The organism is Pseudomonas sp. Yb2C2, from assembly GCF_052112325.1.
Taxonomy (GTDB): Bacteria; Pseudomonadota; Gammaproteobacteria; order Pseudomonadales; family Pseudomonadaceae; genus Aquipseudomonas; species Aquipseudomonas marginalis.
In genome coordinates this window covers 222293-277251 of record NZ_JAVAJK010000002.1, presented here as the reverse complement: position 1 = coordinate 277251, position 54959 = coordinate 222293, and the positions used below count along the sequence as shown (strand labels likewise).

Sequence of the window (54959 nt, the reverse complement as noted above, 5' to 3'; positions counted from 1 at the left end):
GCCTGTGGCGTTCGGAAAACCGAATGCCAGGCGGTATAAAAAAGCCCCTGGGCCTTACGGCGCAGGGGCTTTTGTGCGATGGGCCTGTCAGGCCGCTTCGATCTTGCTGCGGGTCTGCTCAACCTTGGACAGGTAGCGTTGCACGTTATCCTGTTCCTGTGGGGTGGTGAACAGGCCGAGTTTGGTCCGGCGCCATAGCACGTCCTGGGGCTGGGTTACCCATTCCTCGGCACACAGGTAATCGACCTCGCGGGTGTAGAGGCCGCCGCCCAAATGTTCACCCAGGTCAGCCAGCGACTGCACGCCTTCGAGCAGGCGCCAGGTGCGGCTGCCATAGGTGGTGGACCAGCGGCGCGCGATCTCGCTCGGCAACCAGTCGAACTTGCTGCCAATGGCCTCGGCCAGGGCTTCTGGGGTGGTCATGTCCTCGCCGCCGGGCAGGCTGGCGGTGGCGGTCCAGCTGGGACGCATCTGCGTGAAGTACGGGGCCAGTTGCGCCATTGCCGATTCGGCGAGCTTGCGGTAGGTGGTCAGCTTGCCGCCGAACACCGACAGGATCGGCGCCTCGCCCGTACCACCGGACAGCGACAGGGTGTAGTCACGGGTGATGGCCGACGGGTTGTCCGACTCGTCGTTGCACAGTGGGCGCACACCCGAGTAGGTGTGGACGATGTCGTCGCGGCTCAGCTGTTTCTTGAAGTGCGCGTTGACCACCTTGAGCATGTAGTCGGTTTCACCTTCGGTGATCGCCACTTTCGCCGGGTCGCCGGTGTATTCGCGGTCGGTGGTGCCGATGATGGTCAGGTGGTTCAGGTACGGAATGGTGAAGACGATGCGCTGGTCTTCGTTCTGTAGGATGTGCGCGTGGGCGCCTTCATACAGCTTCGGCACGATCAGGTGGCTGCCCTGGATCAGGCGGATACCGTAGGGCGAGTCCAGCTTCAGGTCGTCCTTGATGAACTTGGCGACCCACGGGCCGGCGGCGTTCACCAGGGCGCGGGCACGGATCGAGAACAGGCTGCCATCGGCGCGTTCCATGTTCATGTCCCACATGCCATTGCTGCGATGGGCACTGATGCAGCGGGTCTGGGTATGGATGTGCGCACCCTTTTCACGGGCCGCCATGGCGTTGAGGACGACCAGGCGGGCGTCGTCGACCCAGCAGTCGGAGTATTCGAAGCCTTTGGTGATTTCGCTTTTCAGCGGGCTGTCAGGGCCGAACTTGAGGCTCTTGGAGCCGGCGAGTTTCTCGCGCTTGCCCAGGTGGTCATAGAGGAACAGGCCGGCACGGATCATCCACGCCGGGCGCAGGTGGGGGCGGTGTGGCAGGACGAAGCGCATCTGTTTGACGATGTGCGGGGCCTTGGCCAGCAGCACTTCACGTTCAGCCAGGGCTTCGCGTACCAGGCGGAATTCGTAATGTTCGAGGTAGCGCAGGCCGCCGTGGATCAGTTTGCTGCTGGCGGAGGAGGTGTGGCTGGCCAGGTCGTCCTTTTCGCAAAGGAATACCGACAAACCGCGACCGGCTGCGTCTGCTGCAATGCCGACGCCGTTGATCCCGCCACCGATTACGGCAACGTCATAGACTTCGGCAAGCGGTGGAGCAGGCAAGGTAGAAGGGTTCATCGACTGGCCTCGGGAGCTTTTTCGTATTGGAATTCGAACATTAATGTTCATTTGCGAAAATGGTAGCTGATAAACGTGGGCACAGCCAGCCGACTTCGATTGAAAAAACTCATCGAAGGGCGGGAAAAGGAAAATTTGTGAACATAAGCCTGGGCAAGGCCCGAGAAGAAGGCGCTGGATAAATCGCCACCGGGGGCTTGCCCCCGATGGCTTCAGTGCAGACGCTATACGACTTCCAGGCGAACCTTGTGCTGGTTCAGCAACTGCACCAGCGCCGGCACCGGCTCCTGATCCGTCACCAGGCAGTCCACCAGGCTGATCGGCCCCAGTCGAATCATGGCATTGCGCCCGAATTTGCTGGAGTCCGCCGCCAGGATCACCTGGCGTGCATTGGCGATGATCGCCTGGGAAACCCGGACTTCCTGGTAGTCGAAGTCCAGCAGGCTGCCGTCCTCGTCGATGCCACTGATACCCACCAATGCGAAGTCGACCTTGAACTGGTTGATAAAGTCGACACTGGCCTGGCCCACCACGCCGCCGTCACGACGCACATTGCCGCCGGTCAGCAACACGTCGAAGTCGTCCTTGGCGCTGAGCATGGTGGCGACGTTGAGGTTGTTGGTGATGATTTTCAGGTGGTTGTGGTTGAGCAGCGCACGGGCAATGGATTCCGTGGTGGTGCCGATATTGATGAACAACGAGGCGTGATCGGGGATTTGTGCCGCGATGGCTTCGCCGATGCGTTGTTTCTCATCGCGCATCTGGTCGGCCCGCATGGCGTACGCGGTGTTCTCGACACTGGAGTCATAGGCCGCGCCGCCGTGGTAGCGGCGCAGCAGATTGGCGTCCGCCAGTTGGTTGATATCGCGGCGGATGGTTTGCGGGGTGACAACGAATAGCTGCGCCATTTCCTCGATACTGACGTAGCCGCGTTCGCGGACCAGTTCGAGGATTTGCTGCTGGCGGGGAGGCAGATTCATGGGGCGTCCTTTGGGCTGCCATACAAAAGTGGCCCATGATGACGCAGGAATCTGCTCCCTGCCAGTTACAACCCGATATGGGGCCCGCGCATGGCTTATTCGGCGCCTTCGTGGGGTTCCCAGTCGCGGGTGCGGCTCACCGCTTTTTGCCAGCCGGCGTAGAGTTTTTCCTTGGCGGCTTCTTCCAGCTGCGGTTCGAATTCGCGCTCGATCACGGCCTTGCCGCGCAGCTCGTCGAGGCTGCCCCAGAAGCCGCAGGCCAGACCGGCCAGGTAGGCGGCGCCGAGTGCGGTGGTTTCGCGCATTTGCGGGCGCTCGACCTGGGTGCCGAGGATGTCGGCCTGGAATTGCATCAGGAAGTTGTTGGCCACCGCACCGCCGTCCACACGCAGGGCCTTGAGGCGTTCGCCCGAGTCCTGTTGCATGGCGTCGAGCACGTCGCGGGTCTGGTAGGCAATCGACTCCAGGGCGGCACGAATAATGTGATCCACGCGTACGCCGCGGGTCAGGCCAAACAGTGCGCCACGGGCATACGGGTCCCAGTAGGGGGCGCCCAGGCCGGTGAAGGCCGGGACCAGGTACACGCCATTGCTGTCCTTGACCTTGCCGGCGAAGTATTCGGTGTCGGTGGCATCGGCGATGATTTTCAGCTCGTCACGCAGCCATTGCACGGTGGAGCCACCGTTGAACACCGCGCCTTCCAGCGCATAGGCCACTTCGCCACGGGGGCCGCAGGCGATGGTGGTGAGCATGCCGTGCTTGGACTTGACCGCTTTGTCGCCGGTATTCATCAGCAGGAAGCAGCCGGTGCCGTAGGTGTTCTTGGCCTGGCCGGCCTCAACGCACATCTGGCCGAACAGTGCGGCTTGCTGGTCACCGGCGATACCGCCGATGGCGATGCCGCTTTTGGTGCGGCCGTAGATCTCGGAGGAAGACTTCACTTCCGGCAGCATTTCCCGCGGAACGTCGAGGATCTCCAGCATCTTCGCATCCCACTCCAGGGTGTGGATGTTGAAGAGCATGGTGCGCGAGGCGTTGGTGTAGTCGGTGACGTGGGTTTTGCCGCCGGTAAATTTCCAGATCAGCCAGCTGTCGATAGTGCCGAACAGCAACTCGCCGTTGCGCGCACGCTCGCGGCTGCCTTCGACGTTATCGAGGATCCACTTGAGCTTGGTGCCGGAGAAGTACGGGTCGGTGACCAGGCCGGTGGTGTCGTTAATGTATTGCTCGTGGCCGTCGCGCTTGAGCTGCTGGCAGATTTCGGTGCTGCGGCGGCACTGCCAGACGATGGCGTTGTAGATCGGGCGGCCGGTGACCTTATCCCAGACCACGGTGGTTTCACGCTGGTTGGTGATGCCGATGGCGGCGACCTGGTCATGGTGCAGGCCGGCCTGTGCCAGGGCCTCGACCATCACCGCGCTCTGGGTGGCGAAGATTTCCATCGGGTCATGTTCGACCCAGCCGGCTTGCGGGTAGTGCTGGGTGAATTCACGTTGGGCGGTGCAGACCACGTTGGCGTCGCGATCGAAGATGATTGCCCGGGAACTGGTGGTGCCCTGATCAAGGGCAATGATGTAGTTCTTATTCTCGATGTCGGTCATGTCAATTGCCTTGGACGAAATAAGGAAGTCAGAAATCAGCCGGGGCCGCATAGGGCAGGGGACCAGGCTGGCGCTTTCAGGAAATACGAGTCTTGCCGTTGACAGCCGTGTCAGTTGTTTCCGCTATAGCAGGTGCGGCGCTCGGCAAGTGGCGGGCAATCAGCCCGCGATAGGCCGCAGCACCGAGGCATGCGCCGACAATCGGCGCGAAAATCGGAACCAGGAAGTAAGGAATATCGCGGCCGCCAGTAAAGGCCATTTCACCCCAGCCAGCGAAAAAGGTCATCAGCTTGGGCCCGAAATCCCGCGCCGGGTTCATCGCAAAGCCGGTCAGCGGGCCCATGGCACTGCCGATGACCGCAATCAGCAGGCCGATCAACAGTGGCGCCAGCGGGCCGCGCGGCAGGCCGTTGTTGTCATCGGTGAGGGCCATGATCACGCCCATCAGGATCGCGGTAATGATCATTTCCACCAGGAAGGCCTGCGCCGTGCTCAGCAGTGCATGGGGGTAGGTGGAGAACACCGAGGCCAATTCCAGGCTGGCCTGGGTGCCGCGTACCAGATGGTGGGTTTGTTCGTAATCGAAAAAGAGATTGCTATAGAGCGTGTACACCAGCGCCGCCGAGCAGAAGGCACCGGCGATTTGGGCCAGGATGTAGAACGGCAGTTTGCGCTTGTCGAAGTCGGCAAAAATACACAGGGCGATACTGACCGCCGGGTTGAGGTGGGCCCCGGAAATACCGGCGCTCAGGTAGATCGCCATGCTGACGCCGATCCCCCAGATGATGCTGATTTCCCACAACCCGAAGCTGGCACCCGCGACCTTGAGCGCAGCAACGCAGCCTGTACCGAAGAAGATCAGCAGCGCAGTCCCCAGGAACTCGGCCATGCATTGGCTTGAAAGTGAAGGCTGTTGAAGAGCAGTTGTCATGGAAAACCTCGATTGTTGTTCTTGTCTGGCGCACTGCCTCAACGGACGGTTGCGCGATTTTCACCGTGACAGGATCCCCATCCAAGACACGGCTTACTGCTGGAACGCTGCAGTTGTATTCCTACAGTATTCGGAAACGAAAAAATATAGACAAGAATGACGGCTGTCAAAGGTCGAAAGTGAACTGTCGGTCACTTTCCAACTATTGGTTTGATGAATGATCACGCTCGCCACGTTAAGTATTGTGGACGGGGAGGGCGGACTAGAGCGTTTTATGCGGGCTTGGCATAGAATTGGCCGTCTGTTTGCCACGCTCGGAGAGGTCATGACCCCCGCATTGGATTTGTTGAAAAAAGTTCGCGCCGAACATCGCGTCCACAGTTATGAACACGACCCCAAGGCGGCCTCCTATGGCCTGGAGGCCGCAGAGAAATTGGGCCTCGACCCGGCGCAGGTGTTCAAGACCTTGTTGGCCAGCAGTGAAAAAGGCGAATTATTGGTGGCTGTGGTGCCGGTCGTCGGAAGTCTGGACCTCAAGGCCCTGGCTCATGCGGCGGGTGTGAAAAAAATCGAAATGGCTGATCCGGCAGCGGCGCAGCGTTCCACCGGTTACCTGCTGGGAGGCATCAGCCCACTGGGGCAGAAGAAGCGGCTGCGCACATTTATCGATGTAACGGCGCAGCCGTTCGCGACAATTTTTGTGAGTGCGGGGAGGCGCGGGCTGGAAGTGGAGTTGTCCGCCACGGTACTGGCGGAACATACCCAGGCCAAATTCGCAGAAATTGGCCGGGTGTAATCCCGATATGCTGGAGAATTAATGTGGGAGGGGGCTTGCCTCTCCCACACGTTGATCATTGACTCAGCCAGCCGGGCTGTAGCGCCGTACGCCGGATTCGGCGTGAGGAACCTGCGCCGCGACGCTGCCTGAGGCCTGGAACAGCACCAGATGCTCCGCGGCCACGCGAATGCCCACTTGTGCGCCCACCTGATGGTCGGCATGGCTGGGGAAAATCGACTCCAACTGCGCACCCGTCGGCAGTTGTAGGCGGTACAGGGTTGATGCGCCGAGGAAGGTCTTGCCGACGATCCGCGCTTTCAAGGCACTGTCCGGCGCGTAGACGATGTCGTCCGGGCGCAGCAAGACGTCCACGGCACCCCCCGTAGGCCAGGTGTAGGCGCGGTTTCCGCGCAGGTCGCCCAGTTCGGTGTGGACGGACTCGGGCGAACTCAACTGGCCACGAATGAAATAACCCTGGCCGATAAAGCTGGCGACATACGGCGTCAGGGGTTCGTGATAGAGGTTGTAGGGGGTATCCCACTGCTCCAGGCGCCCTTCCTTGAACACTCCGACGTGATCACTCACAGCGAACGCCTCTTCCTGGTCATGGGTGACCAGGATCGCACTGGTGCCCCGTGCCTTGAGGATGTCGCGTACCTCGTGGCTGAGCTTGCGCCGCAGTTCGCCGTCGAGGTTGGAGAACGGTTCGTCCAGCAGCAACAGTTGTGGCTCCGGCGCCAGGGCGCGGGCGAGGGCGACGCGTTGTTGCTGGCCACCCGACAGTTCGTGGGGGAAGCGCTTGCCCAGGTTCTTGAGGTTGACCAGCTCCAGCAGTTCGGCGACCACACGGTCTTTTTGCGGGTGTTTGCGAATGCCGAAGGCGATGTTGTCGGCCACGCTGAGGTGGGGAAACAGTGCGTAGTCCTGGAACACCATGCCGATACGACGTTTCTCCGGCGCCAGGGTAAAACCGGCGCTGGAGATCACTTCGCCCGCGAGGCTGATTTCGCCTTCGTGCACCGGCTCAAAACCGGCAATCGCGCGCAAGGTCGTGGTTTTGCCACAGCCCGAAGAACCCAGCAGGCAACCGATATCGCCCGCGTTGAGGTGCAGATTGAGGTTCTGCACCACCCGTTGATCCTGGTAGCCGCATGCCAGATTGCGCAAGTTCAGCAGTAATGGCTGGCTCATGCGTGGTGGTACGCCGGTTCGACGAGGAATTCGAGCAGGGCTTTTTGCGCGTGCAGGCGGTTCTCTGCCTGGTCCCAGGCCACGGAGCGTGGGTCATCGAGCAGGTCGAGGCTGATTTCTTCACCCCGGTGGGCGGGCAGGCAGTGCATGAACAGCACGTCCGGCGCGGCCATGTCGAGCAGGGCGCGGGTCACCTGGAAGGGCGCGAACAGGGCCAGGCGCTTGGCGGTTTCGTCTTCCTGGCCCATGGAGGTCCAGACGTCGGTGCTGACCAGGTGGGCGCCGATCGCTGCATCCTTTGGATCGCGCAGGATCTGCACACGGCCATCGGCCTTGGCCAGGAACTCGGCGGCCGGTTCGAAGCCTTCCGGGCAGGCGATGCGCAGGTGGAAGTCGAACTGAATCGCCGCTTCTATATAGCTGTTGCACATGTTGTTGCCGTCACCGATCCAGGCCACGGTCTTGCCCTGGATCGAGCCACGGTGCTCAAGGAAGGTCTGCATGTCGGCCAGCAACTGGCATGGGTGCAGGTCATCGGACAGGCCGTTGATTACCGGCACGCGCGAGTTGGCGGCGAATTCGGTCAGGGTGCTGTGGGCGAAGGTACGGATCATCACCGCATCGAGCATTCGCGACATGACGATCGCGCAGTCGCTGATCGGCTCGCCACGGCCCAGTTGGGTGTCACGCGGCGACAGGAAGATGGCCTGGCCACCCAGCTGGATCATGCCCGCTTCGAACGACAGGCGAGTGCGGGTCGACGACTTCTCGAAAATCATCCCGAGCACGCGGTTTTTCAAAGGCTCGAACAGTACGCCGCGGTTACGCAGGTCTTTAAGCTCAATGCCTCGACGGATCACGCTGACCAGCTCTTCGGGCGTGCAATCCATCAGGGAGAGAAAGTGCCTTGCGCTCATCATTAACTACCTTTTTGCAACAGACCGCAGATACTCAAAGCCTTGTTTATTGTGACAACGGGCGAGACCTGCGGCGAAAGCCGCACGGGGCGACGAAATAGGGGAAGGCGCGATCTTATAATTAAATGTCGCGTCTTACCAATAGGGCTACGGTTTTATGGGTGTTCAAGAAGGGCGCAAGAGCGCATTCGAAGACGGTTTCCAGACAGCAGCAGGTCATTTGTACACTGGCCTCGCAACCATTTGCAATGTGCAGGGGCGGGCCCAGGCCGGGCTGTGTCGGTTTTAGACGTGGGTTACAGGCTCTGTAACATTTGCTCATGTTTGCTCATGTTTGCTCATGGCCTGGCCTGATGGCTATCGATTCACAGGGCGAACGATGCTGGTGCCTGTCATGGTCACGGCCCATAGTCAGGCCAAAGCCCAATAAAGAGACTGGCCATGACCAAGACTCTCCACCACCGTGCCTGCCACCTGTGCGAAGCCATTTGTGGCCTGACCCTGGAAACCACCCAAGCCGAAGACGGCAGCCTGGCGATCACCTCGATCAAGGGCGACACGCTGGACAGCTTCAGTCGCGGCCATATCTGCCCCAAGGCCGTGGCGTTGCAGGACATACAGAATGATCCTGACCGCCTGCACCAGCCCATGTTGCGGGTGGGCAGCGAATGGCAGCCAATCCCGTGGGATGAGGCGTTTGCCCTGGTCGCCGAGCGGCTGGCGGGCATCCAGGCGCGGCATGGACAGAATGCAGTGGCGGTGTATCAGGGCAACCCCAGCGTGCACAACTATGGGCTGATGACCCACAGCAACTACTTCCTCGGCCAGCTCAAGACGCGCAACCGATTTTCTGCCACCTCCGTAGACCAGTTGCCCCATCACCTCACCAGCCACCTCATGTACGGCCACGGCCTGTTGCTGCCGATTCCGGACATCGACCACACCGACTTCATGCTGATCCTGGGCGGCAACCCGCTGGCCTCCAACGGCAGCATCATGACCGTGCCCGATGTGGAGAAGCGTCTCAAGGCTATCCAGGCCCGGGGTGGCAAGGTGGTGGTGGTCGATCCTCGGCGCAGTGAGACGGCGGCGATCGCTGATCAGCATCTGTTCGTGCGGCCTGGCGGGGATGCGGCGTTGCTGTTCGGGGTACTCAACACACTGTTCACCGAGAACCTGACGCGTGACAGTCATTTGCCGGTAGAGGGCCTTGAGGATGTGCGCCGTGCGATCCTCGGCTTTACCGCCGAAGCCATGAGCCGCCAGTGTGCCGTACCCGCCGGGCAGATTCGCCAGTTGGCACGGGATTTCGCTGCTGCGGATAAAGCGGTGTGCTACGGGCGCATGGGGGTGTCGACCCAGGCGTTCGGTACGCTGTGTCATTGGTTGGTGCAGTTGATCAACCTGGTCACTGGCAACCTCGACCGCGAAGGCGGTGCGTTATGCACCAGTCCGGCAGTGGACTTGGTCGCGTCCACCGGTGGCGGGCATTTCAATCGCTGGCAGAGTCGCGTGTCCGGGCGCCCGGAGTACGGCGGCGAGTTGCCAGTGTCTGTATTGGCCGAAGAAATGCTCACCGGCGGCGAAGGACAGGTCCGCGCGCTGGTGACGGTGGCGGGCAACCCGGTGTTGTCGACCCCCAATGGCCGCCAGTTGGAGCAGGCCCTGGACGGCTTGGAGTTCATGGTCAGCATCGACCTCTATATCAACGAGACCACGCGTTATGCCGATCTGATCCTGCCGTCCACTTCGGCGCTGGAAAACGACCACTACGACACCACGTTCAACATGTTCGCCGTGCGCAATGTCACCCGTTTCAATCGCGCGATCCTGCCCAAGCCTGAGGGGGCGTTGCATGACTGGGAGATCTTCGTCGGCCTGGCCACGGCATTCGCTGCGCACACCGGTATGGCGCTCAAGCCCACCATGCCGCCTGCGCAAATGATCGACTTCGGCCTGCGCGCCGGCGCTTATGGTGATGCGTCGAGCCATCAGTTGTCGGTGGCGAAGCTGGCGGACCATCCCCATGGCATGGACCTGGGGCCGCTCAAGCCAAATCTCGCCGCGCGGTTGAAAACCGTGGATGGCAAGGTGCAGGCGGCACCGGCAGTGATTCTGGCGGATCTGGCGCGCTTTGCGGCGCAGCCGATGCCTGTGGCTGACGAGTTGCTGCTGATCGGCCGTCGCCATGTGCGCAGTAATAATTCCTGGATGCATAACTATCACCGGCTGGTGAAGGGTAAGCCTCGGCACCAGTTGCATATGCATCCCGACGACCTGGCCAGTCGCCAGTTGGCAGATGGGCAGCGGGTGCGCGTCAGTTCACGTATCGGCATGATCGAAGTGGAGGTGGTCGCCAGCCTGGACATGATGCCCGGCGTGGTCAGCCTGCCCCATGGTTGGGGTCACGGCCGTCCTGGCGTCCAGATGACCATCGCCAGCGAGCAACCCGGGGCGAGCGCGAATGACTTGACCGACGAGCGGCAATTGGATGAGTTGTCGGGCAATGCGGCCTTGAATGGCGTACCTGTCCAAGTCGCTGCCGCATAAGGAGCCCGAGCACCGCGTTGGAATTTTGCGTTACAATGCGCCACCGTGCCGACCTGTGAGTCGCAAAGTTCCAGCCGAGGTGTTCCATGGATATCATCGAAACGATCAAAGAGCAGATTGCCAACAACACCATTCTGCTTTACATGAAGGGCGCACCTAACGCTCCTCAGTGCGGTTTCTCCGCGAAGGCTTCCCAGGCTGTTATGCAGTGTGGCGAGAAGTTCGCTTACGTGGATATCCTGCAAAACCCGGAAATCCGCGCCAACCTGCCGAAGTACGCCAACTGGCCTACCTTCCCGCAACTGTGGGTAGCCGGCGAGCTGGTCGGCGGTAGCGATATCATCACCGAAATGGCAGCTGATGGTTCGTTGCAGGCGTTGATCAAAGATGCAGCGGCAAACGCGGCGGCCAAGACCGACGCTTGATTCGCCTGCGATAAAAAGCCCCGCTTCTCGTGAGAGAGCGGGGCTTTTTTGTACCTGGCGACGGGATTATTCGCCCATCTGCGATTGCAGGTAGTTTTCCAGGCTGACTTTATCGATCAGGCCCAGTTGGGTTTCCAGCCAGTCGATATGTTCTTCCTGGTCTTCCAGGATGTCTTCCAGCAGTTCGCGGCTGCCGAAGTCGCCCTTGGTCTCGCAATGTGCAATGGCGGCCTTGAGGTCGCTGTGGCTCTTGCGTTCAAAGCCCAGGTCGCTGCTGATCATTTCCTGGGTGTGCTCGCCGATGTTCAGCTTGCCCAGGTCCTGTACGTTCGGCAGGCCTTCGAGGAACAGGATGCGCTTGATCAGCGCGTCGGCGTCCTTCATGGCCTTGATGGATTCTTTGTATTCACGCTTGCCAAGCTTTTCCAGGCCCCAATCGTCGTACATGCGCGCATGCAGGAAGTACTGATTGATCGCGACCAGTTCATTGGCAAGGATTTTGTTGAGTTGCTGGATGACTGAGATGTCGCCTTTCATGACTGGGGTCCTGCCCTGTAGTAGCTGTGTATAAGGCGGAGTTTGAGCGGCGAAAACCCTAGTGTCAAACCTAAGTTATTGAATAATAAATGAAAATTAATCGGAATAAGAATGTTTGTGTTCCGCGTCTTAGCGCTAACTAATTGAATTACAGGCATAAAAAAACCGGACACTCGGTCCGGTTCTTCAAAACACGCCTATTTAGGCGTGTGTAAATTCTGCTGAGTAGGGAACAGCGGCCTGTGCTGTTTGCAGCTGCGTCAGGGTTTCCCGTACCACTTGCTTGGCGAGGCAAGCACATTTACCACATTGACTGGCAACGCCGGTGGTTTCACGCACTTCCTTGTAGCTGCAGCAACCTTCATAGATTGCTTCGCGGATTTGTCCGTCGGTGACGCCGGTACACAGGCACACATACATAAGGGAGAACCGTCGCGGGTTTAAGGCTTAAGTGCGATGGATCTTAATGTTAACGAGAATGATTGTCAAAGTAGATTCGTAGGGTATTGGCCTGCACCGCCCTCACGCTGACGAACGGTTTTTTCAGTGTATGATGGTCGGTCTTCACGAAGCGTGACTGCGTCACAGGGCTGTCGCTTGAATGCGGCAGACTCAAGGCCGGTCCTTTTACTTCAATCGTCACCCTTACATCAGGAGATACCCAATGAGCGTACTCGTCGGCAAACAAGCCCCGGATTTCGACGTACCTGCCGTGCTCGGCAATGGCGAAATCGTTGACAGCTTCAAACTGTCTGAAGCCATCAAAGGCAAATACGGCCTGGTGTTCTTCTACCCGCTGGACTTCACCTTCGTCTGCCCTTCGGAGCTGATCGCTCTGGACCACCGCATGGACGATTTCAAGGCGCGTAACGTTGAAGTGGTTGCCGTTTCCATCGACTCCCATTTCACCCACAACGCCTGGCGCAACACGGCCATCAACGATGGCGGCATCGGCAAAGTCAAATACACCATGGCTGCCGACATGAAGCACGACATCGCCAAGGCCTACGACGTTGAGTCCGAAGGTGGCGTGGCTTTCCGTGGCGCGTTCCTGATCGATGACAAGGGCGTTGTGCGCTCCCAGATCATCAACGACCTGCCGCTGGGCCGTAACATGGAAGAGCTGATCCGCCTGGTCGACGCCCTGCAATTCCACGAAGAGCACGGCGAAGTCTGCCCTGCCAACTGGAAAAAAGGCGACAAAGGCATGAACGCTTCGCCTGAAGGCGTTGCGGCTTACCTGACCGAGAACGCTGGCAAGCTGTAAGCCGGATTCGCGGGACAAAAAAACCGGCCTGAGAAGGCCGGTTTTTTCATGCGCGGGATTTGACCTCAGTCGCCGAAGTCTTCCCAGCCGCCCATCTGCTTCCAGCGGTTGACGATGCCGCAGAACAGCTCGGCGGTCTTCTCGGTGTCGTAGCGGGCCGAGTGGGCTTCGCGACCGTCGAAGTCGATGCCGGCCGCCTGGCAGGCCTTGGCCAAGACGGTCTGGCCATAGGCCAGGCCAGCAAGGGTGGCGGTGTCGAAACTGGAGAACGGGTGGAACGGATTGCGCTTCATGTCCAGCCGCGTCACGGCGGCGTTGAGGAAGCCCAGGTCGAAGCTGCTGTTATGCCCGACCAGGATCGCGCGCTTGCAGCCGTTGGCCTTCAAGGCCTTGCGTACGCCACGGAAGATATCGGTGAGTGCCGCCTCTTCGCTGACGGCCATGCGCAGGGGGTGATCCAGCTTGATCCCGGTAAACTCCAGGGCTGCCGCTTCGATATTGGCACCTTCAAACGGCTCGACGCGGAAGAAGTGGGTGTGCTCCGGATACACAAAGCCCTGTTCGTCCATGCCGATAGTGGTTGCGGCGATTTCCAGCAGTGCATCGGTGGCGCAATTGAAGCCGCCGGTTTCTACGTCGACAACGACAGGCAGGTAGCCGCGGAAACGTTCGGCCATCGGGTGGCGCGAACCACCACCGCCACCGTGTTCCTGGTCGTCATCGTAATGGTCTTCACTCACTTGCTTTCCTCCAGCAGGCGCCAGCGCAGTGTTTCACCGGCGCGCAGCGGGATAACGGTCAGCTCGCCAAATGGCAGGCTGGCGGGGGCAGTCCAGTCTTCACGGACCAGGGTGATACGGTCGGTATTCGCCGGCAGGCCATAGAATCGCGGGCCATTGAGGCTGGCGAAACCTTCGAGTTTATCCAGGGCGTTGCGCTGTTCGAACGCTTCGGCATACAACTCGATGGCGGCAAACGCGGTGTAGCAACCGGCACAACCGCACGCGGCTTCCTTGGCGTGCTGGGCGTGGGGCGCAGAGTCGGTGCCGAGGAAGAACTTCGGATTACCGCTGGTCGCGGCATCCAGCAAGGCCACCTGGTGGGTGTTGCGCTTGAGGATCGGCAGGCAATAGAAGTGCGGCCGAATCCCGCCCACCAGCATGTGGTTGCGGTTGTACAGCAGGTGATGGGCGGTGATGGTTGCGCCGACGTTGGCCGAGGCCTCGGTGACGAACTGCACGGCATCGGCCGTGGTGATGTGCTCGAACACCACCTTGAGGGTCGGGAACAGCTCGACCACGCGGCGCATGTGCTCGTCGATGAAGATTTTCTCGCGATCGAACACGTCCACGTCGCCACGGGTGACTTCACCGTGGATCAGCAGCGGCATGCCGACTTCGGCCATGGCTTCGATGGCCGGCAGGATCTTGTCGATGCTGGTCACGCCGGAATCGGAGTTGGTGGTCGCACCGGCCGGGTACAGCTTGGCGGCGTGCACGAAACCGCTGGCCTTGGCCTGGCGAATTTCTTCGGGCTGGGTACGGTCGGTGAGGTAGAGCACCATCAACGGTTCGAAGCGGCTGCCGGCCGGCCGTGCAGCGAGGATGCGCTGGCGATAGGCGTCGGCTTCGGCGGCGTTACGCACCGGTGGTACCAGGTTAGGCATGATGATGGCGCGGCCAAACGTACGCGCTACATCGGCCACGGTTTGGGGCAACGCAGCACCATCGCGAAGATGAATATGCCAGTCGTCGGGACGCAGCAGGGTCAGGCGGTCGGACATTGGGGATTCCAGGCGGGTCAATCTGGTGGGAATGCTACCGGAAAAGACTCTTGCAGGCACTCGCTATCAAGTTTTGCAGGATGCATCCGATAGCCTTTCGTATGCCTTATCGATGTATGACGCTTTGAAGTGTTGTAGAAACCAGTGGAGCCTCCCGTGCGCCAGCATTATCTAGCCCTGCTCAGTGTGTTCGCCAGCCTGCCTGCTATGGCCCTCACGTTCCAGACACGTCTGGAGAACATTGAGTGGAAGGTAGAGGGGGACAAGTTCGAGTGCCGCCTGAGCCAACCGATCACCGACTTCGGTTCGGGTGAGTTCGTGCGCCGGGCCGGCGAGCAGGCGACGTTTCGTCTGAAAGCCTATAACGGGTCGTTGGGCGCAGGGTCGGCCACCTTGTTGGCCGCCGCAGCCCCCTGGCAGCCCGGTCGGGGTGACATCAATCTCGGCGCCGTACGTGCCGGCAGCGGTGATGTGCTGTTCAACAGCTCTCAGGCCCAGGCCGGGCGTCTCTTCAACGGTTTGCTCGATGGACGCTCGCCCACTGTGCGGCACTATGGACGCGAGGGTGGCTATTCGGAGATTCGCCTGCTGCCGGTGAAATTCAACAAGGCCTACAGCGACTATCAACTGTGCACCGCCAAGTTGCTGCCGATGAATTACGATCAGGTCAAGCAGACCGAAGTGGGCTTCCCCGGTGGCGGCATCGAGCTGGACGCTGCGGCAAAGCAGAAGCTGGCGGTGATTCTCGAATTCATGAAGGCGGACCCTACCGTCAACCATATCGAATTGAACGGCCACTCGGACAACAGCGGCAATCGCCTGAGCAACCGTGATGTTTCACGCCGTCGTGCGCTGGCGGTGATGGACTACTTCAAGGCCAACGGTATTCCTGAGTCTCAGATCACCCTGCGGTTCCATGGTGAAAGCTACCCCTTGGCGCCCAACACCACTGCCGCCAACCGGGCCCGTAACCGCCGTGTGAATATTCAGCTCGAACGCGTGGCTGCCCCTGAGAAACCGGCCCCCCAGGCCACGGGGCCGAGCAACCCGGCACACACCTCCTGAAGTGCGACCATCGGTCGCTCGCTCGACATAATCTGTCGCTTTATCTTCATTTGCTGTCGCGCCCCTGTAAATCCACGGTTTTGATCGGTAGAATCGACGCCTTTCCGTACAACCCCGTGGAGTGATGGCATGGCCGACGTAAACAAGGTCGTTCTCGCGTATTCCGGCGGCCTGGACACTTCGGTGATCCTCAAGTGGCTGCAGGATACTTATAACTGTGAAGTGGTGACCTTCACCGCTGACCTGGGTCAGGGCGAAGAGGTCGAACCTGCACGTGCCAAGGCGCAAGCCATGGGCGTGAAAGAGATCTACATTGACGACCTGCGCGAAGAATTCGTCCGCGATTTCGTCTTCCCGATGTTTCGCGCCAACACTGTCTACGAAGGCGAGTACCTGCTGGGTACTTCCATCGCACGTCCGCTGATCGCCAAGCGCCTGATCGAAATCGCCAACGAAACCGGCGCTGATGCCATTTCCCATGGCGCCACCGGCAAGGGCAACGACCAGGTGCGTTTCGAACTGGGTGCCTACGCGCTCAAGCCCGGCGTGAAAGTGATTGCCCCCTGGCGTGAATGGGACCTGCTGTCCCGTGAAAAGCTGATGGATTACGCTGAAAAGCACGCGATCCCGATCGAGCGTCATGGCAAGAAAAAGTCCCCGTACTCGATGGACGCCAACCTGCTGCACATCTCCTATGAAGGCGGCGTGCTGGAAGACACCTGGACCGAGCACGAAGAAGACATGTGGAAATGGACCGTCTCCCCGGAGAACGCTCCAGACAAGCCGCAATACCTGGAACTGACCTACCGTAATGGCGACATCGTCGCGCTGGACGGCGTCGAAATGACCCCAGCCACCGTATTGGCGACGCTGAACCGTATCGGTGGCGAACACGGCATCGGTCGCCTCGACATCGTCGAGAACCGCTATGTGGGCATGAAGTCCCGTGGCTGCTACGAAACCCCGGGCGGCACCATCATGCTGCGTGCCCACCGCGCCATCGAGTCCATCACCCTGGACCGTGAAGTGGCTCACCTCAAAGACGAGCTGATGCCCAAGTACGCCAGCCTGATCTATACCGGCTACTGGTGGAGCCCTGAGCGTCTGATGCTGCAACAGATGATCGATGCTTCCCAGGCCCACGTGAATGGCGTTGTGCGTCTGAAGTTGTACAAGGGCAATGTGATCGTTACCGGCCGTAAGTCGGATGACTCGCTGTTCGACGCCAACATCGCCACTTTCGAAGAAGATGGCGGCGCCTACAACCAGGCCGACGCAGCGGGCTTTATCAAGTTGAATGCATTACGCATGCGCATTGCTGCCAACAAAGGTCGTTCGTTGTTCTGAGTGTCAAGCCGGTTGTAAAAATGGCCCCTTGTTCAAGGGGCCATTTTTTTGTCTTGAATTCTTGATTAAGTCCACTTTCTTTAAACTTGTTTAATCAGTGTTTTTGATGATGGGGACGCTGGTTTTTTGTCGGGGGAATGTTTTTTATCATTTGTGTAGGAACCAGTCTTACAGATAATTCACTCATGTAGGTGCGAGGAATATGTAAGAAGCCAAAAATTCTGTAGGAAATAAGGATGTAAGTAAATATGTTAAATGGAACTGAAACTACCGATTTTTCTCTGCCAGCTCCGCTACCTGCAGTCGACAGGCAAGGGGCATTTCCTGATAGTTGCGTGCGGCACGTTTACCTTATCCCCTGGGGGGGCTGGAAATTTCACTCAAAATATGTGAGGTCCCGGAAAGTTCTGAAGGGCCTCATAAAACTGGAAACATCTGTATCGGTGTTTTTTTGTAGGGCGTTTCCTTTATCTCTGTGGGTTGGGTCTCTGCTTGCTGTTGCTCGGGGGGGAACGCTATGCCAACTAGGAAACGACTAGGCTATTGTGTTTGCTCTAAATAATTCGAACAGCGAAATTGGACTTTCTCATGAATAAAGTGCTGATCGTAGATGATCATCCCGTCATTCGTCTTGCTGTGCGTATGCTAATGGAGCGTCATGGTTATGAGGTCGTTGCAGAGACCAATAACGGTGTCGATGCGTTGCAACTTGCGCGGGAGCATATGCCGGACATTGTCATACTGGATATTGGGATTCCCAAGCTCGATGGCCTGGAAGTTATTTGCCGACTTTCGTCTACCAAGCAGGCTGTCCCGTTCAAGGTCCTGGTGCTCACCTCCCAGGCTCCAGGTCACTTTTCGATGCGTTGCATGCAGGCGGGTGCTGCTGGCTATGTGTGCAAACAACAGGACCTGACTGAATTGCTCAGCGCGATCAAGGCGGTGTTGTCGGGCTACAGCTATTTCCCAAACCAGGCACTCAACTCGGTACGCTCCACCATGGGCAATGCCAGTGAGGCCGATATGGTCGAGCGTCTGTCCGGCCGGGAGATGATGGTGTTGCAGCAGTTGGCCCGGGGCAGGACCAACAAGGAGATTGCCGACGGTATGTTTCTCAGCAACAAGACCGTCAGCACCTACAAGACTCGTCTGCTGCTCAAGCTCAATGCCCGCTCTCTCGTGGACTTGATCGAGCTGGCCCAGCGTAACGGCTTGGTATAGGTGAGGGCACAGCACTGCGCATAGGCCGTACAACCGGCAGAAAAAAGCCTCCGACAGGGAGGCTTCCGGCCGTCGACCGCTTGATCAGAGGTCGAAGTCGTAGTCGGCCAGTTGTTTTTGCAAGCGTCGTTCTTCCAGAAGGTTGTCGATAGTACGGCGTTTGCTCAGATTGGTCTTGGCGACCTCCGCCACAGGTGCTTCCACGCCATCGTCCTCCGATTCAACGAGGTCGTCTTCCACATCCAACTGTTCTTTGTCAGTGCTCATAACGTTAACTCCGGAGTAAGACTGCCGTTGGCGCTCCTTATAACGATAATCCATGAATGGGTAAAAAAGATTTTTTCAATCGACTGATCGAGAAAACCAATGAACCCTCAATCGTCCGACGTCTTGTCCTTGTATTCGCACAGGTCTTCAATGCGGCAGCTGCCGCAGCGCGGCTTGCGGGCCTGGCAAACATAGCGTCCGTGCAGGATCAGCCAATGGTGGGAGTCAAGCAGGTACGGTTTGGGCACGAACTTCATGAGCTGCTTTTCCACTTCGACCACGTTCTTGCCGCGGGCTATTCCGGTTCGATTACTGACCCGAAAAATATGGGTATCCACGGCCATGGTGAGTTGCCTGAATGCGGTGTTGAGCACCACGTTAGCGGTTTTACGGCCCACCCCCGGCAGGGCTTCCAGTGCTTCGCGGGTTTCTGGCACTTCGCTATTGTGCCGTTCTATCAGCAAGCGGCAGGTCTCGATGATATTCTTGGCCTTGCTGTTGTAGAGGCCGATGGTCTTGATGTACTCCGATAACCCGTCCACGCCCAGGGCGTAAATCGCCTCTGGCGTGTTTGCCACGGGATACAGCCTGGCCGTGGCCTTGTTGACGCCGACGTCCGTGGATTGGGCCGACAGGATCACTGCAATCAGTAACTCGAACGGCGAGGAGTAGGCCAGTTCGGTCTTGGGTTCCGGATTGTCTTCGTGAAGCCTGCGAAAAATTTCCAGGCGTTTTGCGGCGTTCATGGGGCGGAAGGTTCCTTTCGGGCAGTCAGCGTAGTTTCGAATAGTGGGTCCAGGCCTGGAGTCCTGCGAGCAGGACAACCCGACGATATCAATGTGGTGTCGGCGATGGACTGTAACAACCCCCAGGATTATTAGTCATGTGCCATGGGCGTCTACTTGGCGCTGCGCATCATCGAGCTTGTGTTGCGCGTCGGCTAATTGTTGCGGATCCGCCTGTTGGTCGAGGGCTTTCTTCAACTCGGCCCGGCGCATCGCCAATTGGATTTTGGCGCGCTTGAGGTCGGCGTTGTTGACGGCAGGCAGCGGTGTCGCGGGTGTGTGATGCTGGCCCAGGGCTGCCAACGCCTGCTCCGCTGCCTCGAACTGCTGTTGCAGGGCGATCAGTTGGGATTGTTGTTCAAAGGTCGGCGGGTGCCCAAAAGCCTGCAAGGATTTGTGCAATTGGGCGCGGCTCATGGCCACGTTGATCTTGGCTTTTTTCACCTCCGCATCCTGGGCGGCTCGCGCTGCGTCAAGTGGCAAAGGGGGAGTTGGTGCTGAACGCTGAGGCCGCGCCACACGTTGGGCAATCCTGTGCTCTTCTTCCCGTTGCAGGCGCGCATTGCGTTGTTCAAAGCGTTGCCGGGCACGGTCGCGCTTGAAATCTCGTTCACGGCGTTCGTTTTCGTTCGCTGCCAGGCCGCCGACGATCGGCAGCCCTGTGACCAGTGGGCGTAACTCAATGCAGTCGACGGGGCAGGGCGCGACGCACAGGTCGCAACCGGTGCACTCATCGATGATAACGGTGTGCATCAACTTGGCGGCGCCGACAATCGCGTCCACCGGGCAGGCCTGGATGCATTTGGTGCAGCCGATGCACTCGGCCTCGCGGATGTAGGCGACCTGGGCCGGGGCGTCCCCACGGCTGGTATCCAGCTCCAGAATGGGTACACGCAGTAATAGCGCAAGGCCGGTGATCGTCTCCTGTCCTCCGGGTGGGCATTTGTTGATTGCCTCGCCCCGCGCGATACCCTCGGCGTAAGGCTTGCAGCCCGGGTGCCCACATTTGCCGCATTGTGTCTGCGGCAGCAGCGCGTCGATACGTTGAATCAGATTCATGGAGTGATCATTGGCGTGCCGGTTGAACAAACAGGGTTTGATTATCCGGCAAGCGAGAAGGGGGGACTAGTTGAAAAGCCCCGTCGCCGAAACGACAGGGCTGTTTTGCAGCGCTTACTTGATACGTTGACCCGGCTTGGCGCCGCTGTCAGGGCTCAGCAGGTAGATCTCTTCGCCGCCAGGGCCCGCCGCCATCACCATGCCTTCGGAAATACCGAACTTCATTTTCCGCGGCTTGAGGTTGGCAATCATCATGGTCAGGCGACCATTGAGCTTGGATGGGTCCGGATAGGCGCTCTTGATTCCGGAGAACACGTTGCGTTGTTCGTCACCAATATCCAGGGTCAGGCGCAGCAGTTTGTCGGCCCCTTCCACGGCTTCGGCCTTGATGATCAGCGCCACGCGCAGGTCCACGGCAGCAAAGGCGTCAAAGTCGATTTCCGGGGAAAGCGGGTCCTTGGCCAACTCGCCGTTACCGGCCGGTTTCGATTCGCCGGTATCGGTCTGGCTGGCGGCCAGGTCTTCTTTCGATGCGTCGGTCATTGCCTGGACCTTGACCGGGTCGATCCGGGTCATCAGAGGCTTGAATTCATTCAACTGATGGTTGCTGAGCAACGTGGCGTGGTCGTTCCAGGTGAGCGGGGCGACATTGAGGAACGCCTCGGCGTCGGCGGCCAGCAATGGCAGCACGGGCTTGAGGAAGATCACCAACTGGCGGAACAGGTTGACGCCGGTGGCGCAGATCGCCTGGACCTCTTCCTGCTTGCCTTCCTGCTTGTTCAGCGACCAGGGGGCCTTGTCGGCAATCCAGGCGTTGGCGCGGTCGGCCAGGCCCATGATCTCGCGCATGGCGCGGGCAAAGTCGCGGGCTTCATAGGCGTCGGCGATGCTTGGGGCGGCAGCCAGGAACGCGTCGGTCAGTTCCGGCGCGGCGTTCTCGGCCACCAGCAGGCCGGCGTTGCCTTTGTGGATAAAACCGGCGCAGCGGCTGGCGATGTTGACCACCTTGCCAACCAGGTCCGAGTTGACCTTCTGGACGAAGTCTTCCAGGTTCAGGTCCAGGTCGTCGACGCCACGGCCCAGCTTGGAGGCGTAGTAGTAGCGCAGGTATTCCGGCGACAGGTGGTCCAGGTAGGTGCGTGCCTTGATAAAGGTGCCACGGGACTTGGACATCTTCTGGCCATTGACCGTCAGGTAGCCGTGTACCGCGATGCCGGTTGGCTTGCGGTAGCCCGAACCTTCGAGCATGGCTGGCCAGAACAGGGCGTGGAAGTTGACGATGTCCTTGCCGATGAAGTGGTACAGCTCGGCGGTGGAGTCCTTGCCCCAGAACGCATCGAAGTCCAGCTCCGGCGTACGGTCGCAGAGGTTCTTGAAGCTGGCCATGTAGCCGATCGGCGCGTCCAGCCATACATAGAAGTATTTGCCGGGCTCGCCTGGGATCTCGAAGCCGAAGTACGGTGCATCACGGGAGATGTCCCACTGTTGCAGGCCTGCATCCAGCCATTCGGCGATCTTGTTGGCCACGGCGTCCTGCAGGGTGCCGCTGCGGGTCCAGGTTTGCAGCATCTGCTGGAAATCCGGGAGCTTGAAGAAGAAGTGCTGGGAATCCTTGAGTACCGGGATGGCGCCGGAGATAGCCGAGCGCGGGTTCTTAAGGTCAGTCGGTGCGTAGGTGGCACCGCATTTTTCGCAGTTGTCGCCGTACTGGTCTTCAGTGCCGCATTTCGGGCAGGTGCCCTTGATGAAGCGGTCGGCCAGGAACATTTTCTTTTCCGGGTCGAAATACTGCGTGATCGAGCGCGTGGCAATGTGCCCGGCGTCCTTCAAACGCAGGTAGATCTGGCTCGACAGCTCACGGTTTTCGGCGGAGTGGGTCGAGTGGAAGTTGTCGAAATCCACCAGGAACTCGGCAAAGTCGGCGCTGTGTTCAGCCTGCACATTGGCGATCAGCTGTTCCGGGGTGATGCCTTCCTTTTCGGCGCGCAGCATGATGGCCGAACCGTGGGCGTCGTCCGCGCAGACATAGATGCATTGATTGCCGCGATGCTTCTGGAAGCGCACCCACATATCGGTCTGGATGTACTCAAGCATATGGCCAAGATGGATGGAACCATTGGCATAGGGCAGGGCGCTGGTGACGAGGATCTTGCGTGGCTCGGACATGGGGCTCGGCTACTTGATGAAACGGAGGTCGGCCACTATAAAGCGCCGGGAAATTTATTTCACCCCGTGGTGCTGTTTCAGAATCTTCCGCACCTGCGAAAGCATGCCGTAACGCTGCTGGAACGGTTAGGATAGCCGCCTGTTTCAGTCAGTCTTTTTTCGGGAGTTGCCCATGAGCGCCGTCAATCGCGCAGCGGTGGAAGCCGTTCTTCGCCAGTACACCGACCCCTATTTGAACCAGGATCCGGTCAGCGCCGGCTGTGTACGCGCCATCGAGGTCCAGGGTGACCAGGTCTCGGTCCAGCTGGAGCTGGGTTATGCCGCCGGCCTGTTCAAGAGCGGTTGGGCGCAGATGCTGCAAATGGCCATCGAGGGCCTCGACGGCGTGCGTGCGGCCAAGGTCGACATCCAGTGCGTGATCGCCCCGCACAAGGCCCAGGCGCAGATCCCGGGCCTGGCCAACGTCAAGAACGTGGTGGCAGTCGCTTCCGGCAAGGGCGGCGTGGGCAAATCCACCACCGCAGCCAACCTGGCCCTGGCCCTGGCCCGTGAAGGCGCGCGCGTGGGTATTCTCGACGCCGATATCTACGGCCCGAGCCAGGGCGTGATGTTCGGCATCGCCGAAGGCACGCGGCCGAAGGTCAAGGACCAGAAGTGGTTCGTGCCGATCGAGTCCATGGGCGTGGAGGTCATGTCCATGGCGTTCCTGACCGATGACAACACGCCGATGGTGTGGCGCGGGCCGATGGTCTCCGGCGCGTTGCTGCAGTTGGTCACCCAGACCGCCTGGGGCGACCTGGATTACCTGGTGATCGACATGCCGCCAGGCACCGGCGATATCCAACTGACCCTGGCACAGAAAGTCCCGGTGGCCGGCTCGGTGATCGTGACCACGCCCCAGGACCTGGCGTTGCTGGACGCCAGGAAGGGCGTGGAGATGTTCCGCAAGGTCAACATTCCGGTGCTGGGTGTGGTGGAGAACATGGCGGTGCACATCTGCTCCAACTGCGGCCACGCAGAGCATCTGTTTGGTGAAGGCGGTGGCGAGAAGCTGGCGACCCAGTACGGCGTTGAACTACTGGCCTCGTTGCCATTGTCGATGGGCATTCGTGAACAGGCCGACGGCGGCAAGCCCACCGTAGCGGCAGAGCCCGATGGCCAGATCGCCATGATCTACCAGGAATTGGCTCGCCATGTGGGCGCCCGGATCGTCCTGCAGGAAGCGGCGGCCCCGGCAATGCCGACCATTACGGTCAGCGACGACTGAACTCGCTGAAGGACAAGAAGCCTCGACTTGTCGGGGCTTTTTCTTGCCTGGAGATCGGTCAATGGGTTTCTTTTACGCTTTTACGCAATGGCGCGCGTAAGCATTCGCTTACTTTCTCGTAAGTGTTTGGTTTTTTTGCCGGGCGTGTGCGTCTCTAATCCTTGAGGGAGTTTTCTATCTAATTGAAATATAACAATTATTTATCTTTGTCTGGGCGCTGGAAACTGTCAGTGCCAAGTTTGGATCCCGTTGAACTTCCCTCGGAACTCTCTAACATCAGCCCTGTGTCCACGGATTGACACAGCCATCAAGGAACGATGGTTGAAGGAACGTCGCAGGATGCGATTCATCAGGATGATGAAAAGGAACACAGGGACTAGGGAAAAAATGTGGGCGGGTCATACCGCCCCTTTTTTCGTCTATAGAAAAGTGAATGCGTTCCCCGGAACGCAAAAAAGGCCCTTGAAGGGCCTTTTTTTGTTGGGCAGCGGCGCTTTTAGCGCTCTAGTTGCTCAATCTTGTTGGGTTTGCCATCCCATTCGGCGGCATCCGGCAACGAGTCTTTCTTCTCGGTGATGTTTGGCCAGATTTCAGCCAATTCAACGTTCAACTGAATGAACTGTTCCATGCCCGCCGGGACTTCGTCCTCGGAGAAAATGGCGACGGCCGGGCATTCAGGTTCACACAGGGCGCAGTCAATGCACTCGTCCGGGTGGATGACCAGGAAGTTCGGGCCTTCGTAGAAGCAGTCCACCGGACACACTTCTACGCAGTCGGTGTACTTGCACTTGATGCAGTTGTCGGTGACGACGAAGGTCATTTCTAATTCTCTCCTCAGGCGGCGGCAGCGAAACCCTTTGTGGTAGGGCTCGCGAGGTTCGGGAGCGATAGTCTGCAGGCCAGGCTAAGAGCCAGCAGCATCCCAAACCGCGCGAGAGTCTATCAGCTTGCAAGCGTGAGCGTTATATCCGAGTCTTCAGTGCATATAACATTTCCAGCGCTTTTCGCGGCGTCAAGTCGTCCAGGTCAAGCTTTGCCAATTCATCCAGCACCGGATGGGGCAGGCTGGCGAACATATCGCTCTGGTGCGGCGCAGCAGGTTTGCGGCTGGCCTTGGCAGGGCTGGCCACCACGGTTTCATGGGGCAGGGCCGTGGTTTCCAGGCGGCTGAGGTGCTCGCGGGCACGGGTGATCACGTCGTTCGGCACGCCGGCCAATTGCGCCACGGCCAGCCCGTAACTCTGGCTGGCCGGCCCTGGCAGCACGTGGTGCAGGAATACGATGCGCTCGTTGTGCTCGGTGGCATTCAGATGCACGTTGGCCACCAGCGGCTCGCTTTCCGGCAGCACCGTCAGTTCGAAGTAGTGGGTGGCAAATAGCGTATAGGCACGCAGATGCGCCAACCGTTCGGCCGCCGCCCATGCCAGGGACAGGCCGTCAAACGTACTGGTGCCGCGACCCACTTCGTCCATCAGCACCAGGCTGCGCTCGGTGGCGTTGTGCAGGATATTCGCGGTCTCGCTCATTTCCACCATAAAGGTCGAACGGCCACCGGCCAGGTCATCGCTGGAGCCGATCCGGGTGAAGATGCGATCCACCAGAGACAGCTCGCAACTGGCTGCCGGCACAAAACTGCCGATATGCGCCAGCAGTACGATCAACGCGGTTTGACGCATGTAGGTGGATTTACCACCCATATTCGGACCGGTGATCACCAACATGCGCGTATCATCGTCCAGCGACAGGTCGTTGGCGACGAACGGCGTGGTCAGCACCTGCTCCACCACCGGGTGGCGCCCCTGCACGATGCGCATGCACGGCTCGCTGACAAACCGTGGGCAGTTCAGGTCGAGATTCAGCGCCCGTTCGGCGAGGTTGCTCAGCACATCCAGCTCCGCCAGGGCGGCGGCGGTGTCCTGCAGCGGCGCCAACTGGCTGATCAAGTCTTCCAGCAACGCCTCGTAGAGCATCTTTTCCCGGGCCAGGGCACGGCTCTTGGCCGACAGCGCCTTGTCTTCAAACTCCTTCAGCTCCGGGGTGATAAAACGCTCGGCACCTTTGAGTGTCTGGCGGCGTTGATAGTCGATGGGCGCCGACTCGGCCTGCTTACTCGGCAACTCGATAAAGTAGCCATGCACGCGGTTGTAGCCCACCTTCAGGTTGGCCAGGCCGGTGCGAGCTTTTTCGCGGGCTTCCAGGTCGATCAGGAACTGCCCGGCGTTTTCGCTCAGGGACTGCAGTTCGTCCAGTTCGCTGTCGTAGCCGGTCTTGAGCACGCCGCCGTCACGGATGATCGCCGGCGGGTTGTCGATAATGGCCTTTTCCAACAGCGCTGCCAGTTCCGGGTAGGTACCGGCCGTTACGGCGAGCTGTTGCAGGTGCGGCGTATCCAGTTCGGTCATTGCCACTTGCAGTTGCGGCAGGGCGCTGAGGGCATCGCGCAGACGCGCCAGGTCACGGGGTCGCGCATTGCGCAGGCCGATCCGCGCCAGGATGCGCTCGATGTCGCCGATTTCCTTCAGCTGCGGCTGCAGCTTTTCAAAGCGATAGCCGTCCAGCAGGCAGGTAATCGACGTCTGGCGCGCCTGCAGCACCGTCAAATCCCGCAACGGACGGTTCAACCAGCGGGTCAGCAGACGGCTGCCCATGGCAGTTTGGCAGCGATCGACCACCGATTGCAGGGTGTTGTCACGCCCGCCGGACAGGTTGGTGTCCAGTTCCAGGTTGCGACGGCTCGCGCCATCGAGCACCACGGTGTCGTCCAGGCGCTCATGGCGCAGGCTGCGCAAATGCGGCAGGGCGGTGCGTTGGGTTTCCTTGGCATAGCTGAGCAGGCAACCCGCAGCGCCGATGGCCAGGGTCAGGGTTTCGCAACCGAAGCCTTTAAGGTCCTGCACCGAGAACTGCTGGCATAGACTTTTCAGTGCCGAGTCACGCTCGAAATCCCACGGCGCGCGACGCTTGGTCCCACGGCGTTTTTCCGCAGGCAGATCCTTCGGCCAATCATCCGGGATCAACAACTCCACCGGGTTGATGCGCTCCAGCTCCGCCAGCAGGTTTTCCCAGCCCTTGATCTCCAGCACGCTGAAATTGCCGCTGGTGATGTCCAGTACCGAAAGCCCGAACAAGCGCTCATCGCCCAGCACCGCAGCGATCAGGTTATCGCGACGCTCATCCAGCAGCGCCTCATCACTCACCGTCCCCGGCGTAATAATGCGCACCACCTGGCGTTCCACCGGGCCCTTGCTGGTGGCCGGATCGCCGATCTGCTCGCAGATCACCACCGATTCGCCCAGCTTCACCAGCTTGACCAGGTAACCCTCCAGCGAGTGGTAAGGAATCCCGCACATCGGAATCGACTGCCCCGCCGACTGCCCGCGCGCGGTCAAGGTGATGTCCAGCAACTTGGCGGCCTTCTTCGCGTCTTCATAGAAGATCTCGTAGAAGTCGCCCATGCGATAGAACATCAACTGATCAGGGTGCTGGTTTTTCAGGCGCCAGTACTGCTGCATCATCGGGGTGTGGGAGGACAGATCGGACGTGTTTTTACTCATTGGATAATAGGCAAATTCGTTGAAAGGAGTGGGGCAAAGGTGGGGCGCTCGGCCCTGCTGATTTTGCAATGGCTGCAAGGTTAACACGCGAGGTCGGCCCTTCGCAGGTCGCAAACGGATAGGTAAAACGCAAAGTGGGATGGCGCATTTGTTTAAATGCGCAGGGACGTGTCGCTATTGGCGCGCAGCCGAAAATGCCTCCCTCAGTACGATGAGGCGATCGCCTTGGCCAGTTGCATGTCGGACATAAGAGGCGAGGCGTAGGTCGCGCGATAGTACCGAGATGCCTGTTCGAACTCAGCACCGCGGATCTCGCCGTCCGAACCGATAAAGGCGAGGGCATCGGTTTTGGAGGATGTGAAAAGCTTTGGCGCATCGGTCGTGAGAACGCTGGCTCCCCCAATCAGGATGGTGGGCACGAACGTCGTGTACATCAGCGCTTTATCGAAAGGGTTGGCGTTTTCAGCCGCCGCTACCGGGTTGCCGATCACTGCCACGGCAGCGATCGCCAGAGTCTTCCATGAGCCCATTCTTCGATGCTTCCATTTCTGTGAGAGGCCGCACGATAGCAGAGGCGGTCCCTTTGCAGATATAAGGCGCTGCCGAGCACAATGAATCCCGCGCTGAAGATGCGCTTTCGATTGAAGCAGGTCCACTGAAAGGTATTGCGAGTGCATAATTAATGCATGAATGATGCAAATTAGCATTTGCCAACCCCAAAAACTCCCGTCACTATCGCCGCTATGCAAAAACGCAACGTTTCTATCGTCTTAAGAGAACTGCTGGACCGCGACCGGATCTCCCCCACGGAGCTTCACCGGCGTACTGGCGTGCCTCAATCCACGTTGTCCCGGATTCTCAGCGGCAAGATCGTTGATCCGTCGGATAAACACATCTCGCGTATCGCCGAGTACTTCCGCGTCAGCACCGATCAACTGCGCGGGCGTGCGGCGGTGGGGGCTTTGCGCGATGACGGGCGCGACCCGACGCATTCGGAACTCAAGGATATAAGCCTGTGGGACGATGACACCCCCGTTAATGATGACGAGGTGTCGATCCCCTTTCTGCGCGAGGTTGAATTGGCTGCTGGATCAGGAAGATTCGTCATCGAGGAAAGCGAGAAGGCCAGCCTGCGTTTTGGAAAGCGCAGCCTGCGACATAACGGTGTGCAGTTCGACCAGGCCAAGTGTGTGACGGTGCGCGGCAACAGTATGTTGCCGGTACTGCGCGACGGCGCGACGGTCGGCGTGAATGCTGGCAAAAGTGGCATCGGCGACATCGTCGATGGCGACTTGTATGCCATCAATCACAATGGCCAGCTGCGGGTTAAACAGCTCTATCGCCTGCCTTCCGGGATTCGCCTGCGCAGTTTCAATCGCGATGAACACCCGGATGAGGACTACAGCTTCCAGGATATCCAGGATGAGCAGATCAGCATCCTCGGTCATGTGTTCTGGTGGGGGATGTACGCCCGTTAACCTCCTTGCGTAAGAGAGAGCCCGCCATCGAGCGGGCTTTTTTTCGCCCGTGGAAAATCGCCAAACCCTTTGCCCGCAAGGCATGAAATGCATCAGTGCATTATCATGGTAAAATAAATGCATTTGTGCATTGACTGTATATGCATACATGCATATCCTTCATCTCAAGCCAGCCAACAAGGCCTGGTGGAGGCGGCAAGGATGCTGCCAAGGAAGACAAGGAAGGCACGCAACATCGGCAAGGACGCCATCAGAGCGATGGCAGGGATGCCAGGCAACACCGGCAAGGATGCCGACGCTCTTTAGTGACACCGCTTCAGCAACAGGCAGCGATGAACCGGCCTTAACGGTTCAGAGGGTTGGCAACTGACCCGGGTGTGCAGCGTAAAGCACCAGAAGCAGTTATCCGGCAGACAGGGATCGTGGTCGGAAAAACATCGAGGAAAGATCCGTACCGCGCCAGTAGCGCCGAAAGATCGACGCTGGACCGCATTACTGAAAAGCCTGGGCAACCGGGCTTTTTGGAATGCCTACCTATACATGGATTTACCCAAAAGCCGGTGCGTTGCCGGCATTGCTCAGCCAGGAGGCGTGACATGACAAACGAGCAGCAAGCGTTAGCGGAAATGCCTATCTGGCTGGTGATCGCACTGGCGCTGATTGGCGGCGTATCCGGCGAAATGTGGCGTGCCGACAAGGAGGGTGCCCGCGGCTGGTCGCTGGTCCGGCGTCTGGCCCTGCGGTCCGGGGCGTGCATGGTCTGCGGGGTTTCGGCATTGATGCTGTGCTACGCCGCCGGCATGTCGATCTGGACCGCCGGCGCCATTGGTTGCCTGACGGCCATGGCCGGCGCAGACGTCGCCATCGGCCTTTATGAACGCTGGGCGGCCAAGCGCATCGGGGTCAACGAAGCGCCGACATCCCGCTCGGATCAGCAGTAACTGCTGCAAGGACGCAACTGATGACACTTATCGAAAAACCCTCCCAACTGCCTGTAGCCATTGAGGGGGCGCTGAAGCGTGCCTTCCCACAATTACAGGTAGGCAACCACCAGGACGTTGGCGGCGCCGGGGATCACACTGGCGTGCTGATCAGCGTGGAACGCAACGGCCCCGGTGTGCGTTCCCGTGAAGGGCGCAAGGCGCATGCCTTGTCGGTATCACTCAGGGTTACGGTCGCCAGCGCGGCGGCGCCTTTTGACGCGTGCGACCTGGCCAGCCAATTGATGGACCTGGCGCTGGATAACCGCTGGGGCCTGCCGTCGGACCAGTGCGATTTACCCACGGCCGTCGTCGCGGCGCCCTCTGGGCTCGCCAGCGCCGAAACGGACTACGACACCTGGACCGTGTCCTTCACCCAAACCCTCTATCTCGGCCCGTCGTTGCTCGAAGACCCCACCGGCACACCGCTGTTTGCCCGCACCTGGGAAGTCTCGGACATCGACGATCCGGATCAATATCGGCCCCTGCAGGAGTAGTCCATGTTCGACGCATTGTTACGCATGCAACTGGGGCCGATTGTCGAGCGCCTGGCGGAAATGGAAGCCCAGCTCGAAGACCTGTATCGACGCGCGGACAGTTTCTGCCGCATTGGCGTGTGCCAGGAGGTCGACGCTGCCAGCAATACCTGCAAGGTCAGCCATGGTGAGTTGCTTACCCCGGCGATTCGGTTCTTCAACCCCAGCGCCGGTGCGCAGACCGAAACCCGTATTCCGTCGGTGGGCGAGCAATGCCTGTTGCTCAACTACGGCGGTGGGGAAGGGGGCATGCAGTCTGTGGCGCTGTTCGGGCTGAACAGTAGTCTGTTTCCACCGGTGTCCAGCGTGGCCTCGCTGACCCGGCGGCGCCATCAGGATGGCACCCAAAGCGACTACGACGATGCCAGCCACACCTTCAACTGGATTAACGGCCCAACCATGTTCAGCGGATCCCGCGAACAGGTCGACGTCAAGGTCGGTGCTGCCAGCCTGACCCTGAGCGCCCAGGGCATCACCCTGCAACTCGGCACCACCGGCCTCTCGCTGGATGCCGCCGGTGTGCATTTGAGCGGCCCGCTGGTGGATCACCAGGGCCGCGTGATCAGCCGCGCATAAGGATTTGCCATGATCGGAATCGATAGGAACACCGGGGCAGCCGTCGATGACTGGCTGCAATTCGTACAGCGTGCCACCCGAGCGCTGACCACCCCCTTGGGCACTCGCCAGAAGCGCCCGTTGTACGGCTCGATGATCCCGCAACTGCTCGGCCAGAACCTTGGCGATGACCTGTTGATCCTCGCCCAAAGCCACGCCGCGCAAGCGTTCTACAACAGCCAGAACGGCATTGTCGACTTCCAGCCCCAGGTCATCGTCGCCACCCGCCAGGGCGCCGGGTTATTGCTGCGTTTTGCCGGCACCTGGAAAAACCGACAACAATCCTTCGAGGTCGTGACATGAGCATGCTGATCCCAGGCCAGAACCAACTGGCGGAGCCGGCGATTATCGCGGTCGATGAGTTCGAACCACTGCTGGCGGAGTTCAAGGCGTTTGTCGTCGACTACGTCGCCATCCGCGCGCCGCACAGCGCGGCCAGACTCAAGGTCAGTCTCGACAACGAAAGCGAGCTGTTGACCCTGGCCCTGGAAGCGTTTTGCGTACGCCTGCAAACCCACGAACGCAAATATAACGCCCGCATCAAGCAGATGCTGGCGTGGTGGGCCACCGGCAGCAACCTGGATGCACGCCTGGCCGATATGGGCCTGGAACGCCAAGTGCTCGACCCCGGCGACCCGGCGGCTTTCCCACCGGTGCCACCCACCCTGGAAAGCGACGACGACGCGCGCCTGCGCTATTACCTGGCACCCCATGCGCCGGCGGCAGGTTCGCGGATGCAGTATCGCCGTGAAGTCTTCACCCTCGGCGAGCGGCCGTCGGTCAAGGTGCAAAGCGCCACACCGGGCGTGGTGACCGTCAGCTACACCTTCGATCCGGACGGCTACGCGGCCCAGGTCAAGGATGGCAACGGACGGCGCACGGCGCCTGGCGAAGTAATGGTCACCGTGCTTTCAAGGGAAGGAGATGGCACGCCGTCCGCCGATTTGCTTGACGGCGTACGGCGACATTTCGCACGGCCCGATGTACGCCCTGAGACCGACCTGGTCACCGTCCAAGGCGCACAAATCCTGCCGTACAAAATTCGCGTGGTGGCCAGGATCAACGCCGGTCCGGATTCCGGACTCACCCAAGTCGCCGCGCAGAAACTGCTGCAAGGCTATGCAGAGTCCTGCCATCGCCTGGAAGGCCGTGTGGACCCAAGTTGGATCGACTATGCGATCCACAGCGCCGGCGCCGCGCAGCTGCAGATCCTCGAGCCGCTGGCGCCGATCATCAGCACGGCATTCCAGGCCCCGTATTGCAGGGGCGTCGAGGTGGAGGTGCGCACGCTATGAGTGAACCCAAAGCGAGCTTGTTGCCTGCCAACAGCTCACCGCTGGAGAAGGCTTTGGATCTGGGGTTTGGCACGTTGCTGGAGCGGGTCACCCCACCGTTTCCCGAACTGATGGACCCGGATCGTACACCCGCGGCGTTCTTGCCTTACCTGGCGGCGGACCGGGCGGTCAACGAGTGGAGTGCCACAGCCCCTGAGGTCGAGAAGCGCCTGACCGTCAAACTTGCCTGGCCCACCGCGCGCCGGGCCGGCACCCGCCAGGCCTTGGAAAATGCCGCCAAGGGCCTGCAACTCAGCCCTGAAGTGCTTGCCTGGTATGCGCAGAAACCGCCGGGCGTGCCCTACAGCTTTGCCGTACGGGCCTGGACCGAATTGCCCTACAGCGAAGCCATCGATGCCCGACTCGACCGCCGCCTGGCCGATGCCAAAAGCGAACGCGACATCCTGTCGATCTCCGTGGGCCTGAGCGCCTTCGGCCGCCACAGCATTGGCGCCGCCACGCTGTGCGGCGAACTGACCACGATCTACCCAAACGTGCTGGCGGGCGTCGAGGCCTCGGGCCGCGCCTTTATGGCGGCCGGTCTGTACAGCGTCGAAACCACCACCCTTTATCCACAGGAGCACTAAATGGCTGACTATTACACCCTGCTCACGAATGCGGGGATCGCCTACGAAACCGCCTGCAAGGCGGCTGGCGTGCCGATCAAACTGGCGCAGATTTCCGTCGGTGACGGCAACGGTGCTGTCTACAACCCCGACGCCAACGCCAAGGCGCTCAAGCGCGAAGTCTGGCGCGGGCCGCTGAATGCGCTGTTCCAGGACGAGAAAAACGCCAACTGGCTGATGGCCGAAGTCACCATTCCATCGGATGTCGGCGGCTGGTATGTGCGGGAAGCCGGACTGTGGACGGACACCGGGATCTTGTATGCCGTCGTTAAATATCCGGAGTCGTATAAACCGGTGCTGGCGACATCGGGATCGGGGAAAGAGTTTTATATTCGCTCAATCTTTGAGACCAGTAATGCGTCGATCGTGACGCTGCTGATTGATGACACGGTGGTGAAGGCAACTCGGGCTTGGGTGATGGACTACCTGGCGAAGGGGACGTATTCCAAGGCTGAGATTGAGGCGATGATTGCCAAGGCTTCGGCGTTGCCGGTTGGGGCCGTGATTGCGTTTCCAGTCGACAAAGTCCCGGTGGGCTTTTTGGAAGTTGACGGTAGCGTCCAGAGCGCCGCGGCTTACCCTGATCTGGCGAAGCTTCTTGGGGGAGTTTTCAATAAGGGTGACGAAGGGGGGGGCAATTTTCGACTACCGGAATCGCGTGGTGAGTTTTTGCGCGGGTGGGACCATGGCCGCGGAGTTGATGCCGGGCGTGCGATTGCTAGTTGGCAAGAGGATATATTCAAGTCCCACACCCATCGAATGCAATATGGGAGCTATGCAGGCGGAAGCCTTGGGGCGCCCGGGTATCAAACAGTAGGTGTTTTATCAGCCGTAGGGGTAGAAGCGACAGGCGGTGGTGAGACCCGCCCGCGAAACCTCACGGTCGTTTGGTGCATCAAGGCTTGGAGTGCGCCGATCAATCAGGGAAGTGTTGATATTGTCGCGCTTGCATCGCTAGCTGCTCAGGCGACTGAAATCGCCCAGGGTACTGCCAAGGTGGCTACTCAAATTCAGGTTGATGCTGGAGCGGACGACGCTACTTTTGTTACTCCCAAAAAGCTCAGAATGGGGGTGGCGTTTCTAGCTGCAGCCAATGGCTATTTGGCGCTACCCACTTGGCTAGGGGGGATAATCTTTCAGTGGGGTGTTACCGCTCGTCCAGCTTCTCCGGCAGATGCGGCAGTAACTATTAGCTTCCCGCTAGCTTTTCCGAAGGAGCTTTATCACATAAGTGGAAGCATTCGAGGATCCAGTGGCGCGGTAGGTGACCCTAATCATTTTTTCAGTACTTCCTTCACGCAGTCACTGACATCTTTTGTATGTTGGTTCGACGCGATTTCGGGATCTTATGATTCACTCGCCACTGCGCGCTGGTTTGCGATAGGGAGGTAACTCATGAAAGTTTTATACAGTCTGGACACAAAAGGTTTTTATAACACTGCCGTGCACGCTGATATCCCCGCGGACTCCATTGAGGTTTCACAAACGGAGTATGAGGAGTTGCTTGAGGGCCAGTCGTTTGGAAAGTTGATCACGTCAAACTCATCTGGAAAGCTTCAGTTGTCTGCTCCACCAGAGAAGAAAAAGGATTGGCCCTCCGAAATCGCGTTGGTTCGTTACAGCCATGAATTGTCTGGTGTTTCTGCTGAAGGAATAGACATCCTGACGGATCGTGATACTCAGGGAAAACTGACGGCCTGCGCTTTCAGGGCTCAGCGAAGTACGGGTTACTCCGTAGATTGGAAACTAGCGAATGGTTCATTCGTGACTCTTTCCGCCAACGAAATACTCCGCGTTGCTGAAGTTGTCGATGACTATGTTCAGGCCTGCTACTCACGGGAAAAGGAGTTGCTGTCGATCTTGGCCGAAGGAAATTTTGAAGAGTCGATGCTCCTTGAAGGATGGCCCGATAAAGCGTTATTAAAGTCGGCAAAAGTTGACTCAGACACCGCATAAACGCCCCGCACTCTGGGGCTTTTTAATGACCATAAACAACACCAAAAACCGCTCCCGCGGTTTTTTTTCGTCTGGAGATTCTCTCTTATGTCTACCCGCCAAACCTACACCGTCCTCATCCCATTCCCAACCGGAGGTGGCCATTGGTCCACCGTCGGCGAGGAACTGGACCTGCTGGACGTCGAAGCATCCGCCCTGCGCACCGCTGGCCGCCTGGAACTGACCAGCGTCCTCAACGCCACCCCGGCCAAAAAGGCCACCACCAAGAAGGCTGACTAACCATGGCTGAGGTTCTGAACTTCGAGCACAACGGCATCACCGTCAATGCCACCGAATCCCCCGAGGCCATGGGCGGCCTTGGCGACAACGTGATCGGCCTGGTCGGCACCGCGCCGAATGCCCATGCGTCGATCCCGAAAAACGCGCCGTTCCGTATCAACAGTTTCACCACCCATGCGCTGCTGGACCCTACCGGCGCGGAGTCTGGCACGCTGTTCCACGCAGTCTACCAGATCCTCAAAGTGGTCAAGGTGCCGGTCTACGTGGTGATCGTGGAAGAGGGCGCCACCCCGGCGGACACCCTCAACAATGTAATCGGCGGCAACGAGCCGGTCACCGGTCGCAAGTTGGGACTGGCGGCACTTGCAAGCGTGCCGGAAGACCTGACCATTATCGGCGCCCCAGGCTTCACCGGTACCAAGGCTGTGGCGGGTGAGTTCGCGGCCTTCGGCAAGCGCATCAAGGCCCGTGTAGTGCTGGATGGCAAGGACGCGGCGGTGGCCGACCAGGTGACCTACAGCGGTGAACTGGGCGGTGCCGACCTCGGTTTCGACCGTTGCCTGCTGGTGCACAACATGCCGTCGGTGTACTCCAAGGCGGCGAAGAAAAACGTGTTCCTTGCGCCGTCGTCCCTGGCGATCGCTGCGCTGGCCAAGGTCAAGCAATGGGAAAGCCCAGGCAACCAGGTGACGTTCGCCGAGGACGTTTCCCGGGTGGTCGAGTACAACATCCTCGACACCTCCACCGAAGGCGACCTGCTCAACCGTTACGGCGTGAGCTACTACGCCCGCACCATCCTCGGCGGTTTCTCGCTGTTGGGTAATCGCTCCATCACCGGCAAGTTCATCAGCTATGTCGGCCTGGAAGATGCCATCAGCCGCAAGCTGGTCAAGGCGGGCCAGAAAGCCATGGCCAAGAACCTCACCAAGTCCTTCATGGACCAGGAGGTCAAGCGTATCAACGACTGGCTGCAAACCCTGGTCGCCGACGAAACCATTCCCGGCGGCAGCGTGTACCTGCACCCGGAGCTCAACAGTGTCGAGAAGTACAAGAACGGCACCTGGTTCATCGTCATCGATTACGGCCGCTATGCGCCGAACGAACACATGATTTATCAACTCAACGCCCGCGATGAAATCATCGAGCAGTTCCTGGAGGACGTTCTCTAATGTTTACCAACCGAGTCAGACAGGCCATTGCGGCCACCCTTCAAGGCCTGCCGTTGTCCGCGACGGTTGAGGAATTCACTCCGCCGAAGATTGAATTCGACATGGAGCCCATGTCCGGCGGGCGCTTTATCGCCGAGGAAATGGCCAAGAGCGGCAAGGTGCTCAATGCCACTCTGGTGCTGCAAGGTGCCGGCCCGGAAATCATGCTGGCCCTGGGTGTACGCCTGGGTGATGACATCCTGCTGAACGTGCGGGAAGCCGGCCAGGATCAGGACGGCAAGACCTACTTCACCTATCACACGGTCGGCGGCAAGCTGAAATCCCTGGTCGAAGCCAAGTTGAAGATGGGCGACAAGGCTCTCACCACGCTTGAGCTTTCCTGCCGCACTTACAACCGCCTGGAAAACGGCATCCCGGTCATCGACATCGACGTGCGCACCCAGAAGTTCGTGCTCAATGGTGTAGACATCCTCGGCGATGCCCGCCGTGCGGTGCTGATGCCGTAACTCCCCGGGGGCGGGCGTGCTCGCCCCTTATTTGATCAAGGAATTGCCCCATGGCCTGGATGCCACCGCTGCACCTCCTGCTGTCTCCGATCACCGCCGACACCGGCGCGACGATCCAGCAGGTGCAACTCAAGCCGCTGTACTACGCCGCGCAAAAAGAAGCGCTGGCCCGGGCCGGTGATGACGAGGACGACCAGTTTTTCGAACTGGCGAAACTCGCCACCGGCCTGTCGGAAAAAGAACTCGACCAGCTCAAGCGCCCGGACTACGTGACCATCGCCCAATACGTACATGAAATGTCGACGCGCCCTGCGTCGTTTTTCCTCGGTGACGCTGAGCAATCGGCCCACGACCAGCCGGTCCGATTGTTGCTGCCCCTCGAGGCTGCGGGTCGCAGCCTCACCGTTCTGCCCCTGGAAATGCCCGCCCTGCGCGCCACCAAGGTGATGAAAAAACTCCCCACCAACAAAGAGCGCGCCGAGTTCATCACTGCGCATTGCACCGGCTTGATGATCCCCGACCTGGCCGGCCTGACCGTGCCCGACTGGACGCAGCTGCAGGAGCGTATCGACGATTTTTTAAATCAACCGGCGGCCTTCTTTCGCAACGCGACATCGATGTAATCCTCGATGTGGTGCCGCTGGTGTATTCGGTCAATGAAGCGGAGATCCTTGCTTGGGACGCCGCAAAAGCATTACGCCGCTACGACATCGCGATCACTCGGCTTGGCGTTAAACAGGAGTAGAGCGGGATGCAAGAGACTAAATACGGGATCAAGCTCGCCCAGGAAGACCTGCGCTGGATGTTCGGCGAGGCGGATCTGGGCAATGCACTCGCCCCGTTTTCCACACGTGCTGTGGCGCCTGTAAGCCTGGAGGCTGCATCGCACCCGCAGTTTATGCTCGGCTCTACGTTGGCCACGCTGAGTGTGGATATCAATGCTCTGACGCAGGAGCAAGTGCGGCTGCGTGAGACGTTGGAAACGCTTAATAGTACGTTGTTCATCAACAGCAATTCTTTGGCACCGAGAGAGGTCGATGTCGCCGCGGGCGCGTTGAAAAATGAGCCGAAGGCGCCGCCTGCCGATCCTTCTGCCGACGCGGGCAAGTCGGCCTTGGACACGTTATGGGACTCTGCCAAGAGCAAAGCCGCGGATAAACTTATTGATCTTGCTATCGACAAGATTGGCAAGATGATCAAAGGCCGTAAAAAAATCGGTGGGCGCGGCTCACCGCTTCGTCGTGTGTCCGAACGCACTGGTAACTGGGTAGGGGGCTCGCAAATGGGCTTTCATTCGGGAGCCCCCTTGCAAGGCTTGCAGTCCTTCGTGGGTGCAGTGCCCAGTTCGTCGAATATCCCCGCCAGTGGACTAACCGGAGTACTTGCCAAACTTGAGTCAACCGGCGTTCGCCGACTTGGCCCTCTGAAATATGCCGCCGTCGCCACTGACGTGATCCAAGGTGTCCGCAATGGTGACGCAAAAGCCGTCGGCTCAGGCCTCAGCACCGCCGGTGGCGCCTGGGCCGGTGCCTCCGCAGGTGCGGCCATTGGCACAATGGTTTTTCCCGGTGTTGGTACTGCTGTCGGTGGTGCAATCGGTGGTTTGCTGGGCAGTGAGGCGGGAGCCTGGCTCGGTAACCAATTGCTCGGCTCAAGTGATCGCCTGCCAGCGCCTGGTGCGGTGAGCAAGGAACTCAGCGGTGCGTGCACGGACAACGTGCAAGTGACCCTCGCCCCGAGCATCCAGATCACCGGTGTAAACCCCGCCGATGCCCAGCAGGTCGTCAACCAGGTGATCCAGGCGCTGCAATTTCAGTGTCTGCCGATGCTCAGCGACGCCCTCGGCATCCGACGCAATGCGGCACTGGCCGATTCTCCTGGAGGTGACTGATGCGACAACAAATGGTGCTCGGCGACTTTATTTTCGGCTTGTCTCGAGGGTTTGCCTATTCCTCGTTGGTCCGTGCCAGCGACGGCGGCTGGAGTGACCTGGCGATTATTGCCAGCAAGTCGCAGTCGCGGCAGAGCGGTCAGAAGCTGGAAAAACTCACATTCAGCGGCACGGCCATGTACGGCGTAGGCATGCAGCGCCTGGACCAATTGCGCGCGCTGCAAAATGCGCGGGCGCCGTTGCCCCTGGTTGACGGCATCGGCCGTAACTGGGGCTTGTGGCGGATCAATTCGATTGTGGAAACCCAGAGCAATGTCATCGATGACGGCACCGCCATGGTCATGGCCTGGACGCTGGAGTTGGAGGAATTCGCCAATGCGTAGAGTACGAAGTATTGCCGGTGATTCGGTCAACCTGTTGCTTTATCGCGAGGTGGGCCGTTGCGACGACACGGCGGAAGAAACCCTCTGGCGCCTGAACCCCGAGCTTGCCGAATATGGCCCGGTGCTGCCGGCCGGCGTGTGGGTGATCGTGCCTGAACTGCACGCTCGGCCCGGAGCTGTGCGACCCGTTTTGGCCTGGGATTAAGGAGGCGGCATGGCACAGGGATTTACGCCTATCGTGGAGTTTTATGGCGCCAACGCGGCGCTGCTCAATCAACGCCTGATGCGCTGGAGCCACACCGACGCCGCGGGCATTGAGACCGACCGGCTGGAGCTGACCCTCAATATCGAGGGCCTGGACGGCCTGCCCACACTGAACGGCAGGATCGGCTTGCGTGCCGGTTACCTGGAATCGGGGTTGGTGGAAAAGGGCGAGTTTGTCGTCACCCAGCGCACCCCGGTGCTGTTTCCCATGCGCTTGATGATAGTGGCCACCGCAGCGCCCTTCAGCGTGGTCGATGCAACGGGTTATCGCCAGCGTCGATCCGCCAGTTACGGTCCGACCACCCTGGGCGCGCTGTTTCGCCAACTGGTCAGTCGTCACGGCTATTCACCGCGAGTGGCGCCGGCGCTGGAGGGGATTGCGATCGCGCACATCGACCAGTCCAACGAAAGTGACATGGCGTTCATTTCGCGCCTTGCCCGCCTCTATAGTGCGGTCACTAAACCGTTTAACGAACTCTATGTATTGGCCGAAGCCGGCCAAGCCAAATCGCTCTCCGGCCAGCTGTTGCCGGAAGTGAAGCTGTCCGTGACGGATGACAATCGCCCCGATGAACAGAGCTTCATCACCGCCAAGCTCGACGAAAAATCCCGCTCGAAATACCAAGGCTGCCGTGCCAGTTGGTGGGATGTCTCCGCCGGCAAGCAGCGCGTCGTCCAGGTGGGGAATGCACCGTTCAAAACCTTGCGCCAACGCTACCAGAACGAAGCCGAAGCCCGCGCCGTTGCCGAAGGTGAACTGCGTCGTGTGGGGCGTGAAAATTTGAAGTTGCTGATCGATTGCCCGGGCAATCCATTGTTGGCCGCGGAAGGCCTGTTAGTGCTGGATGAGAGCTGGCCGTCCTATATGCAGGGGCGCTGGTCGATAAAGCAGGTGGTTCATGTCGGCGATCCGGCGACGGGATACCGCAGTTCGATCACGGCCGGTGGGTTGTCGATATAGTTACTTTTCGAGAGTAAAACCAATGGTGATAACACTCCCCCAGCTGCTTGACGTTATGCCGGATGCCCGCCTTAGAGCGGGCGTTTTTTTAATGCCCTTGAATGCGGCTTTCGTTCGTTTCGAGATCAACTGTGCGAAGCGCATCGCCGCCTTCCTCGCCCAGATTGGCCACGAATCCGCCGAACTGCGTTACGTCCGTGAACTGGGCAGCGATTACTACCTGAGCAAATACGACACCGGCAGCCTGGCCGCGCGCCTGGGCAATAGCCCCGAAGCGGATGGCGATGGCCAGTTGTACCGCGGCCGAGGACTGATCCAGATCACCGGTCGGCGCAATTACCTGGCATGCAGCCAGGCGCTGTTTGGTGATGATCGTCTTTTACGGGAGCCGATGTTGCTGGAGCAACCGCAAGGGGCGGCTGAGTCGGCCGCCTGGTTCTGGCAGGTCAATGGCCTGAATGAGCTGGCCGACAAGGACCAGTTCACCACCATTACACGGCGTATCAATGGCGGGCTGAATGGGCTGGAGGATCGCTTGCGGCTGTGGGCGCGGGCGAAGGCGGTGTTATGCGTTTCCTAGGGGCCTACCAACTGATCGGTGCTTGCCTGTTGGTGGCGGTGACCTGGCAGGTCCAGGCCTGGCGCTTGGGGGTACAGCTTGAGCGCCAGGCTTCTGCCCATGCACAGGCGCTCAGCCAGCAAAGCCAGGCGGCCTTGCATCAACAACAGGCTGAACAGGACAAACGGCTGGCCCTGGAGCAACAGCTCAGTGCCAGCGACCAACACCATGCTCGGGAGTTGAGCGATGCCCAACGTAACCAGGCTGCTCTGCGCGACCGTCTGGCCACTGTTGATGTGCGGTTGTCAGTCCTTCTCGACGCCACCGAAGCCGCCGATGGCTGCGCAGTGCCAAGTACCACCACCACCGGCGGCCTGGTTCATGCAGCCGCACGAGCCCGACTTGACCCGGCGCATGCTCAGCGAATTATCGGCATCACCGATGCCGGCGACCAAGGACTGATCGCCTTGCGCGCTTGCCAGGCGTATGTGCGCGCTGTCGCCCGCTAATCTCTTGTTCCAGTCTGTCGCTTGCATGAGCGATTTGCTCCTGTAGGGTAGGCAAACCCCCGCCCACTTCTGGAGACCGTCGTGAAGGAAATCACTCAACTTGCCGCTGACCTGGGCCGCCGCCTGCAGATGCTCAATGCCCACGTCACCACGGCCGAATCCTGTACCGGTGGCGGTATCGCCGAGGCCATTACGCGGATCCCGGGGAGTTCGGCCTGGTTCGAGGCGGGGTATGTCACCTATTCCAATCGGCAGAAGACCCGGCAGTTGAATGTGCCGGAAACCTTGTTTCCAAAGGTTGGGGCGGTCAGCCAGGAAGTGGTGGAGGCCATGGTGCGCGGCGCCCAGGAGAAAAGCCTGGCGCGCTTTGCCGTGGCGGTCAGCGGTGTGGCGGGGCCCGATGGTGGTTCGGTGGACAAGCCGGTGGGCACCGTGTGGCTGGCCTTTGGCGTTGGCGAGGAGGTCACGGCCGAGCTTGCGCACTTCTCCGGCAACCGCGATGAGGTCCGCCGACAAACGGTGAAGGCCGCGCTGGAGGGCTTGTTGCGACGAGCTGCAGCAGAAATAGAAAATCAGGGGTAGGCGATCTCCGATCTTTGTGGAACAATACTGTCTACTTATACAGGTGTTGGCCGTCAGGCCTTATTGATTACGTGAGGACTTTAATGGACGACAACAAGAAGAAAGCCTTGGCTGCGGCCCTGGGTCAGATCGAACGTCAATTCGGCAAGGGTGCCGTAATGCGTATGGGCGATCACGACCGTCAGGCGATCCCGGCTATTTCCACTGGCTCTCTGGGTCTGGACATCGCGCTCGGCATTGGCGGCCTGCCAAAAGGTCGTATCGTTGAAATCTACGGTCCTGAATCTTCCGGTAAAACCACCCTGACCCTGTCGGTGATTGCCCAGGCGCAAAAAATGGGCGCCACCTGCGCGTTCGTCGACGCCGAGCACGCCCTGGATCCTGAATACGCCGGCAAGCTGGGCGTCAACGTTGATGACCTGCTGGTGTCCCAGCCGGACACCGGTGAGCAAGCCCTGGAAATCACCGACATGCTGGTGCGCTCCAACGCCATCGACGTGATCGTGGTCGACTCCGTGGCAGCCCTGGTACCCAAGGCTGAAATCGAAGGCGAAATGGGCGACATGCATGTGGGCCTGCAAGCCCGCCTGATGTCCCAGGCGCTGCGTAAAATCACCGGTAACATCAAGAACGCCAACTGCCTGGTGATCTTCATCAACCAGATCCGCATGAAGATCGGCGTGATGTTTGGCAGCCCGGAAACCACCACCGGTGGTAACGCGCTGAAGTTCTACGCGTCGGTCCGCCTGGACATCCGCCGTACCGGCGCGGTGAAAGAGGGTGACGAGGTTGTGGGTAGCGAAACCCGCGTCAAGGTCGTGAAAAACAAAGTGGCTCCGCCTTTCCGCCAGGCTGAATTCCAGATTCTCTACGGCAAGGGTATCTACCTGAACGGCGAGATGATCGACCTGGGCGTGCTGCACGGCTTCGTCGAAAAGTCCGGTGCCTGGTATGCCTACAATGGCAGCAAGATCGGTCAGGGCAAGGCCAACTCGGCCAAGTTCCTGGCGGACAACCCGGACATCGCTGCCACGCTTGAGAAGCAGATCCGCGACAAACTGCTGACCCCAACACCAGACGTGAAAGCTGCCGCCAACCGCGAGCCGGTTGAAGAAGTAGAAGAAGCCGACACTGACATCTGAAATAAACGATGACCGTTGTACTGGATACACTTGTCGCCGTTCGGCGCACCGCAATGGACCTGCTCGCTCGCCGCGAGCATGGTCGAGTCGAGCTGACGCGTAAACTGCGTCAGCGCGGTGCGGAACCTGAGATGATCGAAACCGCCCTTGACCGATTGACGGAAGAGGGGCTGCTTTCCGAATCCCGTTATCTCGAAAGTTTTGTCTCCTACCGAGCCCGGTCCGGCTATGGCCCGGCGCGTATTCGCGAAGAGCTGAGCCAGCGTGGTTTACAGCGCGCCGATATCGACCTTGCCTTGCGTGAGTGCGGTATCAGTTGGCAGGCGCAGTTGGAGGACACCTGGCGCCGCAAATTCTCGGGTCATCTCCCCATTGATGCCAGGGAACGCGCCAAGCAGGGACGCTTCTTGAGTTATCGCGGTTTTTCTATGGAGATGATCAGCCGCTTACTCAGCGGTCGAGATATGGACGACTGAACAACCTTGTTGTGCGGTGAACGGCCTTGTTATGGCGAGCGGGCTTGCTTGTGGTGAGCGGGCTTGCCCCGCGCTGGGCTGCGAAGCAGCCCCAATAGCCTCACCTTCGATCTAAACCTGAAACACCAAACCTGAAGCCCCCAAAAAAGGCCCGCTATGAAAATAGCGGGCCTTTTTGCGTTTCTGGATCCTGCGTTTTTGGATTTCACGCCGGCTGCGGCGCTACCCGCTGTTGCGTCTTCCCCTGAGCCTGCGCCCAGTTCTCCGGCAAGTTGATGTAATCCACCAGCTCCCGCAACCGGCCCTGGTCACGGCCATTGAAGTTGAACACCAACCGCGTCAAATGGCTGAACTTCGGCTCATCATGCTCCTCACCGGTATAGGCAAGCTGCTGGAATTCTCCGCTCAACCGCAGGCTGGCAAATTCACTCTGCAAATGAGCCAGCGCTCGATCGCTGAGCGGGTGATTCATGCGCACCACAAACTCACGTTTCAACCAGCGCGTGGAATGGAAGTTGGCATAGAACTGATTGATCTCTTCCACTGCCTCTTCAGCGCTGTACACCAGGCGTACCAGCTTGAGGTCGGTGGGCAGGATGTAGCGATTGGCTTCCAGCTGGCTACGGATAAAGTCCAGGGCGCCTTGCCAGAAACCGCCACCGGGCGCATCCAGCAACACTACCGGCACCAGCGGGCTTTTGCCGGTCTGGATCAGGGTCAATACTTCCAGGGCTTCATCCAGGGTGCCGAAACCACCCGGGCACAACACCAGCGCATCGGCTTCCTTGACGAAGAACAGCTTGCGGGTAAAGAAGAAGTGGAAGGACAGCAGGTTCTCGGTGCCATCGATGGTCGGGTTGGCATGCTGTTCAAACGGCAGGGTGATATTGAACCCCAGGCTGTGTTCCAGGCCTGCCCCTTCGTGGGCCGCCGCCATGATGCCGCCGCCACCACCGGTGATTACCATCAGGTCCGAACGGGCCAGTGCGGCACCCACCTCACGGGCCAAGGCGTACAGTGGGCTTTCCACCGGGGTGCGTGCCGAGCCGAACACCGTGACCTTGCGGCGCCCCTTGAACTGTTCGAGTACGCGGAAGGCGTGGTCCAGTTCGCGAATGGCTTGCAAGGTGATCTTGGCGTTCCAGCGGTTGCGGTCGTCCTGGGCCATGCGCAGCACGGTCAGGATCATGTCGCGATACAGGGGGATATTCGGGCTGTTGGGGGCGATCTGCTGGAGCTGAGCTTCAACCTGTTGCGTAAGGTCGGCCCCGTTTTCTTCAAAATGCCGGAGCAGGCGGTCATTCGGTTCGTAAGGCATTCAACTTCTCCTTCTTCACAGAGGCTGGGCCAACGGCGAGAGATTCGTCCGGGGGCCACGACACTGCATGTGTCGCTGCATACCAAGGCATTGCACGTGTTCGCCAGGCAGCAAACGGGCTCTGTATGTTCCTTGTGATTTAAAAAACCTTTGCACTGCACGTCGCAGGAGGGCAACCCTCTTTTGCCCTGGAAATGTTACAGAACGGCGTGGAAGCCGTGATGAACGGGCGGTCGGGATGACTTGATCATGGGCCGAAAAACCCTTGGCTGGCAACCGCTTATTGGTCACTCAGCAGGGAGTTTAGCCGCCTGCAGGGAAATGAAGCAGGGGAGTGCGCGCTACTGGACAGCAGCGCGCGAAGGGCAAGCGAAGATTACTTTTTCTTCTTGGCGGCAGCCGGTGCCGGGCAATCCGCTTCCACGAATTTCACCGATGCCACAGGACGATTGGTCTTGTTCTCGGTGATTTCATAGCGCATCACTGCGCCCTTGGCCATCAGCTCGCGATAACCTTTGTTCAGGCACACGCTTTGCCCCAGCTGGAAGTACACCGCCTTGGGGTTGGCGCGCATCTGTTCGGCGCGATCAGGCAATACGCTGAGGTGATCAATCAGTTGCATGCCCTCAACGGTGTAGGCCACTTCCAGGGTTTTTTCGTCGATTTCCCGGGGCAGGTCCTTGTTGCTTTCAGTCGCGACGCTTTGCAGCTTCCGGTTCATTTGGGCCTCCAGCAGCGAGGCCGCCTGGGCGCCCACGGGCAGTACCAGCGCAAGTGCGATGGATGGGGCGGCAAGACGCAGCATGGAACGCAGCATGAAACTCTCCTGATTCGGTTACTGGTGCATAGACCAGCCACTGCGCTGTGCGTTCAGTGGCGCGCAATTATAGGTGACCCCTTGCCACTACAGCCAGGCGTATCGCTGGTAAACTGCGGTCACTTCAGCCTTCCACGAGTTTTCTCCGTGTCGATCTACCCCTCTGTACGGCGCATCCGATGAGCCATGCCGTCTCCCGCCTGCGCGCACAGCGCCTGGCACGCGCGATCAAGCCCTTCGTCAATCGAGGCTCCCGTGCCGAACGCTGCCCCGGCTGCCGGGTCATCCCCGAGTATTGCCTGTGCGCCTGGCGCCCCCAGGTCGCGGCCAGGTCCGCCATGTGCCTGCTGATGCACGATGTCGAACCGATGAAACCCAGCAACACCGGCTGGCTGATCGCCGACGTGGTCGAGGACACCACGGCATTCGCCTGGTCGCGTACCGAAGTCGACCCGGATTTGCTCACCCTGCTCGCTGACCCGCAGTGGCAGCCCTACATCGTGTTCCCCGGCGAATTCGTGGCGCCCGAGCGTGTCGTCAGTACCGTGACGGTGGCAGAAGGCAGGCGCCCGCTGTTCATCCTGCTGGATGGCACCTGGAGCGAAGCGCGCAAGATGTTCCGCAAGAGTCCCTATCTGGAGTATCTGCCGGTATTGAGCCTGGCGCCTGAGCAGCTTTCGCGCTACAAACTGCGCCGCTCCAAGCGTGATGACCATTTCTGCACCGCCGAAGTCGCCGCCCTGTGCCTGGAACTGGCCGATGACACCGCTGCCAGCGAAGTGCTGGACGCCTACCTCGACGTATTCAGCACCCATTACCTGGCCGCCAAGTTCCAGCTGCCATTGGACCCGACCGACAGCGTCCATACTCGTCTTGCACCCTATATAGCCACGCTATAGCCAGACGACGTTTGCATGATGGCACCGTAAACCTGCATGCCGCTAAAATGCCCATGGGCGTAGTGCTTGACCCCCCAGGCTGCGCTGGGCATGCTGAGCGCCGATTGGGGTGCAACCGTGAGTTTTCGACGTCGTTCCAAGTGCTTTTGACGTTGAACGTACCCTGTGGCGATGGCTGCCTGGCCGTCGCCTTGTGTATTGGTGAACCCCGAACCCATCGGGGCTGCCATAAAAAACAGGATCATTTAATCAATGGCCACATACGAAATCCTGATAGCCGATGACCACCCGCTGTTTCGCAGTGCGCTGCATCAGGCCGTGACCCTGGGCCTTGGCCCGGACGTGCGCCTGGTTGAAGTGGCCAGCATTGCCGAGCTGGAAGCCCGCCTTACCGAAAAATCCGATTGGGACCTGGTGCTGCTCGACCTGAACATGCCCGGCGCCTACGGTTTTTCGGGGCTGGTGCTCCTGCGTGGGCAATACCCGCAGATCCCCGTGGTGATGGTCTCTGCCCAGGAGGATGCCGACGTGGTGGTGCGTTCCAAGGAGTTTGGCGCCAGCGGCTTCATTCCAAAGTCCAGCGCGATGGAAGATATTCAGAAGGCCGTGCGCGCAGTGTTGGACGGTGATGTGTCCTGGCCGCCGCAAGCGTTTGAACACATCAACGTGTCCGACGAAGCCAAGGCCGCCCGTGATGGCTTGGCCAGCCTGACACCCCAGCAGTTTCGAGTGCTGACCATGGTCTGCGAAGGTTTGCTGAACAAGCAGATCGCCTATGAGCTGAGTGTGTCGGAAGCGACCATCAAGGCTCATGTCACGGCAATCTTTCGCAAATTGGGGGTGCGTACGCGGACCCAGGCGGCGCTGCTCTTGCAACAACTTGAGTCAATTGCTCAGCATTAAGTTGTTACCGATTCACGCTTTTTTGACTTTGCGTGATCTAGTTTCCCCACTCCTTTGGTTCAGTTGCCTACGTCTATGTCGCCTTTCAAGGGTCAAACCGGTCTCAAACGTATCTTCAATGCAGGGGGCTATTCCCTGGATGGCCTGCGCGCGGCTTTCACCGGTGAGGCGGCGTTCCGTCAACTGGTCTTGTTGAACGTCATCCTGATCCCGCTGAGTTTTTTCCTGCACGTCAGCCGTGTTGAGCGCGCGCTGCTGATTGCGGTGTGCCTGTTGGCCTTGATCGTTGAATTGCTCAATTCGGCGGTAGAAGCGGCGATCGACCGTATTTCCCTCGATCGCCACCCCCTGTCGAAAAACGCCAAGGACATGGGCAGCGCCGCGCAATTCGTGGCACTGACCATGATCACCCTGGTGTGGGCAGTGATTCTGATCTGACGATCAGGCAATGCTCGGCAGCACGATCTCGTCGCTGCGCTGAACCCCGGCAGTGAAGGCGCGGCACAGCTCCAGGAACTCCCGCATCGCGGAGGTCTGGTATTTCTGTTTATGCCAAATGAAGTAGAACTGTCGGGCCAGGTCCAGGTCCGGGGTTTCTACCGGCACCAGGCTGCCACGGCGAAATGCATCGCGCAGCGCCAGCCGAGAAATACACCCAATGCCCAAACCCGATTCCACCGCCCGTTTGATCGCCTCGGTGTGCTCCAGCTCCAGGCGGATATTCAGCGCGCTGCGGTGATGGCGCATGGCCTGGTCAAAGGTCAGGCGCGTGCCGGAGCCTTGTTCCCGCAGGATCCAGGCCTCATGGGTCAATTCTTCCAGGGTGGCCACGCCGCGCTTGGCCAGGGGGTGCTGAGGTGCACAAAACACCACCAGCTCATCTTCCACCCAGGTTTGCACCTCGATATCCGGGTGGCTGCAGTCGCCTTCGATTAGACCCAGGTCAATTTCGTAGTGCGCAACTTGGTGCACGATATTGGCAGTGTTCTGCACATGCAGCTTCACCTGGCTTTCGGGGTGCTGCTGCATGAAGCTGCCGATCAGCAGGGTGGCCAGGTAATTGCCAATGGTCAGGGTAGCGCCGACCGCCAGGGAGCCGAAGCCGGACTTACCGTTGAGCAGGTCTTCGATCTCCTTGGCCTGGTCCAACAGCGCCACCGCTTGGGGCAACAGCTGATGGCCCAAGGCGTTGAGACTCAGGCGTTTACCGGCACGGTCGAATAATTGGCAGCTGGATTGACGCTCCAGCTCCGTAATCGAGGTGCTGGCGGCGGATTGAGATAAGGCCAGAAGGCCAGCAGCGCGGGAGACGCTTTCCTGCTGGGCGACGGCGACGAAGACTTGCAGTTGACGGAGAGTAAATCGCATATCGATATAACCGATAACCCTTATCTTAATAATCCAGTTAACAGATATTGTCGCCGCCATTAGAATGCTGTGCAATTGCGCACTTCATCTTTGGCGCAGACCCATTTCCAGGAGTCCCCCGTACATGAGCAACATGAACCACGAGCGTGTCCTCAGTGTTCATCACTGGAACGACACTCTGTTCAGCTTCAAGTGCACCCGCGATCCGGGCCTGCGCTTCGAGAACGGTCAGTTCGTGATGATCGGCCTGCAACAGCCCAACGGCCGCCCGCTCATGCGCGCTTACTCCATTGCCAGCCCGAACTGGGAAGAGCATCTGGAGTTCTTCAGCATCAAGGTGCCGGATGGCCCGCTGACTTCCCAATTGCAGCACTTGAAGGAAGGCGACGAGATCATCATCAGCAAAAAACCGACAGGCACCCTGGTGCTTGACGATTTGAAGCCGGGCAAACACCTCTACCTGCTCAGCACCGGTACTGGCCTTGCTCCGTTCATGAGCGTGATCCAGGACCCGGAAACCTACGAGCGCTTTGAAAAAGTGATCCTGTGCCACGGCGTGCGCTACGTCAACGAAGTCGCTTACCGCGAATTCATCACCGAGCACCTGCCGCAGAACGAGTTCTTCGGCGAGGCCCTGCGTGAGAAGCTGATCTACTACCCGACCGTGACCCGCGAGCCGTTCGAAAACGAAGGCCGCCTGACCGACCTGATGCGCAGCGGCAAGCTGTTCAGCGACATCGGCCTGCCACCGATCAACCCCGAGGACGACCGCGCCATGTTGTGCGGCAGCCCAAGCATGTTGGACGAGACCAGCGAAGTACTGAACAGCTTCGGCCTGAAAGTTTCGCCACGCATGCGTGAGCCGGGTGATTACTTGATCGAGCGCGCGTTCGTCGAGAAATAACTGCGGTAAAAAATGTGGGAGGGGGCTTGCTCCCGATGGCGATGGGTCAGTCGATATACACGTTGACTGATCCACCGCCATCGGGAGCAAGCCCCCTCCCACATTGGGTTCCGGTTTATCCCGCTGGCACCACTTCCAACACACAAATCATCCCGGCCTCTGGATAGTGCCAGCGCACATCCACATCCCAGAACTGCGCCCCGTATTCGCGTTCAGGCCCTGGCGTCTGGTACGCCGGCCGTGGATCCTGTGCCAGACACTGATCGATCAACTCCACCAACGGCTCCCCAAGGCGCTGGGCATGGCCTTGTGCCTGCTGCAGTGCGCTCTTCAGCCACTGCACGGGAATCAGCTGCGGCGCACCACTGGCGATGCTGTTGGTGGCTGTGTCGATGATGTCGGCGTAGGGCACATACGGCTTGATATCCAATACCGGGGTGCCATCGAGCAAATCGATCCCGGAGATCCACAGCCGGCCTGGCTCCACCTTGTCCAGCTTGACCACTGACTGGCCAATCCCGTTGGGCCGATGAGTCGCGCGGGTCGCAAACACGCCCATGGACGTGTTGCCGCCCAGGCGGGGCGGGCGCACTTTCAGGCGGGGCTTGTCCTCCAGGGCCTGGTGGAACAGAAACAACAGCCACACATGGCTGACCTGCTCCAGGCCCTGTACCGCCTCGCCCTGGTCGAACGGCGCCACCAACTCCAGCACGCCCCGCGCGGCAGGCGCCAGTTGCGGTTGGCGCGGAATGGCGAACTTCTCCTTGAAGCAGGAGCGTACGAAACCGACGGGCGAGACCTGGTAGGCCATTACTGGAGCCTCAAGTTGCAAGCCGCAAGCCACAAGCTTTTAACTTGCAGCTTGAAGCTTATGGCTGTTCTTATGCTCTGACGCGCAGCGTCAGGCCCTTGAGGAAGTTACGCAGCAACTGGTCGCCACAGGTGCGGTAGTTGGTGTGGCCGAACTTGCGGAACAGCGCGCTCAGCTCAGGCTTGGACACCGGGAATTCGGCAGCCTTGAGGATGGCGTGCATGTCGTCCTCCTTCAGTTCGAAGGCCACACGCAGTTTCTTGAGGATGATGTTGTTGGTCACCGGGGTTTCGATCGGCTGCGGCGGACGGCTTTCGTCCTTGCCGCGCTTGAAGATCACCAGGCCATCGAGGAAGTGGGCCATGACCTCATCCGGACAGAACACAAAGCCTTCTTCCTCGTCTTTCTTGAGGTAGGTCAGCAGGTCTTCCTTGGTCACGTCCATGCCGCCGAGCTTGATAAGCTCGACCATCTTGTTGTCGCTGATGTCGAGCATGTAGCGCACGCTGCGCAGTACGTCGTTGTGAATCATGGTGGGCAATCCTGGTTTTCAACGGTGGGCGCCGCCGGGTGGGGCGGTGCCTGGAAAGGGGGAGGCTGTTTAGAACTTTTCTTTGCCGGACAGATAACGCCATTGGCCAACCGGCACTTTGCCGATGGACACGCCGCCGATGCGAATGCGGCGGATAGCGACGACTTTCAGGCCAACGGCTTCGCAGAACAGGGCGATCACGCCTGGTTGCGGGTTTTTCATCGCAAATCGCAGGCGATTTTCGTTCTGCCAGCTGGCTTTTACGGCTGGCAGCTCTTTGCCTTTGTAGGTCAGGCCGTGGTTCAGGCGGTTGAGGCCGTGGGCAACCATGTCGCCTTCAACCTCCACCACGTATTCCTGCTCGATCTTGGCGGCATCGGCGGTCAACTTGCGCAGGATCTTCCAGTCCTGGGTAAACACCAGCAGGCCGCTGGCCTTGGCCTGCAGGTCGGCGCTGGCGGTCAGGCGCAGGAAGTGGCCCTTGAGCGGACGCTTGCTGAAGCGGTGTTCCTCCGAGAGGGTTTCGGCGCTGATCGAGGCCATTGCCGTCTCGGCATCGACACCAACCGGGGCGTGGAACAGGATGGTCACCGGCTCTGGCGCAGTGGCCTTGGCCTCCGGGTCCAGTTCGACCTTCTGGGTGGTGATCTTGAATTGCGGCTCGTCGATCACTTCACCGTCCACCGAGACCCAGCCGCCTTCGATAAACAGCTCAGCCTCCCGACGGGAGCAACCGACCAGTTCGATAAGGCGTTTGGAGAGGCGTATGGGGTCAGTCATGACAAGGGCCGTAACAAAAGGGGGCGGCTATTGTACCTGTGTGGGCGCGGTTAATCCCGGCCCCATTTCATTTAGCCCTGACGGGCGTTTTGTTGTTGCTGGCGCAGGCGCAGGTGCAGCAACGGATAGGGCTGGCCCAGGCCGTCATGCTCGGTGCGTCCGACCACTTCGAAACCCTGCTTGAAATAGAACCCCAAGGCTTGGGGATTCTGCTCGTTAACGTCGAGTTCGTCGGCGTTCATGCGCTCGATTGCATAACGCAGCAACTGCCGGCCTAGGCCTTGCCCGCGGTATTGCGGGTCGATAAACAGCATCTCCACCTTACCGCACGCCACCCCGGCAAACCCGGTAATACGCTGGCGTGCGTCTTTGGTGCAGATCAGCATCACCGAATCCAGGTAGCGGGTCAGCAGCAGGTTTTTCAGCAATATGATGTAACTGTCCGGCAAAAAATCATGGGTGGCCCGCACCGAGGCCTCCCAGATGCGCGCCAACTCCGCGTAGTCGCTGGCTTTAGGTGTGTGGATAACCGAATGCTGACGCATGCCCGCTGCCCCTTGCGATGATTGGCGCTGATGGGCAAAAGATAGACCTAAAAAAGCCCCGCATCTTGTCCAGAAGCAGGGCTTTTCAAGTTTTTTCGATCAGTCGCGCTTTTCAGCCCACAGATCGTACTCATCGGCGTCGGTCACGGTGCACCAGACCTTGTCACCCGGCTTCAAGCCGCTGGCATCGTCGATAAACACGTTACCGTCGATTTCCGGTGCATCGAAGAAGCAACGGCCGACTGCGCCTTGCTCGTCGACTTCGTCGATCAGCACTTCGATTTCCTTGCCGATACGCAGTTGCAGGCGCGCCGAGCTGATTGCCTGTTGGTGCGCCATGAAGCGCTCCCAACGGTCCTGCTTGACGTCATCCGGGACCACGGCCAGGTCCAGCAGGTTGGCCGGGGCACCTTCCACGGGCGAGTACTGGAAGCAACCCACACGGTCCAGTTGCGCTTCGGTCAGCCAGTCCAGCAGGTACTGGAAGTCTTCTTCGGTTTCGCCGGGGAAGCCGACGATGAAGGTCGAACGGATGATCAGCTCGGGGCAGATCTCGCGCCAGTTCTTGATGCGCGCCAGGGTCTTGTCTTCGAAGGCCGGACGTTTCATGGCCTTGAGCACTTTCGGGCTGGCGTGCTGGAACGGGATGTCCAGGTACGGCAGGATCTTGCCGGCGGCCATCAACGGGATCAGCTCGTCCACGTGCGGGTACGGGTAGACGTAGTGCAGGCGCACCCACACGCCCAGGCTGCTGAGGGCTTCGCAGAGTTCGGTCATGCGGGTTTTCACCGGCGCGCCGTTCCAGAAGCCGGTGCGGTATTTCACGTCGACGCCGTAGGCGCTGGTGTCCTGGGAGATCACCAGCAGCTCCTTGACGCCGGACTTGACCAGGCGCTGGGCCTCGTCGAGTACGTCACCCACCGGACGGCTGACCAGCTTGCCGCGCATCGACGGGATGATGCAGAAGCTGCAGCTGTGGTTGCAGCCTTCGGAAATCTTCAGGTACGCATAGTGACGCGGGGTCAGCTTGATGCCTTGGGGCGGTACCAGGTCGATCAGCGGGTTGTGATCCTGGCGCGGCGGCACTACGTCGTGCACGGCATTGACCACTTGCTCGTACTGCTGCGGGCCGGTCACGGCCAGTACGCTGGGGTGCACGTTGCGGATATTGCCTTCTTCCACACCCATGCAGCCGGTCACGATGACCTTGCCGTTTTCCTTGATGGCTTCGCCGATCACTTCCAGGGACTCTGCCTTGGCCGAGTCGATAAAGCCGCAGGTGTTGACCACCACCACATCGGCGTCCTGGTAAGTGGACACCACGTCATAGCCTTCCATGCGCAGTTGCGTGAGGATGCGTTCGGAATCGACGAGCGCCTTCGGGCAACCCAGGGAAACAAAGCCAACCTTGGGGTTGGCTTTTGCGATGGTGGTGGACATGTCTAACCTCGGTATTGAATGACGCCGCCAGTCGGGCACGACAGGGCTGCGGACGGGCGCTTGCCGCGCCTCTGATCAAAAAGTGCGCAATTCTAGCGACGGGCAACGCACTTGACCAGCTTTATGCAGGGAAATGCGACGAGTGCTGCGTCATTCGATTCGCCAATCACTACGCGAACAATTCCGCGTGACTCCCCAAGTCCACAAAGGTGGTCAGGTCAGCCCGCGATTGTTCATAAATCATCAGAAAATCACCGCCGATGTGGCACTCTCTGAAACCGTCCCAATTCCCGGTAAGCGCATGGTCTCGATACTCGGCGGGTAGTTGTTCGCCTAAAAAAAGCATCACCATCACCACCCGGACCTCATTCATATCCCGACGCCCGGCACGCTTGTAGCGTTCCCAGGACTTTTTAAACTCAGGCGTCTGCGCGCATTGTTTTGGCAGGTCAGCGCGCTTTTGTTTCTTCTCCTGTTTCGCCATCAGTGTCCCTTAGCATGTCGTCGATCGAGTCAAACTGGCGACGTATCGCATGCGCTTGTGCCATGGCACGAGCGGTCTTCTGCGAAGGAACCCGCACCTCAAACGGTATTCCCTGTGTTGTCACGACCTGGCGGAGGAAAAGACGCATGGCGTCACTGAGGCTAAGCCCACAGGCATTGAGCACAGCAGTGGCACGCTCCTTCAAATCCTCATCGATGCGGCATCGCACGTCAGTAGTCTTCAGTAATGCAGGCATATCATGACTCCCTCTCAAAGTTGTAGCTACGTTGTGGCTACAGCCAGAGTATGAGACAGCCCATCAAATTTGATCAAACGCTTTTTGTTCCCAGCACGCCGCTATGCAACCCATGCGTCGGAAATCGCGAAGTCCGTAAAAAGCGAAAAACCTAGCGTTGGAACTAAATGACGTCAATGCAGGCAAAAAGACTCCAGCTTTATGCAGGGAAATACGACGACTGCTGCGCTATGCTTCGCGCCGTTGCGCACGGGGAAAACCCTTGGGTCAATAAAACGTCTGTTACGAGAAGTAAAACAGCGCATGCTAGGGTCAGCTTAGACGCGCTGTTTATAAGAG

The 54959-nt window shown here is 59.5% G+C and carries 61 protein-coding genes; 34 read left to right on the top strand and 27 right to left on the bottom strand.

Going from position 1 to position 54959, the window contains the following annotated elements:
- Positions 1-87: 87 nt before the first annotated feature.
- From glpD to Q8X51_RS03565, 4 genes are all read right to left on the bottom strand, one after another.
- Positions 88-1626: a glycerol-3-phosphate dehydrogenase gene (gene glpD / locus Q8X51_RS03580; protein WP_027604599.1), complete on the bottom strand. Its 1539-nt coding sequence runs from the start codon at positions 1624-1626 to the stop codon at positions 88-90.
- A gap of 224 nt (positions 1627-1850) precedes the next feature.
- Positions 1851-2606 carry a DeoR/GlpR family transcriptional regulator gene (locus Q8X51_RS03575; RefSeq protein ID WP_027604598.1) on the bottom strand — a complete coding sequence of 252 codons (756 nt, stop codon included), beginning with the start codon at positions 2604-2606 and terminating at the stop codon, positions 1851-1853.
- Positions 2607-2701: 95 nt separating this feature from the next.
- The gene (gene glpK, locus Q8X51_RS03570) at positions 2702-4207 is read right to left on the bottom strand and encodes a glycerol kinase GlpK (RefSeq protein WP_065926529.1); all 1506 of its coding nucleotides are present in this window, start codon (positions 4205-4207) and stop codon (positions 2702-2704) included.
- A gap of 76 nt (positions 4208-4283) precedes the next feature.
- Positions 4284-5138 (bottom strand): MIP/aquaporin family protein, encoded by an 855-nt coding sequence (locus Q8X51_RS03565; protein WP_074844064.1) that lies wholly within the window; start codon positions 5136-5138, stop codon positions 4284-4286.
- Positions 5139-5463: 325 nt separating this feature from the next.
- Between Q8X51_RS03565 and ybaK the strand changes: the two genes are divergently transcribed.
- The gene (ybaK, locus tag Q8X51_RS03560; RefSeq protein WP_407693366.1) at positions 5464-5934 is read left to right on the top strand and encodes a Cys-tRNA(Pro) deacylase; all 471 of its coding nucleotides are present in this window, start codon (positions 5464-5466) and stop codon (positions 5932-5934) included.
- A 63-nt stretch (positions 5935-5997) separates the two neighbouring features.
- Here ybaK and Q8X51_RS03555 read toward each other — a convergent pair whose 3' ends face one another.
- Together Q8X51_RS03555 and argF are read right to left on the bottom strand one after the other, a co-directional pair.
- Positions 5998-7107 carry an ABC transporter ATP-binding protein gene (locus Q8X51_RS03555; protein WP_065926527.1) on the bottom strand — a complete coding sequence of 370 codons (1110 nt, stop codon included), beginning with the start codon at positions 7105-7107 and terminating at the stop codon, positions 5998-6000.
- Positions 7104-8024, bottom strand: a complete 921-nt coding sequence (gene argF, locus Q8X51_RS03550; protein WP_027604593.1) for an ornithine carbamoyltransferase — start codon at positions 8022-8024, stop codon at positions 7104-7106. The genes Q8X51_RS03555 and argF overlap by 4 nt, the downstream gene beginning before the upstream one ends.
- Before the next feature lie 441 nt (positions 8025-8465).
- Here argF and Q8X51_RS03545 point away from each other — a divergent pair, with 441 nt between their 5' ends.
- Positions 8466-10574 (top strand): molybdopterin oxidoreductase family protein, encoded by a 2109-nt coding sequence (locus Q8X51_RS03545; protein ID WP_407693195.1) that lies wholly within the window; start codon positions 8466-8468, stop codon positions 10572-10574.
- Positions 10575-10660: 86 nt separating this feature from the next.
- On the top strand, positions 10661-10999 hold the full coding sequence (gene grxD, locus Q8X51_RS03540) for a Grx4 family monothiol glutaredoxin (protein WP_027604591.1): 339 nt from the start codon (positions 10661-10663) through the stop codon (positions 10997-10999).
- Between the two features lie 66 nt (positions 11000-11065).
- Here the strand turns inward: grxD and bfr are convergent, their stop codons facing one another.
- A complete protein-coding gene (gene bfr / locus Q8X51_RS03535; protein WP_012722487.1) occupies positions 11066-11536 on the bottom strand; it encodes a bacterioferritin in 471 nt (156 codons plus the stop codon).
- Between the two features lie 201 nt (positions 11537-11737).
- Entirely contained in the window at positions 11738-11956 is a 219-nt protein-coding gene (locus Q8X51_RS03530) for a bacterioferritin-associated ferredoxin (RefSeq protein ID WP_074844072.1), read from the bottom strand.
- Positions 11957-12200: 244 nt separating this feature from the next.
- Here Q8X51_RS03530 and Q8X51_RS03525 point away from each other — a divergent pair, with 244 nt between their 5' ends.
- Positions 12201-12803, top strand: coding sequence for a peroxiredoxin (locus Q8X51_RS03525; RefSeq protein ID WP_003172097.1), 603 nt, complete (start codon positions 12201-12203; stop codon positions 12801-12803).
- A 65-nt stretch (positions 12804-12868) separates the two neighbouring features.
- On the opposite strand, the gene rnt is transcribed toward Q8X51_RS03525, so the two are convergent.
- Together rnt and pyrC are read right to left on the bottom strand one after the other, a co-directional pair.
- Positions 12869-13543, bottom strand: a complete 675-nt coding sequence (rnt, locus tag Q8X51_RS03520) for a ribonuclease T (RefSeq protein ID WP_027604590.1) — start codon at positions 13541-13543, stop codon at positions 12869-12871.
- The gene (gene pyrC, locus Q8X51_RS03515; RefSeq protein WP_027604589.1) at positions 13540-14586 is read right to left on the bottom strand and encodes a dihydroorotase; all 1047 of its coding nucleotides are present in this window, start codon (positions 14584-14586) and stop codon (positions 13540-13542) included. The genes rnt and pyrC overlap by 4 nt, the downstream gene beginning before the upstream one ends.
- Before the next feature lie 156 nt (positions 14587-14742).
- Between pyrC and Q8X51_RS03510 the strand changes: the two genes are divergently transcribed.
- The 3 genes from Q8X51_RS03510 (at position 14743) to Q8X51_RS03500 (ending at position 18219) form a co-directional block, all read left to right on the top strand.
- Entirely contained in the window at positions 14743-15651 is a 909-nt protein-coding gene (locus Q8X51_RS03510) for a flagellar protein MotY (protein WP_092356347.1), read from the top strand.
- A gap of 129 nt (positions 15652-15780) precedes the next feature.
- Positions 15781-16998: an argininosuccinate synthase gene (locus tag Q8X51_RS03505; RefSeq protein WP_012722490.1), complete on the top strand. Its 1218-nt coding sequence runs from the start codon at positions 15781-15783 to the stop codon at positions 16996-16998.
- Positions 16999-17586: 588 nt separating this feature from the next.
- A complete protein-coding gene (locus Q8X51_RS03500; protein ID WP_027604587.1) occupies positions 17587-18219 on the top strand; it encodes a response regulator transcription factor in 633 nt (210 codons plus the stop codon).
- 84 nt (positions 18220-18303) lie between these two features.
- Here the strand turns inward: Q8X51_RS03500 and Q8X51_RS03495 are convergent, their stop codons facing one another.
- From Q8X51_RS03495 to metG, 4 genes are all read right to left on the bottom strand, one after another.
- Positions 18304-18486 carry a PA3496 family putative envelope integrity protein gene (locus Q8X51_RS03495; protein ID WP_027604586.1) on the bottom strand — a complete coding sequence of 61 codons (183 nt, stop codon included), beginning with the start codon at positions 18484-18486 and terminating at the stop codon, positions 18304-18306.
- 107 nt (positions 18487-18593) lie between these two features.
- Positions 18594-19232, bottom strand: coding sequence for an endonuclease III (gene nth, locus Q8X51_RS03490; protein WP_098480306.1), 639 nt, complete (start codon positions 19230-19232; stop codon positions 18594-18596).
- Between the two features lie 135 nt (positions 19233-19367).
- Positions 19368-20330: an electron transport complex subunit RsxB gene (rsxB, locus tag Q8X51_RS03485; RefSeq protein WP_065926524.1), complete on the bottom strand. Its 963-nt coding sequence runs from the start codon at positions 20328-20330 to the stop codon at positions 19368-19370.
- 114 nt (positions 20331-20444) lie between these two features.
- Positions 20445-22496, bottom strand: a complete 2052-nt coding sequence (metG, locus tag Q8X51_RS03480; protein WP_074844076.1) for a methionine--tRNA ligase — start codon at positions 22494-22496, stop codon at positions 20445-20447.
- Positions 22497-22668: 172 nt separating this feature from the next.
- On the opposite strand from metG, the gene apbC reads away from it, so the two are divergent.
- Positions 22669-23763, top strand: a complete 1095-nt coding sequence (gene apbC / locus Q8X51_RS03475; protein ID WP_027604582.1) for an iron-sulfur cluster carrier protein ApbC — start codon at positions 22669-22671, stop codon at positions 23761-23763.
- Positions 23764-24259: 496 nt separating this feature from the next.
- Here the strand turns inward: apbC and fdxA are convergent, their stop codons facing one another.
- The 3 genes from fdxA to Q8X51_RS03460 all read right to left on the bottom strand — a co-directional run bounded on the left by fdxA (position 24260) and on the right by Q8X51_RS03460 (position 27847).
- On the bottom strand, positions 24260-24583 hold the full coding sequence (gene fdxA / locus Q8X51_RS03470; protein ID WP_027604581.1) for a ferredoxin FdxA: 324 nt from the start codon (positions 24581-24583) through the stop codon (positions 24260-24262).
- Positions 24584-24725: 142 nt separating this feature from the next.
- Positions 24726-27317: a DNA mismatch repair protein MutS gene (gene mutS, locus Q8X51_RS03465; RefSeq protein WP_065926522.1), complete on the bottom strand. Its 2592-nt coding sequence runs from the start codon at positions 27315-27317 to the stop codon at positions 24726-24728.
- 203 nt (positions 27318-27520) lie between these two features.
- Entirely contained in the window at positions 27521-27847 is a 327-nt protein-coding gene (locus Q8X51_RS03460; protein ID WP_065926521.1) for a DUF2388 domain-containing protein, read from the bottom strand.
- Between the two features lie 213 nt (positions 27848-28060).
- On the opposite strand from Q8X51_RS03460, the gene Q8X51_RS03455 reads away from it, so the two are divergent.
- The 22 genes from Q8X51_RS03455 to recX all read left to right on the top strand — a co-directional run bounded on the left by Q8X51_RS03455 (position 28061) and on the right by recX (position 43563).
- Positions 28061-28795 carry a LexA family transcriptional regulator gene (locus Q8X51_RS03455; RefSeq protein WP_083221282.1) on the top strand — a complete coding sequence of 245 codons (735 nt, stop codon included), beginning with the start codon at positions 28061-28063 and terminating at the stop codon, positions 28793-28795.
- 596 nt (positions 28796-29391) lie between these two features.
- Positions 29392-29736, top strand: coding sequence for a phage holin family protein (locus Q8X51_RS03450; protein ID WP_027604569.1), 345 nt, complete (start codon positions 29392-29394; stop codon positions 29734-29736).
- Between the two features lie 20 nt (positions 29737-29756).
- Entirely contained in the window at positions 29757-30272 is a 516-nt protein-coding gene (locus tag Q8X51_RS03445; protein WP_065948866.1) for a hypothetical protein, read from the top strand.
- Between the two features lie 3 nt (positions 30273-30275).
- Positions 30276-30887 carry a phage baseplate assembly protein V gene (locus Q8X51_RS03440; RefSeq protein WP_330214353.1) on the top strand — a complete coding sequence of 204 codons (612 nt, stop codon included), beginning with the start codon at positions 30276-30278 and terminating at the stop codon, positions 30885-30887.
- Positions 30888-30896: 9 nt separating this feature from the next.
- Positions 30897-31229, top strand: a complete 333-nt coding sequence (locus tag Q8X51_RS03435) for a phage baseplate protein (protein WP_315871455.1) — start codon at positions 30897-30899, stop codon at positions 31227-31229.
- On the top strand, positions 31226-32221 hold the full coding sequence (locus tag Q8X51_RS03430; RefSeq protein WP_407693196.1) for a baseplate J/gp47 family protein: 996 nt from the start codon (positions 31226-31228) through the stop codon (positions 32219-32221). Before Q8X51_RS03435 ends, Q8X51_RS03430 begins: the two co-directional genes overlap by 4 nt.
- Entirely contained in the window at positions 32218-32847 is a 630-nt protein-coding gene (locus Q8X51_RS03425) for a phage tail protein I (RefSeq protein WP_315871457.1), read from the top strand. Before Q8X51_RS03430 ends, Q8X51_RS03425 begins: the two co-directional genes overlap by 4 nt.
- A complete protein-coding gene (locus Q8X51_RS03420; RefSeq protein ID WP_315871458.1) occupies positions 32848-34278 on the top strand; it encodes a phage tail-collar fiber domain-containing protein in 1431 nt (476 codons plus the stop codon).
- A gap of 3 nt (positions 34279-34281) precedes the next feature.
- Positions 34282-34842, top strand: a complete 561-nt coding sequence (locus tag Q8X51_RS03415; RefSeq protein ID WP_315871459.1) for a DUF4376 domain-containing protein — start codon at positions 34282-34284, stop codon at positions 34840-34842.
- Between the two features lie 87 nt (positions 34843-34929).
- Positions 34930-35121: a hypothetical protein gene (locus Q8X51_RS03410; protein WP_315871460.1), complete on the top strand. Its 192-nt coding sequence runs from the start codon at positions 34930-34932 to the stop codon at positions 35119-35121.
- A 2-nt stretch (positions 35122-35123) separates the two neighbouring features.
- Complete coding sequence (locus Q8X51_RS03405) at positions 35124-36290, top strand: phage tail protein (protein ID WP_315871461.1); 1167 nt, start codon at positions 35124-35126, stop codon at positions 36288-36290.
- Positions 36290-36796: a phage major tail tube protein gene (locus Q8X51_RS03400; RefSeq protein ID WP_315871462.1), complete on the top strand. Its 507-nt coding sequence runs from the start codon at positions 36290-36292 to the stop codon at positions 36794-36796. Before Q8X51_RS03405 ends, Q8X51_RS03400 begins: the two co-directional genes overlap by 1 nt.
- Before the next feature lie 50 nt (positions 36797-36846).
- On the top strand, positions 36847-37419 hold the full coding sequence (locus Q8X51_RS03395; RefSeq protein WP_407693197.1) for a phage tail assembly protein: 573 nt from the start codon (positions 36847-36849) through the stop codon (positions 37417-37419).
- Between the two features lie 128 nt (positions 37420-37547).
- Positions 37548-38687 carry a hypothetical protein gene (locus tag Q8X51_RS03390; protein WP_407693198.1) on the top strand — a complete coding sequence of 380 codons (1140 nt, stop codon included), beginning with the start codon at positions 37548-37550 and terminating at the stop codon, positions 38685-38687.
- Positions 38687-39070: a phage tail protein gene (locus tag Q8X51_RS03385; protein WP_315871465.1), complete on the top strand. Its 384-nt coding sequence runs from the start codon at positions 38687-38689 to the stop codon at positions 39068-39070. The genes Q8X51_RS03390 and Q8X51_RS03385 overlap by 1 nt, the downstream gene beginning before the upstream one ends.
- Positions 39063-39275, top strand: a complete 213-nt coding sequence (locus Q8X51_RS03380) for a tail protein X (RefSeq protein ID WP_027604555.1) — start codon at positions 39063-39065, stop codon at positions 39273-39275. The genes Q8X51_RS03385 and Q8X51_RS03380 overlap by 8 nt, the downstream gene beginning before the upstream one ends.
- 9 nt (positions 39276-39284) lie before the next feature.
- On the top strand, positions 39285-40295 hold the full coding sequence (locus Q8X51_RS03375; RefSeq protein WP_407693199.1) for a phage late control D family protein: 1011 nt from the start codon (positions 39285-39287) through the stop codon (positions 40293-40295).
- Between the two features lie 22 nt (positions 40296-40317).
- Positions 40318-40875 (top strand): glycoside hydrolase family 19 protein, encoded by a 558-nt coding sequence (locus tag Q8X51_RS03370; RefSeq protein ID WP_065926517.1) that lies wholly within the window; start codon positions 40318-40320, stop codon positions 40873-40875.
- Entirely contained in the window at positions 40863-41363 is a 501-nt protein-coding gene (locus tag Q8X51_RS03365) for a lysis system i-spanin subunit Rz (protein WP_407693200.1), read from the top strand. Before Q8X51_RS03370 ends, Q8X51_RS03365 begins: the two co-directional genes overlap by 13 nt.
- 81 nt (positions 41364-41444) lie before the next feature.
- Positions 41445-41945: a CinA family protein gene (locus Q8X51_RS03360; RefSeq protein ID WP_065926515.1), complete on the top strand. Its 501-nt coding sequence runs from the start codon at positions 41445-41447 to the stop codon at positions 41943-41945.
- Positions 41946-42028: 83 nt separating this feature from the next.
- Positions 42029-43087 (top strand): recombinase RecA, encoded by a 1059-nt coding sequence (gene recA / locus Q8X51_RS03355; RefSeq protein WP_065926514.1) that lies wholly within the window; start codon positions 42029-42031, stop codon positions 43085-43087.
- 8 nt (positions 43088-43095) lie between these two features.
- Complete coding sequence (recX, locus tag Q8X51_RS03350) at positions 43096-43563, top strand: recombination regulator RecX (protein WP_012722522.1); 468 nt, start codon at positions 43096-43098, stop codon at positions 43561-43563.
- Positions 43564-43768: 205 nt separating this feature from the next.
- Here the strand turns inward: recX and Q8X51_RS03345 are convergent, their stop codons facing one another.
- Both Q8X51_RS03345 and Q8X51_RS03340 read right to left on the bottom strand, forming a co-directional pair.
- Positions 43769-44881: a TIGR00730 family Rossman fold protein gene (locus Q8X51_RS03345; RefSeq protein ID WP_065926513.1), complete on the bottom strand. Its 1113-nt coding sequence runs from the start codon at positions 44879-44881 to the stop codon at positions 43769-43771.
- Between the two features lie 376 nt (positions 44882-45257).
- Complete coding sequence (locus Q8X51_RS03340; RefSeq protein ID WP_027604548.1) at positions 45258-45698, bottom strand: PA3611 family quorum-sensing-regulated virulence factor; 441 nt, start codon at positions 45696-45698, stop codon at positions 45258-45260.
- Between the two features lie 179 nt (positions 45699-45877).
- On the opposite strand from Q8X51_RS03340, the gene Q8X51_RS03335 reads away from it, so the two are divergent.
- The 3 genes from Q8X51_RS03335 (at position 45878) to Q8X51_RS03325 (ending at position 47938) form a co-directional block, all read left to right on the top strand.
- Positions 45878-46597, top strand: coding sequence for a tRNA-uridine aminocarboxypropyltransferase (locus tag Q8X51_RS03335; RefSeq protein ID WP_407693201.1), 720 nt, complete (start codon positions 45878-45880; stop codon positions 46595-46597).
- 252 nt (positions 46598-46849) lie between these two features.
- Positions 46850-47500 (top strand): response regulator transcription factor ErdR, encoded by a 651-nt coding sequence (erdR, locus tag Q8X51_RS03330; RefSeq protein WP_065926510.1) that lies wholly within the window; start codon positions 46850-46852, stop codon positions 47498-47500.
- Positions 47501-47575: 75 nt separating this feature from the next.
- Entirely contained in the window at positions 47576-47938 is a 363-nt protein-coding gene (locus Q8X51_RS03325; RefSeq protein ID WP_065938722.1) for a diacylglycerol kinase, read from the top strand.
- Between the two features lie 3 nt (positions 47939-47941).
- Here Q8X51_RS03325 and Q8X51_RS03320 read toward each other — a convergent pair whose 3' ends face one another.
- The gene (locus Q8X51_RS03320; RefSeq protein WP_053137418.1) at positions 47942-48868 is read right to left on the bottom strand and encodes a LysR family transcriptional regulator; all 927 of its coding nucleotides are present in this window, start codon (positions 48866-48868) and stop codon (positions 47942-47944) included.
- Between the two features lie 124 nt (positions 48869-48992).
- Between Q8X51_RS03320 and fpr the strand changes: the two genes are divergently transcribed.
- Positions 48993-49772, top strand: a complete 780-nt coding sequence (gene fpr, locus Q8X51_RS03315; protein ID WP_003172178.1) for a ferredoxin-NADP reductase — start codon at positions 48993-48995, stop codon at positions 49770-49772.
- 115 nt (positions 49773-49887) lie between these two features.
- Here the strand turns inward: fpr and tsaA are convergent, their stop codons facing one another.
- From tsaA to Q8X51_RS03280, 7 genes are all read right to left on the bottom strand, one after another.
- The gene (gene tsaA, locus Q8X51_RS03310) at positions 49888-50583 is read right to left on the bottom strand and encodes a tRNA (N6-threonylcarbamoyladenosine(37)-N6)-methyltransferase TrmO (RefSeq protein WP_065926508.1); all 696 of its coding nucleotides are present in this window, start codon (positions 50581-50583) and stop codon (positions 49888-49890) included.
- Positions 50584-50653: 70 nt separating this feature from the next.
- Positions 50654-51115: a DUF1456 family protein gene (locus tag Q8X51_RS03305; RefSeq protein ID WP_065926507.1), complete on the bottom strand. Its 462-nt coding sequence runs from the start codon at positions 51113-51115 to the stop codon at positions 50654-50656.
- A gap of 69 nt (positions 51116-51184) precedes the next feature.
- Positions 51185-51895 (bottom strand): rRNA pseudouridine synthase, encoded by a 711-nt coding sequence (locus Q8X51_RS03300; protein ID WP_027604539.1) that lies wholly within the window; start codon positions 51893-51895, stop codon positions 51185-51187.
- A gap of 71 nt (positions 51896-51966) precedes the next feature.
- The gene (locus tag Q8X51_RS03295) at positions 51967-52440 is read right to left on the bottom strand and encodes a GNAT family N-acetyltransferase (RefSeq protein WP_065926506.1); all 474 of its coding nucleotides are present in this window, start codon (positions 52438-52440) and stop codon (positions 51967-51969) included.
- A 99-nt stretch (positions 52441-52539) separates the two neighbouring features.
- On the bottom strand, positions 52540-53880 hold the full coding sequence (gene rimO, locus Q8X51_RS03290) for a 30S ribosomal protein S12 methylthiotransferase RimO (protein ID WP_005785474.1): 1341 nt from the start codon (positions 53878-53880) through the stop codon (positions 52540-52542).
- A gap of 169 nt (positions 53881-54049) precedes the next feature.
- Entirely contained in the window at positions 54050-54364 is a 315-nt protein-coding gene (locus tag Q8X51_RS03285) for a type II toxin-antitoxin system YafQ family toxin (RefSeq protein WP_407693202.1), read from the bottom strand.
- The gene (locus tag Q8X51_RS03280; protein ID WP_074844204.1) at positions 54330-54620 is read right to left on the bottom strand and encodes a type II toxin-antitoxin system RelB/DinJ family antitoxin; all 291 of its coding nucleotides are present in this window, start codon (positions 54618-54620) and stop codon (positions 54330-54332) included. The genes Q8X51_RS03285 and Q8X51_RS03280 overlap by 35 nt, the downstream gene beginning before the upstream one ends.
- Positions 54621-54959 lie beyond the last annotated feature (339 nt).

Bases quoted from the DNA above. Each gene is read 5' to 3' on its own strand.
- glpD (WP_027604599.1), bottom strand. From the start codon at position 1,626: ATGAACCCTTCTACCTTGCCTGCTCCACCGCTTGCCGAAGTCTATGAC.
- Q8X51_RS03575 (WP_027604598.1), bottom strand. From the start codon at position 2,606: ATGAATCTGCCTCCCCGCCAGCAGCAAATCCTCGAACTGGTCCGCGAA.
- glpK (WP_065926529.1), bottom strand. From the start codon at position 4,207: ATGACCGACATCGAGAATAAGAACTACATCATTGCCCTTGATCAGGGC.
- Q8X51_RS03565 (WP_074844064.1), bottom strand. From the start codon at position 5,138: ATGACAACTGCTCTTCAACAGCCTTCACTTTCAAGCCAATGCATGGCC.
- ybaK (WP_407693366.1), top strand. From the start codon at position 5,464: ATGACCCCCGCATTGGATTTGTTGAAAAAAGTTCGCGCCGAACATCGC.
- Q8X51_RS03555 (WP_065926527.1), bottom strand. From the start codon at position 7,107: ATGAGCCAGCCATTACTGCTGAACTTGCGCAATCTGGCATGCGGCTAC.
- argF (WP_027604593.1), bottom strand. From the start codon at position 8,024: ATGAGCGCAAGGCACTTTCTCTCCCTGATGGATTGCACGCCCGAAGAG.
- Q8X51_RS03545 (WP_407693195.1), top strand. From the start codon at position 8,466: ATGACCAAGACTCTCCACCACCGTGCCTGCCACCTGTGCGAAGCCATT.
- grxD (WP_027604591.1), top strand. From the start codon at position 10,661: ATGGATATCATCGAAACGATCAAAGAGCAGATTGCCAACAACACCATT.
- bfr (WP_012722487.1), bottom strand. From the start codon at position 11,536: ATGAAAGGCGACATCTCAGTCATCCAGCAACTCAACAAAATCCTTGCC.
- Q8X51_RS03530 (WP_074844072.1), bottom strand. From the start codon at position 11,956: ATGTATGTGTGCCTGTGTACCGGCGTCACCGACGGACAAATCCGCGAA.
- Q8X51_RS03525 (WP_003172097.1), top strand. From the start codon at position 12,201: ATGAGCGTACTCGTCGGCAAACAAGCCCCGGATTTCGACGTACCTGCC.
- pyrC (WP_027604589.1), bottom strand. From the start codon at position 14,586: ATGTCCGACCGCCTGACCCTGCTGCGTCCCGACGACTGGCATATTCAT.
- Q8X51_RS03505 (WP_012722490.1), top strand. From the start codon at position 15,781: ATGGCCGACGTAAACAAGGTCGTTCTCGCGTATTCCGGCGGCCTGGAC.
- Q8X51_RS03500 (WP_027604587.1), top strand. From the start codon at position 17,587: ATGAATAAAGTGCTGATCGTAGATGATCATCCCGTCATTCGTCTTGCT.
- Q8X51_RS03495 (WP_027604586.1), bottom strand. From the start codon at position 18,486: ATGAGCACTGACAAAGAACAGTTGGATGTGGAAGACGACCTCGTTGAA.
- nth (WP_098480306.1), bottom strand. From the start codon at position 19,232: ATGAACGCCGCAAAACGCCTGGAAATTTTTCGCAGGCTTCACGAAGAC.
- rsxB (WP_065926524.1), bottom strand. From the start codon at position 20,330: ATGAATCTGATTCAACGTATCGACGCGCTGCTGCCGCAGACACAATGC.
- metG (WP_074844076.1), bottom strand. From the start codon at position 22,496: ATGTCCGAGCCACGCAAGATCCTCGTCACCAGCGCCCTGCCCTATGCC.
- apbC (WP_027604582.1), top strand. From the start codon at position 22,669: ATGAGCGCCGTCAATCGCGCAGCGGTGGAAGCCGTTCTTCGCCAGTAC.
- fdxA (WP_027604581.1), bottom strand. From the start codon at position 24,583: ATGACCTTCGTCGTCACCGACAACTGCATCAAGTGCAAGTACACCGAC.
- mutS (WP_065926522.1), bottom strand. From the start codon at position 27,317: ATGAGTAAAAACACGTCCGATCTGTCCTCCCACACCCCGATGATGCAG.
- Q8X51_RS03460 (WP_065926521.1), bottom strand. From the start codon at position 27,847: ATGGGCTCATGGAAGACTCTGGCGATCGCTGCCGTGGCAGTGATCGGC.
- Q8X51_RS03455 (WP_083221282.1), top strand. From the start codon at position 28,061: ATGCAAAAACGCAACGTTTCTATCGTCTTAAGAGAACTGCTGGACCGC.
- Q8X51_RS03450 (WP_027604569.1), top strand. From the start codon at position 29,392: ATGACAAACGAGCAGCAAGCGTTAGCGGAAATGCCTATCTGGCTGGTG.
- Q8X51_RS03445 (WP_065948866.1), top strand. From the start codon at position 29,757: ATGACACTTATCGAAAAACCCTCCCAACTGCCTGTAGCCATTGAGGGG.
- Q8X51_RS03440 (WP_330214353.1), top strand. From the start codon at position 30,276: ATGTTCGACGCATTGTTACGCATGCAACTGGGGCCGATTGTCGAGCGC.
- Q8X51_RS03435 (WP_315871455.1), top strand. From the start codon at position 30,897: ATGATCGGAATCGATAGGAACACCGGGGCAGCCGTCGATGACTGGCTG.
- Q8X51_RS03430 (WP_407693196.1), top strand. From the start codon at position 31,226: ATGAGCATGCTGATCCCAGGCCAGAACCAACTGGCGGAGCCGGCGATT.
- Q8X51_RS03425 (WP_315871457.1), top strand. From the start codon at position 32,218: ATGAGTGAACCCAAAGCGAGCTTGTTGCCTGCCAACAGCTCACCGCTG.
- Q8X51_RS03420 (WP_315871458.1), top strand. From the start codon at position 32,848: ATGGCTGACTATTACACCCTGCTCACGAATGCGGGGATCGCCTACGAA.
- Q8X51_RS03415 (WP_315871459.1), top strand. From the start codon at position 34,282: ATGAAAGTTTTATACAGTCTGGACACAAAAGGTTTTTATAACACTGCC.
- Q8X51_RS03410 (WP_315871460.1), top strand. From the start codon at position 34,930: ATGTCTACCCGCCAAACCTACACCGTCCTCATCCCATTCCCAACCGGA.
- Q8X51_RS03405 (WP_315871461.1), top strand. From the start codon at position 35,124: ATGGCTGAGGTTCTGAACTTCGAGCACAACGGCATCACCGTCAATGCC.
- Q8X51_RS03400 (WP_315871462.1), top strand. From the start codon at position 36,290: ATGTTTACCAACCGAGTCAGACAGGCCATTGCGGCCACCCTTCAAGGC.
- Q8X51_RS03395 (WP_407693197.1), top strand. From the start codon at position 36,847: ATGGCCTGGATGCCACCGCTGCACCTCCTGCTGTCTCCGATCACCGCC.
- Q8X51_RS03390 (WP_407693198.1), top strand. From the start codon at position 37,548: ATGCAAGAGACTAAATACGGGATCAAGCTCGCCCAGGAAGACCTGCGC.
- Q8X51_RS03385 (WP_315871465.1), top strand. From the start codon at position 38,687: ATGCGACAACAAATGGTGCTCGGCGACTTTATTTTCGGCTTGTCTCGA.
- Q8X51_RS03380 (WP_027604555.1), top strand. From the start codon at position 39,063: ATGCGTAGAGTACGAAGTATTGCCGGTGATTCGGTCAACCTGTTGCTT.
- Q8X51_RS03375 (WP_407693199.1), top strand. From the start codon at position 39,285: ATGGCACAGGGATTTACGCCTATCGTGGAGTTTTATGGCGCCAACGCG.
- Q8X51_RS03370 (WP_065926517.1), top strand. From the start codon at position 40,318: ATGGTGATAACACTCCCCCAGCTGCTTGACGTTATGCCGGATGCCCGC.
- Q8X51_RS03365 (WP_407693200.1), top strand. From the start codon at position 40,863: ATGCGTTTCCTAGGGGCCTACCAACTGATCGGTGCTTGCCTGTTGGTG.
- recA (WP_065926514.1), top strand. From the start codon at position 42,029: ATGGACGACAACAAGAAGAAAGCCTTGGCTGCGGCCCTGGGTCAGATC.
- recX (WP_012722522.1), top strand. From the start codon at position 43,096: ATGACCGTTGTACTGGATACACTTGTCGCCGTTCGGCGCACCGCAATG.
- Q8X51_RS03345 (WP_065926513.1), bottom strand. From the start codon at position 44,881: ATGCCTTACGAACCGAATGACCGCCTGCTCCGGCATTTTGAAGAAAAC.
- Q8X51_RS03340 (WP_027604548.1), bottom strand. From the start codon at position 45,698: ATGCTGCGTTCCATGCTGCGTCTTGCCGCCCCATCCATCGCACTTGCG.
- Q8X51_RS03335 (WP_407693201.1), top strand. From the start codon at position 45,878: ATGAGCCATGCCGTCTCCCGCCTGCGCGCACAGCGCCTGGCACGCGCG.
- erdR (WP_065926510.1), top strand. From the start codon at position 46,850: ATGGCCACATACGAAATCCTGATAGCCGATGACCACCCGCTGTTTCGC.
- Q8X51_RS03325 (WP_065938722.1), top strand. From the start codon at position 47,576: ATGTCGCCTTTCAAGGGTCAAACCGGTCTCAAACGTATCTTCAATGCA.
- Q8X51_RS03320 (WP_053137418.1), bottom strand. From the start codon at position 48,868: ATGCGATTTACTCTCCGTCAACTGCAAGTCTTCGTCGCCGTCGCCCAG.
- fpr (WP_003172178.1), top strand. From the start codon at position 48,993: ATGAGCAACATGAACCACGAGCGTGTCCTCAGTGTTCATCACTGGAAC.
- tsaA (WP_065926508.1), bottom strand. From the start codon at position 50,583: ATGGCCTACCAGGTCTCGCCCGTCGGTTTCGTACGCTCCTGCTTCAAG.
- Q8X51_RS03305 (WP_065926507.1), bottom strand. From the start codon at position 51,115: ATGATTCACAACGACGTACTGCGCAGCGTGCGCTACATGCTCGACATC.
- Q8X51_RS03300 (WP_027604539.1), bottom strand. From the start codon at position 51,895: ATGACTGACCCCATACGCCTCTCCAAACGCCTTATCGAACTGGTCGGT.
- Q8X51_RS03295 (WP_065926506.1), bottom strand. From the start codon at position 52,440: ATGCGTCAGCATTCGGTTATCCACACACCTAAAGCCAGCGACTACGCG.
- rimO (WP_005785474.1), bottom strand. From the start codon at position 53,880: ATGTCCACCACCATCGCAAAAGCCAACCCCAAGGTTGGCTTTGTTTCC.
- Q8X51_RS03285 (WP_407693202.1), bottom strand. From the start codon at position 54,364: ATGGCGAAACAGGAGAAGAAACAAAAGCGCGCTGACCTGCCAAAACAA.
- Q8X51_RS03280 (WP_074844204.1), bottom strand. From the start codon at position 54,620: ATGCCTGCATTACTGAAGACTACTGACGTGCGATGCCGCATCGATGAG.